The 57,671-nt window shown below is 71.9% G+C and carries 45 protein-coding genes and 3 pseudogenes (2 of these 48 cut by a window edge); 25 read left to right on the top strand and 23 right to left on the bottom strand.

The annotated features are described in order from the left end of the window. Together OV079_RS09700 and OV079_RS09695 are read right to left on the bottom strand one after the other, a co-directional pair. Window positions 1-123, bottom strand: partial view of a WD40 repeat domain-containing protein gene (locus tag OV079_RS09700; RefSeq protein WP_267767693.1) — the beginning only. 699 nt of this gene lie to the left of the window's left edge; only the first 123 of its 822 coding nucleotides appear in the window; the start codon lies at window positions 121-123; its stop codon lies beyond the left edge, outside the window. A gap of 10 nt (window positions 124-133) precedes the next feature. Beyond that, entirely contained in the window at window positions 134-1,165 is a 1,032-nt protein-coding gene (locus OV079_RS09695; RefSeq protein ID WP_267767692.1) for a DUF6891 domain-containing protein, read from the bottom strand. Between the two features lie 461 nt (window positions 1,166-1,626). On the opposite strand from OV079_RS09695, the gene OV079_RS09690 reads away from it, so the two are divergent. The 5 genes from OV079_RS09690 (at window position 1,627) to OV079_RS09670 (ending at window position 6,722) form a co-directional block, all read left to right on the top strand. After that, complete coding sequence (locus tag OV079_RS09690; protein ID WP_267767691.1) at window positions 1,627-2,691, top strand: hypothetical protein; 1,065 nt, start codon at window positions 1,627-1,629, stop codon at window positions 2,689-2,691. Window positions 2,692-2,732: 41 nt separating this feature from the next. Beyond that, window positions 2,733-3,287, top strand: a complete 555-nt coding sequence (locus OV079_RS09685) for an RNA polymerase sigma factor (RefSeq protein WP_267767689.1) — start codon at window positions 2,733-2,735, stop codon at window positions 3,285-3,287. Further along, complete coding sequence (locus OV079_RS09680; protein ID WP_267767687.1) at window positions 3,284-4,087, top strand: hypothetical protein; 804 nt, start codon at window positions 3,284-3,286, stop codon at window positions 4,085-4,087. The genes OV079_RS09685 and OV079_RS09680 overlap by 4 nt, the downstream gene beginning before the upstream one ends. An 89-nt stretch (window positions 4,088-4,176) precedes the next feature. Next, a complete protein-coding gene (locus OV079_RS09675; protein ID WP_267767685.1) occupies window positions 4,177-5,175 on the top strand; it encodes a hypothetical protein in 999 nt (332 codons plus the stop codon). A 647-nt stretch (window positions 5,176-5,822) separates the two neighbouring features. Then, entirely contained in the window at window positions 5,823-6,722 is a 900-nt protein-coding gene (locus OV079_RS09670) for a hypothetical protein (RefSeq protein WP_267767684.1), read from the top strand. 97 nt (window positions 6,723-6,819) lie between these two features. Here OV079_RS09670 and OV079_RS09665 read toward each other — a convergent pair whose 3' ends face one another. The 4 genes from OV079_RS09665 to OV079_RS09650 are packed head-to-tail and all read right to left on the bottom strand — an operon-like array spanning window position 6,820 to window position 11,196. Continuing rightward, window positions 6,820-7,401 (bottom strand): YdeI/OmpD-associated family protein, encoded by a 582-nt coding sequence (locus OV079_RS09665; RefSeq protein ID WP_267767683.1) that lies wholly within the window; start codon window positions 7,399-7,401, stop codon window positions 6,820-6,822. Between the two features lie 54 nt (window positions 7,402-7,455). Further along, window positions 7,456-8,082, bottom strand: a complete 627-nt coding sequence (locus OV079_RS09660) for a hypothetical protein (RefSeq protein WP_267767682.1) — start codon at window positions 8,080-8,082, stop codon at window positions 7,456-7,458. Beyond that, the gene (locus tag OV079_RS09655) at window positions 8,051-9,313 is read right to left on the bottom strand and encodes a DUF1501 domain-containing protein (RefSeq protein WP_267767681.1); all 1,263 of its coding nucleotides are present in this window, start codon (window positions 9,311-9,313) and stop codon (window positions 8,051-8,053) included. Before OV079_RS09655 ends, OV079_RS09660 begins: the two co-directional genes overlap by 32 nt. A 14-nt stretch (window positions 9,314-9,327) precedes the next feature. Further along, window positions 9,328-11,196: a hypothetical protein gene (locus tag OV079_RS09650; protein WP_267767680.1), complete on the bottom strand. Its 1,869-nt coding sequence runs from the start codon at window positions 11,194-11,196 to the stop codon at window positions 9,328-9,330. Window positions 11,197-11,874: 678 nt separating this feature from the next. Here OV079_RS09650 and OV079_RS09645 point away from each other — a divergent pair. Next, window positions 11,875-12,686, top strand: a pseudogene (locus OV079_RS09645) (DUF6209 family protein). Between the two features lie 114 nt (window positions 12,687-12,800). Here the strand turns inward: OV079_RS09645 and OV079_RS09640 are convergent. From OV079_RS09640 to OV079_RS09605, 8 genes are all read right to left on the bottom strand, one after another. Further along, window positions 12,801-13,397: an FMN-dependent NADH-azoreductase gene (locus OV079_RS09640; RefSeq protein WP_267767677.1), complete on the bottom strand. Its 597-nt coding sequence runs from the start codon at window positions 13,395-13,397 to the stop codon at window positions 12,801-12,803. A gap of 407 nt (window positions 13,398-13,804) precedes the next feature. After that, a complete protein-coding gene (locus OV079_RS09635; RefSeq protein WP_267767675.1) occupies window positions 13,805-14,464 on the bottom strand; it encodes a hypothetical protein in 660 nt (219 codons plus the stop codon). Beyond that, entirely contained in the window at window positions 14,448-15,704 is a 1,257-nt protein-coding gene (locus OV079_RS09630; RefSeq protein ID WP_267767673.1) for a DUF1501 domain-containing protein, read from the bottom strand. The genes OV079_RS09635 and OV079_RS09630 overlap by 17 nt, the downstream gene beginning before the upstream one ends. A gap of 8 nt (window positions 15,705-15,712) precedes the next feature. Next, window positions 15,713-17,506: a hypothetical protein gene (locus OV079_RS09625; RefSeq protein ID WP_267767671.1), complete on the bottom strand. Its 1,794-nt coding sequence runs from the start codon at window positions 17,504-17,506 to the stop codon at window positions 15,713-15,715. Window positions 17,507-17,520: 14 nt separating this feature from the next. Beyond that, window positions 17,521-18,348 (bottom strand): hypothetical protein, encoded by an 828-nt coding sequence (locus tag OV079_RS09620; protein WP_267767669.1) that lies wholly within the window; start codon window positions 18,346-18,348, stop codon window positions 17,521-17,523. Between the two features lie 46 nt (window positions 18,349-18,394). Continuing rightward, a complete protein-coding gene (locus OV079_RS09615) occupies window positions 18,395-19,735 on the bottom strand; it encodes a monooxygenase (protein WP_267767668.1) in 1,341 nt (446 codons plus the stop codon). A 467-nt stretch (window positions 19,736-20,202) separates the two neighbouring features. Further along, window positions 20,203-20,655: a hypothetical protein gene (locus OV079_RS09610; protein WP_267767667.1), complete on the bottom strand. Its 453-nt coding sequence runs from the start codon at window positions 20,653-20,655 to the stop codon at window positions 20,203-20,205. A gap of 9 nt (window positions 20,656-20,664) precedes the next feature. Then, the gene (locus OV079_RS09605; RefSeq protein ID WP_267767666.1) at window positions 20,665-21,489 is read right to left on the bottom strand and encodes a hypothetical protein; all 825 of its coding nucleotides are present in this window, start codon (window positions 21,487-21,489) and stop codon (window positions 20,665-20,667) included. A gap of 325 nt (window positions 21,490-21,814) precedes the next feature. Between OV079_RS09605 and OV079_RS09600 the strand changes: the two genes are divergently transcribed. Both OV079_RS09600 and OV079_RS09595 read left to right on the top strand, forming a co-directional pair. Further along, the gene (locus tag OV079_RS09600; RefSeq protein WP_267767664.1) at window positions 21,815-23,416 is read left to right on the top strand and encodes a serine/threonine-protein kinase; all 1,602 of its coding nucleotides are present in this window, start codon (window positions 21,815-21,817) and stop codon (window positions 23,414-23,416) included. 12 nt (window positions 23,417-23,428) lie between these two features. Further along, window positions 23,429-24,796, top strand: coding sequence for a sigma 54-interacting transcriptional regulator (locus OV079_RS09595; protein WP_267767661.1), 1,368 nt, complete (start codon window positions 23,429-23,431; stop codon window positions 24,794-24,796). Between the two features lie 85 nt (window positions 24,797-24,881). Here the strand turns inward: OV079_RS09595 and OV079_RS09590 are convergent, their stop codons facing one another. Then, entirely contained in the window at window positions 24,882-25,769 is an 888-nt protein-coding gene (locus OV079_RS09590; RefSeq protein WP_267767659.1) for a hypothetical protein, read from the bottom strand. A 458-nt stretch (window positions 25,770-26,227) separates the two neighbouring features. Here OV079_RS09590 and OV079_RS09585 point away from each other — a divergent pair, with 458 nt between their 5' ends. The 10 genes and pseudogenes from OV079_RS09585 (at window position 26,228) to OV079_RS09540 (ending at window position 39,429) form a co-directional block, all read left to right on the top strand. After that, a complete protein-coding gene (locus OV079_RS09585; RefSeq protein WP_267767658.1) occupies window positions 26,228-26,899 on the top strand; it encodes a hypothetical protein in 672 nt (223 codons plus the stop codon). 171 nt (window positions 26,900-27,070) lie between these two features. Further along, window positions 27,071-27,823, top strand: coding sequence for a hypothetical protein (locus OV079_RS09580; RefSeq protein WP_267767657.1), 753 nt, complete (start codon window positions 27,071-27,073; stop codon window positions 27,821-27,823). 270 nt (window positions 27,824-28,093) lie between these two features. Next, window positions 28,094-29,629, top strand: coding sequence for a metallophosphoesterase (locus tag OV079_RS09575; protein ID WP_267767655.1), 1,536 nt, complete (start codon window positions 28,094-28,096; stop codon window positions 29,627-29,629). 176 nt (window positions 29,630-29,805) lie between these two features. Then, entirely contained in the window at window positions 29,806-32,277 is a 2,472-nt protein-coding gene (locus tag OV079_RS09570) for an FG-GAP repeat domain-containing protein (protein WP_267767653.1), read from the top strand. A 341-nt stretch (window positions 32,278-32,618) separates the two neighbouring features. Further along, window positions 32,619-33,875 (top strand): SEFIR domain-containing protein, encoded by a 1,257-nt coding sequence (locus OV079_RS09565; protein WP_267767651.1) that lies wholly within the window; start codon window positions 32,619-32,621, stop codon window positions 33,873-33,875. A gap of 78 nt (window positions 33,876-33,953) precedes the next feature. Then, window positions 33,954-35,230 (top strand): annotated as a pseudogene (locus OV079_RS09560) (GTPase-associated system all-helical protein GASH). Between the two features lie 209 nt (window positions 35,231-35,439). Next, window positions 35,440-36,183 carry a TRAFAC clade GTPase domain-containing protein gene (locus tag OV079_RS09555; RefSeq protein ID WP_267767649.1) on the top strand — a complete coding sequence of 248 codons (744 nt, stop codon included), beginning with the start codon at window positions 35,440-35,442 and terminating at the stop codon, window positions 36,181-36,183. 4 nt (window positions 36,184-36,187) lie between these two features. Then, a complete protein-coding gene (locus tag OV079_RS09550) occupies window positions 36,188-37,018 on the top strand; it encodes a TRAFAC clade GTPase domain-containing protein (RefSeq protein ID WP_267767648.1) in 831 nt (276 codons plus the stop codon). Beyond that, on the top strand, window positions 37,015-38,820 hold the full coding sequence (locus tag OV079_RS09545; protein WP_267767646.1) for a GAP1-N1 domain-containing protein: 1,806 nt from the start codon (window positions 37,015-37,017) through the stop codon (window positions 38,818-38,820). Before OV079_RS09550 ends, OV079_RS09545 begins: the two co-directional genes overlap by 4 nt. Before the next feature lie 282 nt (window positions 38,821-39,102). Beyond that, entirely contained in the window at window positions 39,103-39,429 is a 327-nt protein-coding gene (locus OV079_RS09540) for an effector-associated domain EAD1-containing protein (RefSeq protein ID WP_267767644.1), read from the top strand. 222 nt (window positions 39,430-39,651) lie between these two features. On the opposite strand, the gene OV079_RS09535 is transcribed toward OV079_RS09540, so the two are convergent. Continuing rightward, a complete protein-coding gene (locus OV079_RS09535; protein ID WP_267767642.1) occupies window positions 39,652-40,323 on the bottom strand; it encodes a transposase in 672 nt (223 codons plus the stop codon). A gap of 78 nt (window positions 40,324-40,401) precedes the next feature. Beyond that, on the bottom strand, window positions 40,402-41,532 hold the full coding sequence (locus OV079_RS09530; protein ID WP_267767640.1) for a DNA alkylation repair protein: 1,131 nt from the start codon (window positions 41,530-41,532) through the stop codon (window positions 40,402-40,404). A gap of 381 nt (window positions 41,533-41,913) precedes the next feature. On the opposite strand from OV079_RS09530, the gene OV079_RS09525 reads away from it, so the two are divergent. The 5 genes and pseudogenes from OV079_RS09525 (at window position 41,914) to OV079_RS09510 (ending at window position 48,126) form a co-directional block, all read left to right on the top strand. After that, on the top strand, window positions 41,914-42,633 hold the full coding sequence (locus OV079_RS09525; RefSeq protein WP_267767638.1) for a catalase family protein: 720 nt from the start codon (window positions 41,914-41,916) through the stop codon (window positions 42,631-42,633). A gap of 11 nt (window positions 42,634-42,644) precedes the next feature. Further along, window positions 42,645-43,307: pseudogene (locus tag OV079_RS57525) on the top strand (LodA/GoxA family CTQ-dependent oxidase); the annotation flags it as partial. A gap of 95 nt (window positions 43,308-43,402) precedes the next feature. Next, window positions 43,403-44,806: a LodA/GoxA family CTQ-dependent oxidase gene (locus OV079_RS57520; RefSeq protein WP_420829397.1), complete on the top strand. Its 1,404-nt coding sequence runs from the start codon at window positions 43,403-43,405 to the stop codon at window positions 44,804-44,806. Beyond that, the gene (locus OV079_RS09515; RefSeq protein WP_267767634.1) at window positions 44,803-45,858 is read left to right on the top strand and encodes a tryptophan 7-halogenase; all 1,056 of its coding nucleotides are present in this window, start codon (window positions 44,803-44,805) and stop codon (window positions 45,856-45,858) included. Before OV079_RS57520 ends, OV079_RS09515 begins: the two co-directional genes overlap by 4 nt. A 1,128-nt stretch (window positions 45,859-46,986) precedes the next feature. After that, window positions 46,987-48,126: a LamG-like jellyroll fold domain-containing protein gene (locus OV079_RS09510; RefSeq protein ID WP_267767632.1), complete on the top strand. Its 1,140-nt coding sequence runs from the start codon at window positions 46,987-46,989 to the stop codon at window positions 48,124-48,126. 204 nt (window positions 48,127-48,330) lie between these two features. On the opposite strand, the gene OV079_RS09505 is transcribed toward OV079_RS09510, so the two are convergent. Then, window positions 48,331-49,434, bottom strand: coding sequence for a hypothetical protein (locus tag OV079_RS09505; protein ID WP_267767630.1), 1,104 nt, complete (start codon window positions 49,432-49,434; stop codon window positions 48,331-48,333). A gap of 179 nt (window positions 49,435-49,613) precedes the next feature. Further along, window positions 49,614-51,299, bottom strand: a complete 1,686-nt coding sequence (locus tag OV079_RS09500) for an amidohydrolase family protein (RefSeq protein WP_267767628.1) — start codon at window positions 51,297-51,299, stop codon at window positions 49,614-49,616. A 140-nt stretch (window positions 51,300-51,439) separates the two neighbouring features. Here OV079_RS09500 and OV079_RS09495 point away from each other — a divergent pair, with 140 nt between their 5' ends. Beyond that, window positions 51,440-52,864, top strand: coding sequence for an RNA polymerase sigma factor (locus tag OV079_RS09495; protein ID WP_267767626.1), 1,425 nt, complete (start codon window positions 51,440-51,442; stop codon window positions 52,862-52,864). Between the two features lie 22 nt (window positions 52,865-52,886). On the opposite strand, the gene OV079_RS09490 is transcribed toward OV079_RS09495, so the two are convergent. From OV079_RS09490 to OV079_RS09475, 4 genes are all read right to left on the bottom strand, one after another. Further along, entirely contained in the window at window positions 52,887-54,227 is a 1,341-nt protein-coding gene (locus OV079_RS09490; protein WP_267767623.1) for an exonuclease/endonuclease/phosphatase family protein, read from the bottom strand. Window positions 54,228-54,295: 68 nt separating this feature from the next. Further along, the gene (locus tag OV079_RS09485) at window positions 54,296-55,498 is read right to left on the bottom strand and encodes a trypsin-like serine peptidase (RefSeq protein ID WP_267767622.1); all 1,203 of its coding nucleotides are present in this window, start codon (window positions 55,496-55,498) and stop codon (window positions 54,296-54,298) included. Window positions 55,499-55,722: 224 nt separating this feature from the next. After that, the gene (locus tag OV079_RS09480) at window positions 55,723-56,472 is read right to left on the bottom strand and encodes a hypothetical protein (protein ID WP_267767621.1); all 750 of its coding nucleotides are present in this window, start codon (window positions 56,470-56,472) and stop codon (window positions 55,723-55,725) included. A gap of 171 nt (window positions 56,473-56,643) precedes the next feature. Further along, a complete protein-coding gene (locus OV079_RS09475) occupies window positions 56,644-57,393 on the bottom strand; it encodes a YqjF family protein (protein WP_267767619.1) in 750 nt (249 codons plus the stop codon). 243 nt (window positions 57,394-57,636) lie between these two features. On the opposite strand from OV079_RS09475, the gene OV079_RS09470 reads away from it, so the two are divergent. Further along, window positions 57,637-57,671 carry the 5' end (the start) of a hypothetical protein gene (locus tag OV079_RS09470; RefSeq protein WP_267767617.1) on the top strand. 646 nt of this gene lie beyond the right edge of the window, so 35 of the gene's 681 nt are visible here — the first part of the coding sequence; the start codon lies at window positions 57,637-57,639; its stop codon lies off the right edge, out of view.

Below are 57,671 nucleotides of genomic sequence, written 5' to 3'. Positions count from 1 at the left end.
GGACAGCGGATGGACGCCCAGCTCGCGCACGACGTCGCCGCCCGGCTCCCACACCAGGAGCCGCACCGCCGGCTGCACGTGCCCCGGCCGCGGATCCGGCAAGAAGTCATAGAAGCTGTACACCAGCCGCCCATCATTTAAAGACACAGCCGCCGCACGTCGCCGAGAACGTCGACAGCGGCGCGAAGGCCCGCGTCACCTCGCCGGTAGCGACCTCGATCCGGCACAGCTTGTGCTGCGGACCGCCGCGGCGATCGGGCACCTGCGCGACTGCCAGGCCCGCCCCGCTCGCGTCGAACGCCAGGCGATCGACCGGCTTGTTGCCGTCGGGCGCGCGGTAGCGGTGCAGCTCCGCGAACGGCCCGGCCGGCGCCCGCGCCTTGCGAGCGCGTCGCGGCGGCGCGGCGGGGTTGGCCTGCAGCGCCGCCGCGTACGTCTCGATCGCCGGCGGCCGCGCCTTCGCGCCGGCGACGACGATCGCCACCGACGGCGACGAGGGCCGCTCCACCGCGAACCCCGCCCGCGTCAGCACCTCCGCGATCAGCCCCTCGTCGCCGCGCCAGTACAGGTGCAGGCGCTCGCGGATCTGGCCCAGCGCGTCGAACCCGTCGTGGCTCTGATCGTGCCAGAACACCGCCGTCTGCTGCGCGTCGCGCTCGCGCTCGCCGACGCTCTCCCAGCCGGCGCTCTGGGTCATCCCCGCCCGCGCCAGAGCGATCACCCCGCGCTCCGCGAGCTCGGCGAACGCGACCAACAGCCGCCGCAGATCGCACGTCTCGTCGGCCGAGCGCGGGCTCAGCACCAGCGTCCCGCTCTCGTCGTAGCCGTCGCGCGGCTCGCCGTCGACCTCGATCCGGATCGTCAGCCCGTGACGGGCGAACGCCTGCTGGATCGCGTTGCGCGAGCCGCCCCAGACGATCGGCAGCGGCCGCGTCAGCGCCCCGTCGGCCGCGAACGCCTGCTCCCCGGCGCGGCTCCACAGCATGAACGCCTCGGCCTTCCCCTCGTCCGCGGGCGAGAAGCCGGCCACCGCGGCGTCGTCGACCCCGACGAACACGTCGAGATCGTCGTACTCGTGGTTGCGCTCGTCGTCGCCGAAACGGAAGGTCTTGCGCCGCTTGAGGTCGCCGAGGATCTGCTCGAGGAGGCTCCGCGTGACATCCACGCTCCGAAGAATAGCCGCACCGCGCGCGTAGCCCGGCCCCCTGCACCCGCGCGACCTCACGGGTCACATGTCCCGAAGGCCACCTCGACGCCCGGACCGTCCCCCGCTCCAGCCGCCGGCCGTCTCCGGGATCTCACCGACGACCTGTCCCGAAGGACACCTCGCGCCATTCCTTGCGAGCCTCCATGCGCTGCATCCGGCGCTCGGGACGGAACGCCGCACCCTCGGCGCCCGCCTGCGATCCTGTCCCTTCGGACATATCGTTCCTCCCTGCCCGGCCTCCTCGCGCCTCTCCTCGCCGCCTGTCTCCGCAGACAGCTTCACCTCCGGCCTCGCGCGAGCCGCCGCCAACCTGTCTCCTCGGCCATGTGCGCTGCTGACCCGCGTCCGGCCGGCCCCGCGCTTCGGTCTGCCGCGACTGGCCCGCGCCGGCCTCGGCGCGTACACTCCGCCCCCGTTCGATGCCGGTCATCGTCGCCGCTCTGCTCACTGCGCTCGCGCGCGCGGCCGATCCCGCGGATCCGGTCGTCGTCGCCTGGCAGGTGGCGGAGGGCTGTCCTGGCGTCGAGGCGCTGCACGCCGGCATCCGGCGCTCCCTCGGCGGCCTCGCGGTCGAGCGCCGGACTCCCGTGCGGGTCGGCGTCGTCGTCGTCCGCGAGGCCCCGCAGCGGTTTCGCCTCGAGCTGCAGCTCGACGCCGGCGACGGCCCGAGCGAACGCGTGCTCACCAGCGACACCTGCGGCGCCGCGGTCGACACCGCCGCCTGGCTGATCGCCGTCGCCATCGACGTCCGCGCCACCGACCCCGCCGCCCCGCCGAGCCCCGAGATCACCGTCCCCGAGCCGCCCCCTGGCCCCGATTCGGCGCGCGCCCCCCAGAACCCGGACAGCCCCCAGCCGAGCCCGCCGCCGACCCCGCCGCCCGAGCCCGCCCCGCAGCCCTCGCCCGCCCCCGAAGGCCCGGCCGAGCCTCTGCCGCCCCCGCCCGCAGCGAAATCGCCGGATACGCGCGATCGCGCCCTTCACCTCGATCTCTGGGCTGGCGGCGGCCTCGGCCTCGGCGTCTTGCCGCGGCCGGCCCCGACTGCCGCGTTCGGCCTCACCCTCGCCGGTCCGCGGTGGGAGGCCGAGCTCAGCGGCCATTACTGGGCCCTTCGGCGCGCGGACTTCGGCGACGGCCGCGGCGGCAAGTTCGCCCACGGCCACGCCGCAGCGCGCGGCTGCGGCGTTTGGGAGCGCGGCCGCGTGCGCGTACCCCTGTGCGGCGGCCTCGCGCTCGGCGGCGTCAGCGGCGAGGGCGTCGGCGCCCTGATCCCGCGCACCGCTCGCTCTCTGTGGCTCGGCCTGCTCGTCGGCGCCGGCCTGCGGGTCGCCCTCCATCCTCGCGTCGGCCTGCTCTTGCGCGCCGAGGCCGTGTTCGGCCTGCGCCGGCCCGGCTTCTTGCTCGAACCCGCCCCCGGCGTGGTGTTCCGGCCCGCGGTCGTGGGCTTCTCCACCTTCCTCGGGCTCGCGATTCGCCTGCGCTGACCATGTCCGACTCGGCCCGGTCGTGGACATCTAGGGGTTCGATGCCCGCCAGCGGGGTCCTGCTCGACGCGCTCCGGTCTCCGGCCGAGCCCCTCACCGTCGCCGACGTGTATCGCACGCACGCCGACTTCGTGTGGCGCGTCGTCCAGCGCCTGGGCGTCCCCGCGGCCGAGGCCGAGGACGTCGTCCACGAGGTCTTCCTGGTCGTCCAGCGCCGGCTCGGCGAGTTCGACGGCCGCGGCGCGATCACCAGCTGGCTGTACGCCATCGGCCGCGGCGTCGCGGCCAACTACCGCCGCGGCCACGCCCGCGCCGCCCGGCGCATCGATCGCGTCGATCCGCCCGCGCCCCCGCGCTCGCCCGAGGAAGACGCCGCCCACCGCGAGGCCGCCGACGTCATCGAGAGCTTCCTCGGCCAGCTTGACCCGGAGACCCGCGAGATCTTCGAGCTCGCCGACATCGAGGGCCTCACCTGCCCCGAGGTCGCGCGGGCCCTGGGCCTCGACCTCAACCGCGTGCTTGCGCGGCTCAAGACCGCCCGCCGCCGCTTCAACGCCTTCGTCGCCCAGCGCGGCGCCACCACGAGGACCCCGTGACCGAACCCCGCGACGACCTCCCGGCCCTCGATCCCCGCGCCGCCGCCCTGCTGGCCACCTACCGCCGCAGCCGCGCCATGCCGCCGGCCGCCCGCGCGCGCGTCCACGACCGGATCTCCGGGACATGTCCTCAAGAACATGTCCTTCCGATCATGTACAAACGGCACCACGGCGCCGCCTGGGCCGTCGCCCTCGCGCTCGCCGCGGCCGTCTTGCTGTGGCTGGCCCGCCGCGGCCCCGACCTGGCCGAAAAGACAGGTGATGCCGCGACCATGAGCCCGGCCCACGCCGCGCCGGCCGCCCCGAGCGACGCCAGCCTCCTCGCCCCGCCGCCCGCCGGCCCGCGCAGCGAGCCCTCGATCGCCCCCGCCGTCGCGCCCACGCCCGAGGCCGAGGCCGTCCGACCGCGCCCCAAGCCCGCCGCGCCGACCCGCGACCCCGTCGTGCTCGATCGCCACGATGACTCCTCCCACGCGGCGACGGCAGAGCCTGCCAGCGACCTCGACGATGCCGCCGCTCCTCAGCCCGCCATCGACCTGCGCGGCGAGCAGGAGCTGCTCGCGCGCGGCTGGCAGTCGCTCGCCGGGGGCGACGCCGGGGCCGCCGCGCGCGACGCCGGCGAACACGCCCGGCGCTGGCCTGGCGGGGTGCTCGCGCCGGAGCGACGGGCGCTCGAGGCCGCTGCGAGCTGCGTCGATGATCCGTCACGCGGCGCCGAGCTCGCTCGCGCGTTCCTCGCCGACCACCCACGAAGCCCGCTCGCGCGGCGCGTCCGCGACGTCCGCCGGCTCGCCCCGTGACCTCGACGCGAAATCTCCACCGACGTTGTCCCACTGGTTCGCTTTGCGGACATGAACGGGGCGACCCCCGACCCGAGAGGACCTACCCCATGCGACTTCACCTAATCCACACCCCCCTGTACGCCCTCGCCCTCGCCGCCGGCGCGCTGATCGGCGCCTGCGACATCGACAAGCCGATCGGCGAGCTCGGCCCCTACGAGCCCTGCGAGGGCAAGAAGTGCGGCGACGCCTGCAGCGTGTGCGACCCCGACGACAAGGACTGCGTCGAGACCGCGGACATCAAGGCGTGCGACGCCAAGGGCGCCTGCGTCACCGGCAACCCCGGCGTCTGCGAAGATCAGCCCGGCTGGGACCCGTGCGCGGACAAGGCCTGCGGCGATGGTTGCAACGTGTGCGCCCCCGACGACGAGGACTGCGCCGAGACCGACGTCATCAAGGCCTGCGACGGCGAGGGCCAGTGCGTCCCCGAGACCCCCGACCTGTGCGAGCCCGCGAGCTACGACCCGTGCGCGGGCAAGGACGTGTGCGACTTCTGCACGATCTGCGACCCCGCCGACCCGAACTGCGCCGAGACGCTGGTGGTCAAGAGCTGCGACGAGTCGCTGCAGTGCGTCGTCGGCATCCCCCAGGTGTGCGAGGAGTCCGGGTGGGCCCCGTGCGAGGACAAGCCGTGCGGCGAGCCCTGCACGCAGTGCGACCCCAACGATCCCGATTGCGCCGAAGATGCCGTGATCAAGGCGTGCGACGGCAAGGGCCAGTGCGTCCCCGTCAGCGACGAGCTGTGCGAGTCCCCGGGCTACGACCCGTGCGGCGGCAAGTCCACCTGCGATCAGTGCTCCTTCTGCGACCCCGCCGACCCCGACTGCATCGAGGACGCCGCCGTCAAGGTCTGCGACGAGAACCTGCAGTGCGTCTACCAGCTCCCCGGCATCTGCCAGCCGGCCTACAACGACTGCGAGAACAAGGCCTGCGGCGACGACTGCACGATCTGCGACCCCAACGATCCCGACTGCGCCGAGGACCTGATCTACAAGACCTGCAACAACCTCGGCATCTGCACCCCCGGCCAGCCCGGCGTGTGCAAGTGAGCCGCCCGCGCGGCTGACCAAGAGGCACCCGGCCCCTGGCCCGGTGCCTCTTCGCGTTCGCCGTTCCAGGTTCCGACTACCTGTCCCCTCGACCAGGTACCGTGGGGCGTCCTCCCGTCGCCCATCACCGGTCTCGTAGGGCGACCCTCGCCGCCTGCGACAGTCCGCCCGACACGCACATCACCTGTCTCTTCAGCCAGGTAAATCGCCACCACCACGCCCGCCCTCCGCACCGCACCTGTCTCCTCGGCCAGGTGCCTCGCCACATCCGCGCCCGTCCTCCGCACCGCACCTGTCTCCTCGGCCAGGTGCCTCGCCACCTCCGCGCCCGTCCTCCGCACCGCACCTGTCTCCTCCGCCAGGCGCCTCGCCACCGCCGCGCCCTAACGTGACGCGCCCGGCCGGCGCGATCGCACCGACCCGGCAGCTCCCGGCCGCGCTCGAATGGGCCAGTCTCCGAATCGCGGTCCCGAGCGTCGGCGAGCCGCCGTCGCCGGGCTCGGGACCCTGGTATCCGGCCCTCGCGCACCTGTCCGTCCGGCCATATCACGGCGTTTTAGGGCCCTTCCGCGGTCCTGCGCGGCGTCTGCCGGGTCCGCTTGCGCGCCGCTGGTCAGCGGGCGCATTTTTTGGCACTCCTGCAGACGGTGCTCCTCGCGCTCGCGATCCTGGCCGTCCTCGCGGCCGCGCCGATCGAAGTCGGCACCGACCTCGTCGACGCCGGGAAGCTCGAGACCGGTCTGCGCGCGCGGATCGGTGCGGAGCTCGACGACTGGCAGGTCCGCGTCACGCCGACCGGCCTCGCCGGCCAGGTCCAGGTCTCCATCGCCCGCCGCGACGGTCAGAGCTTCGGCCAGACCGTGCAGCTCGCCGGCAAGACCGTCGAGGATCGCACCCGCGAGCTGGCCGCCGGCATCGCCCTGCTGATCGAGGTCTACCCGCAGCAGCAACCGCCGCCAGCGGCCGCGGGTACGACGACGGCGCCGCCGACGGATTCCCCGGACGGCCAGGAGCCCCGGCCGCCGCCCCCCGCGTCACCCGAGCAGCCCGCACCGCCGCCCCGGCCTGCGCTGCGCGGCTGGCTCGGCCTCGGCCCGCGCATCGAGCTCGGCAGCGGCCTCCCGTACGACGCCGGCGTCGACCTCATGGGCGGCCTCTGGCTCGTGCGCGAGCACGTCCAGCCGATCCTCAGCCTCGGCTTCAGCGGCGGCGCGCACCGCGGGATCTCCGTGCTCCACGGCCGCTTCGGCGCCGGCGCGGCCTTCGGCGCCCCGCTCGGCCCGCGCGATCGCCTCTGGCTCGGCGCCCACGTCCTCGGCCACGCCATGTACATCCACGCCGCCGAGAAGGCCACCGACGCCACCTGGCTGTCCTCGACCGAGATCGGCGGCCTCCTGCAGTACCGCGGCCGTCGCCTCTTCCTCGGCCTGCGCACCGGCGTCGACCTCACCCTCCCGACGGTCTCGATCCGCGGCACCCGCGGCGTCGTCCGGCGGGAGGTCCCGCGCTGGTGCTTCGGCCTGATGGTCGGCGTGGTGTTCGGCTGAACCCCACACCTGGCCTTCCGAGGTCACGTTGGGACATGTTCCAAAGGACATGCCCCATGCGGCATGCCCGATCGGGCATGTCCGAATCGCCACCTCGCTACTCGTGGATCTTCCCGCCCCGGGCCAGCATCTCGACGAACTTGGCGATCTGCCGCTCGCGCGTCTCCGGCTTCTTCGCCGTCTGCAGGCGCCACAGCATCGCGTAGCGGTTGGCCGCGTCGAGCTCGGCGAACGCGGCCTGCGCGGCCGGGTTGCGGGCCAGCGCCGCGGTCAACGCCGCCGGCACCTCGATGCGGCTCGCCGGCGCGTAGGCGGCGTCCCAGCGGCCGTCGGCGCGGGCGCGCTCGACCTCGGCCAGCCCCGAGGGCTGCATCGCCCCGCGCTCGAGCAGCGCCGCCACTCGTTCGCGGTTGACCTGCGACCACAGGCTCCGCGGCCCGCGCGGCGTGAACCGCTGCAACCAGCTGTCCGCGTCGTGGGCCCGCTTCTGGCTGTCGATCCAGCCCCACATCAGCGCCACGTCGACCGCCTCCGAGTAGCTGAGCGAGCGCAGCTGTTTGCCCTTCTTCGCCAGCTGCAGCCACAGTCCCGGCGAGCTGCGGTGGTGCGTCGCCAGCCAGCGCGAGAACGCCTCGGCGTCGGCGAACAGGACGGTGGGCAGCGTCGGCGCGGTCGACATGCCGCGAGCACACCAGGGCCCGGGCCGCCGCGCCAGTCAAAAACGCGCCGCGGCCTACTCGCAGTCCGCGTCCGTCACCTCCGGATCGGGGCACAGCGGCCCCGGCGTCCCGCTCTCGGGCCCGATCGCCCCGCACTCGAGCCACTCGCGCAGCAGCGCCAGCTCCTCCTCCGGGACGATCGCCGCCGGCGGCATCGGCTTCACGTCGGGCGCCGACTGCCAGTCGAGCACGCGCAGCGCGATCACCGGCGCGCGCTCGCTGGTCCCCGCGTGCGTGTCGAAGTTCGCGTTGCACGGCGCGCACGCCCGCTCCGCCGTCGGCAGCTGCGAGTGGTGACAGCCGGTGCACCAGCTGAGCATGAACGGCTCGCCGAAGTTCTCCCACGTCAGCACGCTGTCCTCGCAGGGGTCCGCGCCCATGGTCGTCTCGCCCGCGCTCGACTCGCTCGTAACGGGCTCACCCGTGCTCGTCTCGCCCGTGCTCGTCCCCGTCGACGCGACCTCGGTCGTCGGCGCGTCGGTCGCTGCCGCCGACGTCGCTGCCGTCGTCGACCCGGTGCTCGCGGCCTCGCTCGTCGCCTCGCCCGCGCTCGCCGGATCGCCCGCCTCGCTCGCGCACGCGAGCGTGCATGCGAGCGCCAGCGCCGCGCTACGCGATGAAGCCTTGCATCGGTGCCACATCGGCCAACCACTCCTGCGGATCGATCCCCACCAGCTTCAGCACCCCGGCGGCGAAGTTGTCGTAGCGCAGCGGCACCCCGCCGTCGTCGGCCTTGCCGCTCGTCAGGTTCACGGCGCGCGCGTTGAGCTTGTCGTCGGTAGCCCCGTACGACCCCGGCTTGACCCCCGCGCCGACCACCAGCGCCGACGTCACCGGCCAGTGGTCCTTGCCCGCCGTGTTGCCGGGCCCGTTGAGCTTCGGCGTGCGGCCCATCTCCGACATCACCACCACCGCCGTCGACCCGAGCAGCCCCGTCTCGGTCAGTCGTTGCATGAGCAGCGACAGGTCGCCGAACAGCTCGTCTTGATTCGAGCCCTGGTCGGCGATGTTGTCGTGCGTGTCCCAGTCGAGCCGCGAGTCGAGGTAGATCGAGCGCGACGTCCCGAGCTGCAGCAGCGTCAGCGCGAGCTCGATCTGGCCCGAGAGCGCCGCGGCGCCGCCGAGCGGCAGCTTCTGCAGCTCCGGGATCTCCCGCAGCGCGTCGGCCCGGCCGAAGCAGTCGCGGTAGTCCTGCAGCCGGCGCGCGTTGTCGCCGAGCGCCGCCCGCCCCTCGCCGAGCCGCTGCGCGCGCGCGTCGAGCCAGCTCTGGATCTGCGCCGACTCGTCGTTCGTCGGCACCAGCAGCGGCGTGTCCGCGTAGTCGACCGCCGTCGCCGGCGCGTACGCCTTCTTGCGGTCGAGCAGCGTCACCACCTGGTTGCGGTTGCCGAGCCGGCCCATCTGCGCCGCGTAGGCCCCCGCGTAGGCGCCCCCGCCGATGTCCGCGTACGGCAGCGGCAGCCCCGTCCCGTTGCTCACCGCCGTCATCGCCCCGACGTCCGGGTTCAGCTCCGTGCGCGTCCCCGTCATCATGCGCACGTGGCAGGCGAAGTGCGCGATCGATCCGACGTCGATCCCGCGGACCACCGCGCACTGACCGGCCCACTCGCCGAAGAACGCCTCGATGTTCGGCCGCCCCGGCGCGATGAGGATCGGCGTCTTGCCGCCGTGGAAGTCGGCGATCGTGCCGTCGGGCGGCGAGTCGACGTCGCCCGACTGTTTCGGGTCGATCGACCACACCGGGTCCCAGCCGCCGCGGGCGAACACCACGATCAGGTTGGCCGTCGCGGCCGCGCTGGCACCGCGCGGCAGCGCGAGCAGGCCGAGCCCTCCGAGCCCGGCGCCGATGAAGCTGCGTCGTGTCAGTTGCATGTCTGCGGCTCCTCTCAGAAGAAGACGACCCGGTTGTCCTGGAACATCGCGGTCAGCAGGATCTTCCACCGCTGCCGCGCCACCCCGCTCACCGCGCTCCACAGCGCGAACGACTCGTCGACCTCGGCGCTGTCCGGCGCGACCAGCTCGCCGAGCACCCGCGCGTGCAGCTCCGCGATCTGGGCCCGCACCGCCGCCGTCTCGGCGTCTTCGTCGACCAGCCCGAGCAGCTTGCGATTGGCCTTCTCGGCCGTAGCGAAGTCGCGGTCGACCACGTACCCCGCCGCCTCGGACGCCAGCGCCTGGACCACCAGCGTGCGCGTCGGGTTGAACGTCCACGTCGGCTGCGTGATCGAGTAGCCGTCGATCCCGCCGGCCATCGCCCGATAGCCCCAGCCGTCGCTGTTCAGCAGCGGGAACTCGCCGTGGACGTCGCCCGGCTGGCGCATCCCGATCCAGCGGAACCCGGTCAGATCGGCGAACAGCCGCTCGAGCTGCTCCGGCCGCGCCACCTTGAGCCCGACCACCGCATCGGCCTCGGCCGGCGTCTCGGCGTGGGACGCCCGGAACTCGTCCGACAGCACGATCGCGCGGGCCAGCGCGCGCACGTCGAGCCGGTCCTCGACGTGGAACGCCGCGTCGAGCTCGTCGACCAGCGCGAACGGCACCGCCTCGAGGTCGACCTGCGCCATGTAGCTGTAGAAGCGCCGCGCCGCGCACTGCGAGAAGCGCGGGTCGGCGGCCACGTGCTCGCCGAGCGTGTCGAGGTGACCGTCGGGCGTCGGCGCCCCGTAGTACCCCGGCGCGCGCCCGGTCGTCTTCTTCCACGCCGTCTCCTGCGTCTTCACGTACTCCTCGGTCGGGAAGCAGAGGTGCTCCTTGCCGGCCAGGCACTCGCCCGTCATCGGGTCGTACGCCTGCGCGATCCCGGCCCGGCCCCGCGACTGCGCGCCCCAGAAGTAGCTCGCCAGCGGGTCCAGCGTCTGGTGGCAGCTGACGCAGCCGGGGTTGCTCTGCAGCGCGTTCTGCAGCGCCTCGACGTCGGAGAAGTCGACCGGCGGGAACGGCGGCAGGTCGCGCGTCAGGAAGTCCTCGCACAGGAACACCCGCGCCACCAGGTTCGCGCGCACCCGCTGGTAGTTGTTGCCGTTGGCCCGGTGGCGGTGCCACAGCGCCGAGCTGGCCAGCACTCCGCCGCCCTGCGGCCGCTCGTCGTCGTAGTGGACCATCTGCCACGCCTCGGGCGCGTCCGGGTCGTAGCCGGCCACGTGCCACGCCGCCGCGCCAACCTGGTTCACGTACACCTCGTCGGTCGTGACGATCTCGGTGAACGAGCGCAGCGGATCCCGCACCACCGCCGCGATCAGCTCGAGCGGCTCCTCCGGCACCGACGCCAGGTACGTCGCGTCGTCGAGCCCGAGCAGCGGCCCCGCGTACGGCAGCATGCTCTGGCCCAGCTGCGCGCGCATCAGCAGCGCCTCGGCGTACATGTCCTTGACCGTCTGGGCGAACAGCTCGCTCTCGAGGTACGCGTCGACGATCGCCGGCAGCGTCGCCGGATCCTCGGCCACCTGCGTCAGCTCGGCCAGCGACGGCCGCGTCCCTCGCAGCGCCATCGAGATCCGGATCAGGTGATCGGTCGCCGACAGGGGCACCGTCTCCGGCGGCTCGACCGGCTCCCCGGTCGTCGACGTCGAAGTCGCCGGCTCACCCGTCGTCGACGCCGCCGTCGTCGGCGACCCGGTCGTCGGCGCCTCGCCGGTCGAGGTCGTCGTGGCCGCGTCGGTCGTCGCGGCGGTGGCGGTCGCGTCGGTGGTGTCGCCGGACGAATCACCACACCCTGCGATCACGCCGATCGCACAAAGAGAGGCCAGGACACGCATCGTGAGGGCGCCTTTCACGGTGAAGCCGTTGGGGGTGGTCCGCGACTGCGCGCACGCGCGAGGCCGCGAGACGGAGCGAGCGCGGCCCCTTCAGCACGGCGCGTACCACCACGAAGCCCGCGAGATGGTTGCCGTTGCGTCGTCGATCGGCGCGCCACCTTGACTCGAGCCCATGTCTGCCAGTCCACCTCCGCACCGGCGCTCCGCCTCGCCTGCGGCCTCCACGAGCGAAGTGCGATGCGGCTCGCTCCCGCGCCCACCGCGACCTCGCGGTTGCGACTCGACCCCCCGGGCACGGCCGCGGATGCACGCCTCCGCGAGGAGTGATGATCCACCCCGCGAGCTTCTCCGGCTCCCCTCGGGCCCGCGAAAACGCGACCACCTCGCACGCGCCCACGAGCGACGCCCGCCATTTCGCGCCGGGCTCACGCCGCGAGGTCGTGCGCGCGGCCGATGCCGTGCGGCCCCAGCCGCCGCCCTCGCGCCGCGTCCCCGCGATCGCGCGCAGCATCGACCCACCGCAGCCGCGCGGCGCATCGCCGGTCCTGTCCGGCGCCCCGCATCGCAGCGAACGAACCGGTCGAGCTCGCTCGCGGCGAGTTCGCGCAAGGGTGACCCCGACGCGCACGCTGCTGCGCCCTGGCGAGCCCCGCGTGTTTCTCTTAAAAACTCGCCGCCATGCGTCTTCACTCGCTCGCCCTCGCCTGTCTCGCCGCGACCTTCGCCTGCACCCCCGACGACGAAGAGGCCCCCGCCGTCGAGGTGCGCGAGGGCACCGAGCTGCCCGCCGACATTCAGCCGGCCCTGCTCGAGTTCCGCGACAACTGGACGATCGTCAACAGCGGCGGCCCGCTGGTGGCAGGCAACACCGTCCTGGTCGGCTACGACGACGACCGCCTGACTGACTGTCGCGGCGACCAGAACGGCAAGCCCGCGTGGTCGATCACCGGCTATCACCAGCTCGACGGCGGCGACGTCGGCAGCTTCGAGGCCGGCGGCTACTCGCCCTCCCAGGGCACCGAGCCGCCGGTCTTCACCCTCGAGGACTCCGGCGACCTGGCGATGTGGTTCCACAACACCAGCGTGTGGGGCTGCTCCGCCTACGACTCCAACTACGGCGCCAACTGGCACTTCGGCATCGGCGCCAGCCTGTCCTTCAAGACAGATTGGGTCACCGAGGCGCTCGGCACCCCGCGCGCCGGCGCCCCGCTGGTGATCGCCTACGACCCGGCGCGCCTGCCCGACTGCCGCGGCACCAAGTACGGCCACGACGCCTGGAACATCCGCGTCCACTACCGCTTCGACGGCGGCCCGGCCCAGTACGCGCTCCTCACCGCCCCCCAGAGCAACCTCCAGGTCCCCTGGCCGGCCGTGCTCGACGTGCCCGCCGGCGCCGGCGAGGTCGAGCTGGGTTCGAGAACCAGGACTACTACGGCTGCAAGGCCTGGGACTCGCAGTTCGGCGCCAACTACCACTTCGACCTCGAGTGAGCCGCGCGCGGCGGATGGCGCTCACGACATGTCGCCGAGGACATGCCGCGAGCGCCATGTCTCGACGGACATGTCCTGAAGTCGCCTCTCGCCGGCCCCGGCCGACTCGGACGCTCACCCGAGCAGGCGATCCACCTGCGCCTGCGCGGCGGCGAAACCCTGCGCCCGCGTCGCCTCGTCGTGCGCCGTCGCCTCGACCGTGATCACCTCCACGCGCGTGATGCCGATGAAGCCGAGGATCGCCCGCAGATAGGGCGTCTCGAAGTCGTCGACCCGCGCCGACGTCACCCCGCCGCGCGCGATCACGAGCGACGCCGACATCACGCCGAGCAGCCCGACCGGGCGACGGTCGCGGGTCACGAACGTGTGCCCCTCGCGGACCACGTGATCGATCCACGCCTTGAGCACTGACGGCAGCGATTGATTGTAGAGCGGGCTGCTGACGAGCAGGTGGTCGGCCGCGCGGAGCTCGGCGATCAGCGCGTCCGACAGCGCCACGCCGGCCGGCGGTTCGACGCCCACCGGCGCCCCATAGAACGCCGCGATCGTCGGTCCGTCGATGTGCGGCACCGGGCGCCGCGCGAGGTCGCGGACGATCACGCGCGCCCCCGGGTGCGCCGCCGTCCAGCGCGCTTGAAAGTGATCCGCGAGCCGCCGCGAGCTCGAGCCCTCGAAGCGGGCGCTGGCGTCGATCCTGAGCAAGGTCGTCATGGGTCGTCCTGCCTCCAAGACCCGCCGGCCCGGCGCGACGTGACCGCCTCCGCAAGTTCTAGAGGGTGTCTCGGGCGCGGCGAGCTCGCGCGAGGCGACGGCAGCGCGGGCGCACGACCATCCGCGAGCGCAGCCATCGCGCCGTCCCTCGCGCGCGACGGGCTCGCGCGAGGCGACGGCCGCGCGGGGGCACGACCATCCGCGAGCGCAGCCATCGCGCCGTGCCTCGCGCGGCGAGCTCGCGCGAGGCGACGGCTGCGCGGACGCACGATCATCCGCTCAGCGATCGCGCCGTGCCTCGCGCGCGACGGGCTCGCGCGACACGACGGCAGCGCGGGCGCCTCGTCATTGCGCTCGCGCAGCCATCGCGCGCCCGCCGGTCACCTCGCCGGCGCCCCGCGCCCGGCTCAGTGCGGCGCCGGCGAGCCGCACGCGATCCACTGCGCCAGCCGCTCGCGGTCGGCTGCGGGCACCAGCCCCGCCGGCGGCATCGGCGACGCGGCCGCGTCGGGGTCGACCGCGATCGCGTGCGCCTCCGTCACCGCGCGCTCGTACACCAGCCGCTCGAACGGCTTGTAGAGCGCGTACGTGTCGAAGTCGACCGCCTGCGGCGCGCCCTGGCGGGCGTCCTCGGCCAGCGCGCTGCTGTGGCAGCCCGTGCACCACGTCAGCAAGAAACCCGCCCCGAAGCTGCGCCACGTCAGCACGTTCTCGGGCGGGCACGGCGGCAGCGGCGGCCCGCCGGGGGCCGTCGGCGACGGCGACGACGGCACCACCTTCGCTTGCTTCGCCTGCTCGGCCTTCTCCTGCTTCGCCTGCTTCGCCTGCTTCGCCTTCGCTTGCTTCCCGCCGGCCTTCTTGCGCCCGTCGGGCAGCATGGCCTCGCCGCGCGCGATCTTCCCCGCCTTCTTCTTCTCGGCCTTCGCCTGCTTGCGCGCCGCCTTCTCCGCCGCCGTCGCCGGCGCCGCCATCGGCGACGCCATCGCCTCCGGCGCCGCCTCGCGCACCACCGGGTCGCACGCCAGCGCCGCGATCACCACCAACCCCACGTCACGCAAACGGCCCACGAAACGGCTCCGCGTTGGCGATCCAGCGCCCGGAAGGGGCCCCGAGGTGCTCCAGCAGCCCCGCGGCGAAGTTGTCGAATTGCAGCAGGCGCCCGCTGTCGGTCGGCGCACCGTCGTCCATGCGCACCCGCATCGCCCCCAGCTTGTCGTCGGTCGCCCCGTACACCCCGGCCCGCACCCCGCCGCCGAACAGCAGCGCGCTCGTCAGCGGCCAGTGGTCCTTGCCCGGCTCCGGCTGGCTGTTGAGCTTCGGCGTGCGCGTGAACTCCGACAGCACCGCCACGGTCGTGCGCGCCAGCAGCCCTGCCTCCTCGAGCCGGCGCGCGATCGTCCCCAGCTTCGCGAACAGCTGCTCGTGCGCCGTCCCCTGGTCGGCGATCGAGTCGTGCGTGTCCCAGTCGAGGCGCGAGTCGAGGAACGCCGCCGCCGACACCCCGCCCTTGAACATCGCCACCGCCAGCTCGCCCTGCTGGGCCAGCGACGTCGCCGTGCCGACCGCCATCGCCCGCAGCTGCGGATCGCGGCGCAGCGCCTCGGCGCGGTCGAGGCTCGCGCGGAAGCCCGCCAGCGTCTGCGCCTCCGGACCCGACTTGCCCTGCTGCTCCGCGTCGGCGCGCCCCGCCACGAACTTCGCCAGCGCCGCCTGCTCCGCCTCCGTGAACTCGAAGCCCGGCTGCGTCTTGCCCTTCGCCGCGGCGCGGAACGCCTTGGCCCGGTTGAGCAGCGTCACCAGCTGATTGGTGTTGCCGACCCGGCCCATGAAGCTCGCCAGGGGCCCCGCGTACGCGCCCCCGCCGAGGTCGACGTACGGCAGCGCCAGCCCGGGCTGCCGCCCCGCCGTCTCGGCGGCGAAGATCGCCGCCACGTCGGGGTTCCGCTCGCTGCGCGTGCCCGTCAAGATCCGGACCCGGCTCGGCACGTGGGCCACCGAGCCGATCCAGATCCCGTTGACGATCGCCGCGCGCGGCGCATGGGCGTCGAAGAACGCGCGGATGCTCGGCCGCTCGGCGCTGGTCAGCGCGCGCACGCCCGACGGCCAGCGCGTCACCTCGCCGGTCGGCACGTCGCAGCCGGGCGGCGCCTTCGGGTCGAGGCAGAACGTCACGTCCCACGCCCCGCGGGCGAACACCACCAGCAAGAAGCGCGGCTCCGCCGGCGCCGCGCGGCTGGCCTTCGGGACAGCCAGCGCCCCGAGCCCGGCCGCCGTGGTGACGAGGAAGTGTCGACGCGACGCGCTCATGCTCCTCCTCAGTGGAACGCCACCCGTGGGTCTTGCAGCAGCGCCGCGAGCACGAGGATCCACCCGCGCCGCCCGTCGCCCGCCGCCTGGTACAGCGCGTAGCTCGCGTCGACCTCGGGCCCGCGCTCGGCCGCCGGCGCCGCCAGCACGCGCTCGTGCAGGCGCGCCAGCTGGCCCGCACCGCCGGCTCCGCCGCCTCGCCGTCGTCGACCTCCGTGAACAGCCGCCGCTCGCCGCGCCCGCGCGCGAACTCCTGCTCGACCGCGAACGCGGCCGCCTCCGTCGCCAGCGTCTGCAGCACCAGCGTGCGCGTCGGCGAGTAGGCGAAGCTCGGCTCCGTGATCTGGAACCCCTCGACCCCGCCGGCCATCGCGCGGTAGCCGAACTGGTCGGTCCCCATCAGGTCGACCTCGCCGAACCGCTCCGCCGCCTTCGCGCCCTTGCCCGGGTGCGCCTTCCACTCGAACCCCGTCAGGTCGGCGACCAGGCGCGCCAGCTGCTCCGGCCGCGTCGTCTTGCGGCCTGCGATCCCCTCCGCCGGCGAGCCCACGCGCGCGCGCGGCCCGGAAGTCGTCGGACATCACGATCGCCTTGACCAGCGGCTTGACGCGCACGCCCGCGTCGATCAGCGCGTCTTGCAGCGACACCGCCGTCGCGTCGGGCACCTCGTTCCAGCCGACCTGCATGAAGTAGCCGTAGAACCGACGGGCCACGCACATCGAGAACCGCGGGTCGTCCGCGATCTGCCGCGCCAGCGAGCGCAGGTCCTCGCTCGGCAGCCCGAAGTAGCCCGGCGGCCGCCCCGTCTTGCCGCGCCACTGCTTGGCCAGCTGCGGCTTGTACTCGCGCAGCGGGTAGCACAGCCCGCGCTCCTCCTTCACGCACGCGCCGTCGCTCGCGTACGAGCGGCGCACCTGGCCCGGCGCCACGCGCACGAACCCGAACAGGTGGCTCGCCAGCGGGTCGAGCGTCTGATGGCAGCTCACGCACCCCGGGTCGTCGACCAGGGCGTTCTTCACGGCTGTCTCATCGGACAGGTCGATGTCGTTGAACAGCGGCACGTCGCGATCGAGGAACCCGCTGCACAGCAGCGCGTCGGCGATCACGTGCGCCTGGCCGCGGTGGAGGTTGGTCCCGTTCGACGGGTGACGCAGCCACAGCGCCCCGCTCGACAGGATGCCCGCCATCGGCTGCTCCGAGTCCCACGCGACCTTGTGCCAGCCCTCCGGCGGCGGGTCCTCGCCGGGCGGCAGCGTCGTCCCGCCCCAGGCCTTCAGCCCGAGGTCGCTGGCGATCGTGTAGTCGGCCGTGACGATCTCGCTGAACGGCCGGTCGCGGCGCACCACGTGCTCGATCAGCCGCAGCGGCTCCTCCGACACCTCGCGCACCCAGTCGGCGTCGCTGCCCGCGCCCGCCAGCGGGCCCAGCCGCGGCAGCACGAACCGGCCCTCGACCCGCAGCAGCAGGATCTCGTGCCACATGTCGCGCACCACCGCGCCGAACTCCGGCGCGTCGAGGTAGCGATCGACGATCGAACCGAGCGCCGCCGGGTCGCGCCGCACCGCCGCGATCTCGTCCTCGCTCGGGCGTCGGCCGGCCAACACCAGCGCGACGCGGACCAGGTGCTCGACCGGCGCCAGCAGCTCGAGGTCACCCGTCGGCGCCAGCGGCCGGAGCTGCGCGAACGGCCGGCTCGTCGCCGTCGGCGGCGGCGGCTCACTCGGCCGCACGGCCTCCACGGTCGCCGCGCGCCGCGGCTCGCGGGCGCACCCGAGCAGCGACAGACCGATCAGCAGTGACATCGTCGCGCGCATCGTCAGCACTCGAGGGGTAGCACGAACTCGCGCCCGTGCGGCCCGCGGACGGTCACCTCGTCGGCGCCGTCGTACTCCCACGCCAGCGCCTGCCCGTTGCCCCACGCGATCTGGACCTCGCCGGCGCGCGGGCACTGATCGCCGCAGATCTCGACCGCCTGCGCGCCGACGCTGATCGCCAGCGCGTCGACCGTGAACTCGGCCCCCAGCTCGGCGTGCACGCACCCGTCCTTGCGCGTCCACGCCAGCTCGTGGCGCAGGTGCAGCTCGCGGTCCTGCTTGTCGGTCAGCTCGACCTCCGCGGTGTAGGTGCGCGGCGTCCCGGGCGTGCTCGGGATCCGCAGCGTCGACGTCGCCGCGCGCACCCGCGACTTGCCGATCGTCAGCGCGTCGAGCTGCGTCGTGTAGCGGGTCGCCACCACGCACTCGGCCCCGTCGCACAGCCCGGCCTCGGTCGTCAGCTCGATGCGCAGCCCGCCGTCGACCAGCACCCCGCGGTAGCGGCAGCGATCGAACTGCAGGTCGAGGAAGGTCTTCTTGTCGGTCGTCAGCGCCACGCACTTCGGGTCGGCGAGCGCCTGGTCGAGCCCGCCGCGGACCTGCTCGATGACCTTCTGCGGCGCCAGGGCCAGCGACACCCCGGCCAGGTTCACCGGCCCGAGCAGGCCGTCGTAGAGGCTCAGCGTCGCCGAGTTGGCGTCGAGCGCCGCCAGGGTCACGCGCGCCACCGGCTCGTCCTCCGGCTCGTCGGTCGCGTCGGGATCGCAGCCCGTCGCCAGCACGAACGCCAGCGCCGTCGCGCCCCGTGCTCGCCTGTGACGCGCCCGCACGCCCATCAACTTACCGCAGCCCGCCGCGCCTCGCCACATCGCGCCCTCACGGCAGGTCGTCGATCATCTGCAGGTAGCCGAGGCACATCTCGTCCTGCGTGCCTTCGCCCCACGTCACCTCGACCGGCGGGCCCATCCCCTGCGCGGCGCGGTGCTCGGCGGTGTTGTCGTAGACGCAGCGGATCCGCACCTCCTCGCCGGCGGCCACCCGGATCGGCTCGACCAGCGCGTAGTTGCCCTGCCAGTGGAAGTCCCAGCGCGGGATCTCGAGGATCGTCCGCTCGCCCTCCGCCCCCACCAGGCTCAGCGAGAACGCGGTGCCCAGCAGGTGCATGTGACCCGCGACGCCGACGATGTACGCGTCGCCGTCGGGGTACTTCTGAGTCGTCACCCGCGCGCTCATCACCTTCTCGACGACGATGTCCTTCTCCTCGGGCGGCAGCGTGAAGGACGGCCACGGGTACCCCTGCGTGCGCAGCAGCTGCAGGCTCGCCGCCTGCTCCGGCGGCGCGAACGCGATGTCGAGGCGCGTGCGATCGGGGTCGGTCCCGCCGCCGAGGTTGTAGTGGATCTGCACCACCAGCAGCGAGCCCGCCGGCACCTCCACGCCGGTGCCCGGCGGGTAGTTCGCGGCCGTCACGCCCGGCACCCAGCCCCCGAGCGCCCCCACGGGCGTCGCCCCCGGGATGTTGCTGTAGCCGCCGAAGCACGACCAGCCGTCCTCCGGCGTCTCGGCGTCGACCGCCTGGATCGCCGCCAGGCTGTCGGCCGTGAACAGCGTGCTCAGCACGTGATGCACCGTCTTGCGGTTGCCCGGCGTGTACTGATAGCCGAGCGCCACCCGATCTTCCGTCACCCCGAGGTCGATCACGAAGCAGTGGTAGTCGTCGCTGAGCGAGTCGTCGGGCACGTAGTCGGTGCCGATGTCGGTCGCCAGGTCGACCGACGGCAGCACCATCGTCTCCGGCTCGCGCAGCGGCGCCGGGTCGTTCGGATCGCCCTCCGGCGCCCCCGCCTCGACCCACGCCGCCAGCAGCTCGCGCTCCGCCTCCGGCAGGCTGCGGTCGTGCTCGAGCGGCGGCGTCGACCCGCCCGGGGGCCACGGCGGCATCGTCCCGGCCTCGACCGACGCCAGCATCACGGGCGCGAACATCGACGCCTCGGCGTAGCTCGCCAGCGCGAACGGGGCCGCCCCGCCGGTCACGTGACAGCCGACGCAGCGCTGGTTCAGCATCGGCGCGACGTCTTGATAGTACGTCGGCCCGACCTCGGCCCCGGCCGTGGTGGTCGGCTCGCCGGCGCTCCCGGTCGAGGACGCCTCGCCGGTCGACTCGCCGGTGCCGGCCTTGGTGGTGCCGGCGCCCTCCTCGCCGCACGCGACGAGCACGCCAGAGATCATCAGAGCAGCGGAGAATCGCGGATCCTCGTCATCACGCCGCTCCCTCAAGCACGCCGCGTGCCCGCGCTACCTCCCCGAGATCACAGCCGTCTTCGCGAAGACGACGGTCCCCCTCGACTCGAGTCGAGGGCCGCCGCTCACGGTCCGCCGGCCTCGGCGTCGCCCCGCGTCGCATGTCCTTCAGGACATGTCCCATCGACCACCGCGCCGCACCCGACCGCGCGCCCGGGCCCGCCACGATGGACTCGAGTCGAGGGCGCACGATCGCCCCATGTCAAAATGTCCGAAAGGACATGTCCCGAAGAACACCTCCGCGTCCCCGATGGACTCGAGTCGAGAGCGCAACCTCTCGTGCCCATCCCGCCTGCTCCGCCCGCGCATGTCTCATCCTCGCCCGACCCGCGCGCATGCCTGGCCGCCGCACGACCTGCCCTTCGGGACAGCTCCGCCTCGCCTCACGGGCAGAACGGCGGCACCGAGTCGGGGCAGATCGCCGGCCCGCAGCGCAGCGCCACCGGCAGCGCGTCGCCCTCGACGTCGGCGATGTCCGCGAACCCGCACAGCTCGCGGTCGTCCTCGCCGCAGCCGAGGCGGTCGTGACCGAGCACGGCGATCTGGCGCGTCTCCGCGAGCGGCGCGTCGATCAGCGGCTGCATCGCCGCGCGCAGGGCCGCCTCGAGCGCCGCCACCGTCGTCACCGCGTCGAGCGTCACGCAGCGGCGCGCCAGCGTGCACAGGGCCCCGTCGTCGACCCCGTAGACCTCGACCGACACGCTCGCCAGCGCCGTCAGCCGCGCCGGCGTGCACGACGCGTCGTCGACCAGCGTCAGCGCGACCTCCTCGTCCTCCGCCGCCGGGCAGCCGGTGAGCGCGAGCAGGAGGCCGAGGCGCGCGAGCATCGTCCGCATAGGCGACCGCTACCGCACCACCAGCTGCAGCCGCGCCTCCGGCGGCTCGCGCAGCCCCAGCCCCAGCCCGAGCCCCAGCGCCAGGCTGCCGACCGCCGCGCCGGCCAGCCCGGCCCACAGCCCCGTGCGCCGGCGCGGCTCGTCGGCCTTGCGCGGCCCCGGGCCCGCCTCCGCGAGCGCCTGCCGGACCGCCCCTGCCGCCGAGTCCGCCCGCGCCACGCGCCGCGGCTGCCCGTCGACCACGCGGCGGGCCACGAACTGTCCGTCGGCCGCCTCGACCCACACCACCTCGCGCGTGCCCGCGAACCGCTGCACCGCCGCGCGGGCGCTCGCCGACGTCGGCACCAGCGCGCCGGCGACCCACCACGGCCCCAGCCCCCCGGGCGCCTCGGGCAACGCCGCCGCGATCGTCTCCCCCTCGACCACCCGCGCCGACGCCTCGTGGCCCGGCGCGTCGACGCGGACCGCGTGCAGCCCCGGGCGCAGCCCCGCCTCGACCACCAGCGGCCGACAGTCGACCGCCACCCGGGCGTCGCGCGGCGACACCTCGACCTGCACCGGCCGCGCCGGCCGACGGGCCGCGGCGTCGACCGCCTGCACGAACGCCAGCCCGACGTCGGGCCCGTACAGCCCGCTCAGCGGCCGCCGCTCGGCGTCGACGGCCCACGCCAGGGCGAACCTCGCCGCCGCTCGCTCCGCGTCGCCCGGACCCTTCCGCGTCGCGTACGCGAGCCCCGTCTGGAACTCGACCTCCCACAGCGTCGCGCTGCACAGCGGCCCCGGGGGCAGCGCCGCGATCGCCTCCGCCTCCGCGCGCGCCAGCGCCGACAGCATCTCGTCCGGCTGCTGCGCCAGGTAGCTCGCGCGCGCGGCCGCCAGCCCTGCTCGACCCTCGCCAGCGCCGCGCGCACGGCCGCCCGCGCCGCCGCGTCCTCCTGCTCGAGCCGCGGGCGCAGCGATCCGAACGCGCGCGGCCGCAGCCCCGCGGCCCGCACCGCCTCGTCCGCGCCCTCGATCGGCGTGTCGGGAGCGAGCGGCCACACCGTGACCTCGCCCGCGGGGGCCGCATCCGCGGGCCGCGGCCCCGCCATCACCGCCGCGATCGCCAACCCGCGCGCGCGAGCCGAGTGGAGCTGTCGCGGTGCCGTATCATGAGGCGGTGAGCGAGGCCAGGCGTCTGGGCCGATACGTCGTCGGCGAACGGCTCGGGAGCGGCGGGCTCGGCGAAGTGTATCTGGCCCACGTCGACGGTGCCAAGGGCTTTCGCAAGCGCCTCGTGGTCAAGCAGGTCCGCCGCGAGCTCGCGCGCCGGGCCGACGTCGCGCCGCTCCTGCTCGCCGAGGCCGAGGTCGTGCAGCGCCTCGCCCACGGCAACATCGTGCAGCTCCTCGACGTCGGCGTCGACGACGGCGCGCCCTACCTGGTGATGGAGCACGTCGACGGCGTCTCGCTGGCCGAGCTCGCCTGCGACCTCGAGCGACGCGGCGCCGGCCTCGAGATCGCGGCCGCCTTGTTCGTCGTCGAGTCGGTCAGCGCCGCGCTCGCGCACGCCCACGCCGCGCGCGACGGCGACGATCGCCCGCTCGGCCTGGTCCACCGCGACGTCACCCCGGCCAACATCCTCGTCTCGCGCGACGGCGTGGTGAAGCTGACCGACTTCGGCATCGCCGCCGTGACCGCGGCCGCGCGCGACGTCGGCCCCGGCCCGGGCACGCCCGGCTACGCCGCCCCCGAGCAGCTCGCCGGCGGGCCCGTCGACGCCCGCGCCGACGTCTACGCCCTCGGCGTCGTCCTCGGCCAGCTCCTCCCCGCCGGCGACGACCTCGACGGCCTGCGCTCGATCGCCGCCCGGGCCGCCGCCGCCGCGCCCGACGAGCGCTTCCCCGACGTCGCCCGCTTCGCCGCCGCGCTCGAGCAGTGGCGAGCCGCGCGGAGGATCCCCCGCGATCCGGGCGAGCTCGCGGCCCGCGTGCGCGACCTGCTGCAGCGCCGCGACCACGTCGCCCGCCACGTCGGCGCCGCCCTCGACCAGCGCCTGCGCCCGCCCCGGACCGCCGCGCTCCCGGCCCCCCGCGCGCGCCGGCGCCCGCTGCCGTGGCCCGTCGACGCCGCCGCGGTGGTCGTCCTCGCCGGCCTGGCGTGGTTTGCGACCCGGGCCCCCGAATCACCTGTCCTCGAGGACAGCCCCACGGCCAGCGCGTCACCTGTCCCTGGGGACACCTCGCCACCCGCCTCACCTGTCCCCGGGGACACCTCACCACCCGCCGCACCTGTCCCCGCGGACGACTCACTGCCCACATCACCTGTCCCCCGGGACACCTCGCCATCCGCCGCACCTGTCCCCGGCGACACCACCTCACCCGTCCCGAGTAACACCTCGCCAGCCGCCGCACCTGTACCCGGGGGCACCTCCACCCCCGCTTCATCTGCCCCCGACGCTTCGCCCCGCGCAGCACCTGTCCCCGAGGACACCTCGACTCCCACTTCACCTGCCCCCGCTTCTTCGCCCCGCGCCGCACATGTCCCCGAGGACAGCACCGCTACGACCTCCGCTCGCCCCGCGCGCGGCCGCCTGCTCGTCAACCTCGTCCCGTGGGCCGAGGTCCGCGTCGACGGCGGTCCTGCGCGGCGCACCCCGGTCGACCTCGATCTCGCCGCGGGCCGGCACACCCTCGAGCTGAGCAACCCCGAGCTCGGCCAGCGGCGCACCCGCGCCGTCACGATCACCCGCGGCGCCGTCACGCGCGTCACCGACTGGTAGCCGACACGAGCCATGGAACCCTCCACCCCGCACACCCAGCAGATCCGCGACGAACGCGGCGGCCTCAGCCTCCTCCGCACCCCCTTGCGGATCACCGTCCTCGCCGGGCCCGATCGCAAGCTCACCCGCGAATTCACCGGCGACCGCCTCGTCATCGGCACCCACGAGAGCTGCGATCTCGTGCTCGGCGATCCCACCGTCTCGCGCCAGCACCTCGAGATCACCCTCGTCCCCCGCGGCTGGGCCCTGCACGACCTCGACTCGCGCAACGGCACCTTCATCGGCGACGTGCGCGTCGGCGAGGTCGTCGTCGACCGCGACACCCGCGTGCGGGTCGGCGGCACCGAGCTGCGGCTGCAGCCGCTGCGCAGCCCCGTCGCCGTCCCGCTGCCCGCCGGCGACGGCTTCGGTCCGCTGCTCGGCCGCAGCCCGGCCATGCGCCGCGTGTTCGAGGTCCTCGGCCGCGTCGCCGCCAGCGACGCCACCGTCCTCATCACCGGCGAGTCGGGCACCGGCAAGGAGGTCGCCGCGCGGGCGCTCCACGACGCCAGCGCGCGCCGCGATCGCCCGTTCGTCGTCGTCGACTGCGGCGGCCTGCCGGCCAACCTGATCGAGAGCGAGCTCTACGGCCACCAGCGCGGCGCCTTCACCGGCGCCACCGCTCCGCGCGACGGCGCCTTCGTCACCGCCGACGGCGGTACCCTCTTCCTCGACGAGGTCGGCGAGCTCCCGCTCGAGCTGCAGACCCGCCTGCTCGGCGCGCTCGAGCGGCGGCAGGTCCAGCCGCTCGGCGCCAGCCGCCCGCGCAGCGTCGACGTGCGCGTCATCGCGGCCACCAACCGCGACCTGCGCAAGGAGGTCAACCGCGGCGGCTTCCGCACCGACCTCTACTTCCGCCTCGCCGTCGTCAGCGTCCATCTCCCGCCGCTGCGCGAGCACCCCGAGGACATCCCGCAGTACGTCGCCGCCATGCTCGCCGAGTGGGCCGAGGCCGGCTCGCAGCTCGCCGTCGACCCCGAGACCGTCGCCCGCCTGCAGGCCCAGCCGTGGCCCGGCAACGTCCGCGAGCTCCGCAACACCATCGAGCGCGCCGTCCTCCTCGGCGAGCTGTCTGCCGCCCCGCCCCCCGCCTCCGCCGAGCCCGAGCCCGCCGCCGCGCCCCAGCCCGCCTCCGCCGCGCTCGTCGCCGATCCGGCGATCCCGTTCAAGGTCGGCAAGGCCCTGCTCGTCGAACAATACGAGCGCAGCTACATCACCGCGCTGATGCAGCGCTGGGACCAGAACATCACCCGCGCCACCCGGGCCGCCGAGATCGATCGCGTCTACATGCTCCGCCTGCTCGACAAGTACGGCCTCCGCCCCGGCCGCAAGAACGGCTGACAGGTCCTTCGGGGCATGTCGTAAAGAGCATGCCCTCCACAACATGTCCATGTGTCCATGTCCATCAGAGCATGCTCATGCTCCGTCACTCCCAGCCGTACGCGTCGACCGCCGCCTTGAAGCGCGCCACGTGCTCCTCCTGCAGCGTCGCCAGCTTGGCCAGCGCCGCCTCGCCGAGCGGGTCGAGCACATTTAAAAAGTCTTCGCCGGCGGGCGCGGTCTTCCAGTCGTTCTCGACGAAGATCACCCCGGCCTCGCCGGCCTGGGCCAGCGCCGCCTTGTACGGCGCGAAGCTGTCCGCCGCCTCCTCGACCGCCGTCACGAACGAATCGTCGTCCAGCCCGCTGTAGGGCTCGCCGTCGGGCCCGCGCAGGTTGAGGTAGATGACCTCCGAGCCGAACGCGAAGTAGCCGCCGCCGAGCCCGACGTCGACCTCGGCCGCGTGGTCGAAGAACGCCTGCCCGAGCTCCGGGTCGACCTGCGCCACGTCGAACGTCACCACCGCGTAGCCCGTCCCGCCGTCCTCCGCCGCGAAGTCGGTCACCAGCACGCTCCACTGGCTGAACACGTAGCCGAGCGCGGCCGCCAGCGACTCGACCTCCGCCCCGCTCGCCATCAGCCGCGTCTGCAGCGACGGGTTCGTCACCCGCTGGAACCCGCCCGGCGTCAGCTCGGTGTCCAGCATCTGGTCCGCGAGCCCGACCAGCGCCACCACGTCGGGCAGCATCGCGTCGCGCACCTCGACCGTGAACGCCTCGCGCTGCTCGTAGCTCGCGTTCTCCAGCGTCAGGTCGAGCATCCCCAGCTCGTACAGCGGCGTCGGGATGACCTCGTACGACACCTGCTGGATCGGCCCGATCGGCGGCGGCCCCGAGTCCTCCTCCTCGCCGCACGCCGCCAGCAGCGGCGCGCCCATCCAGACCAGACCCAACCCGAGCACCCGCGGAGACAGCACGAAGAACGACACGCCCATTGTGAATGCAGCATCGCGCCCGATCCGGTCAAGCCCCGCCGGGGCAGAGGTGCCCTGCGAATCGCAGCTCCCCGCCGCGCCGCCGACACCACCGCATTCTCACGACATGACCCAAGCGACAGGACATGCGGGCGGGCGCCCGCCCGCCGCCCGCCCGTCGCTCGAAGGCGCCGTGAAGGCGCGCGACACGTGCCCTCGATGGCAATGGCGGCGGACGACGACCCGCGCGCCGATCCACCGCTCGGAGGAATCGAACCATGGTTCTGCGGTCGACCGAGTCCGTCCATTTCCCGACGAACCTCACCGCCAGCGACCCGTCATTCGCCGCCCGGCGGGTAAGTCCTCGCGTCCGCGGCGTGGGCGACTTCGCCCCGGCCTCCTGCGCCGCAGGCAACGTCCCCGCCCGCGGACGCTGAGCCGCGGCGCGACATCGATTACCGTGGACGAAACGAGGCCGCATGACCCGATCTCACCTGACCATGCTCGGATTCGCGGCCGTGCTCGCGTGCGGCGAGTCCGGCGCCCCGACCACCGAGAGCACCACCGACGGCACCACCACCGGGAGCAGCGGCGGCACCACCGAGGCGCCGACCACCGGCACCACCACGACCAGCACCACCGGCACGCCGCCCGCCACCACCGACCTGCCCACCGGCGGCAGCATGGGCGGCACCGACAGCGCCAGCGGCACCACCGACGCCGCCAGCGGCACCACCGACGCCAGCGAGGGCACTGGCGGCGGCGGCGAGGGCAGCGGCATGGCCTGCGCCAAGTGGTACGACGCCTTCGTCGACTCCTACCGCCCGCAATGCGAGTGCCAGGTCTCGCTCGGCATGTACGACAGCGTCGACGAGTGCCTCGCCGCCACCGTCCCGCCGCAGAGCTGCACCTGCGAGATCTTCGCCCAGTCGCCCGAGACCGCCGACCAGCTCAAGTGCTACGAAAAGGCCGCCCAGGACAAGGCCGAGTGCCTGTCCGGTCTCGGCCTGTGCGCCGGCGAGCCGATGCTGAAGCTGTGCGACGACCTCCAGCTCTCCGCCCTCCTGCTGTGCGGCAATCCGCCCAAGGAGATCTGCGACGCCATCACCATGATGTGCGAGGACGCCCCTCTGCTGCTCTGCCTGTTCTGACCCGCCGCCTCGCCCGCGCACGTGCCCCGGCGATCACCCGCCTCGTCCGCGCAGCGCCCTGCGCAGGCGTCCCCTGACGCACGACGTGCGAGCACGCCCGGGGCTCGACGCGACGCCACGCGTGCATGGCGACCGACGCGGACGCGACCTCGCATGGTATGTTCGGGGCACATGGCTGTCGGCGACTCGCAGGACCTCCGCGTCCGTGCCTTGACCGAGGAATTGATCCGTCGCCTGCGCGACTTCATCGCCGGGCGCGAGACCCCTGCCACCTTGCAGCAATGGGCGCAGAAGGCGTGGGGTGGGACGCAGGAGGGTCCTGCTGCCGCCAATCGACTGGCCACCGAAGCGCTGCACGATCTGTGGAACGCCGACTCGCGCTTCCCCGCCGGCGACCTCGGAAGTCCCCCCATTTTCCGCCCCGTCGACGCCGCCGAGACGCTGCGCCAATTGCAGCGCGGCACCCTCGTCGGGCCGGTCTGCGAGGTCGCCGGCCTCAAGGCTCCGCTGCGCCACTTCGCCACCCGGCTCGACCTCGAGACCGAGCGACACGTCCTCGACGGCCTCGGCTGGTTCGAGTTCTTGCGCTTCGCGTCGCCCGGCACCGGCAGGGCCTTCGACCTCCAGCGCCCGCTCGAGCGCCGCGACGCGGACAACCTCCCCACCCTCGTGCGCGCCTCGATCGCCGACGACCCGCAGGAGACCCTGCGCGACCTGTTCGAGACCCTCGTCATCGACCACGACGACGTCGCCGCGCTCGCCGACAACTTCGCCGACCTCGAGCCGCTCCGGCGCACGCTGTGGCGGCAGGACGACAACGGCAACCGCGCCGTCGTCGCCGCCTTCACCGGCGTCCGCAAGGCCGAGGCCGCGCTTCAGCAATACTCGGCGTTGATGCACAAGCAACTGTACTGGCTCGAATGACGCCAGCACCCGCGAATGCGACGATTCGGGCCGGCGTGGCCGATCGCAATCACGGGAGCGTCACGAAGCACCGGTAGCCGGCGTCGCGAACCGGCGAATGGGGACCCTTCATGAATCGAGGGAGCCCCGCGTCGGACGCGCGTCCCTGGGCCGCCGTCCTCGTTCGCGACGCTCCGCGTGGCTGCCACGGCACGTCGGTCCGAGCGCTGGCCCGGTCGCACGAACTGCGATTCGGGGTCCGCAGGGCCTTTACCCGCATATAATCCGGGGATGCCCGCACGCCTCCGCCTCACCTCGCTCGCCCTCGTCGCGCTCGTCGCCGCGTGCGGCGACAATGCTCCGGCGCTCGTCCCCGCGACCGCGTCGGCGACCGGAAGCACCACTGCGAGCAGCACCGAGGGCAACACCCCGACGAGCACCACCAAGCCCGACGACGGCACCACCGCCCCCGACCAGCCCGTCACGACCACCGCCGCGAGCACCGGCGACGAGCCGGGCACCTCCGGCGACGGACCGGGCACCACCGGCGACGAGACGGGCACCACCGGCGAGACCGACACCGAAGACGAGCCGCTGCTGCCCGGCTGCGGCGACACCCCGCCGGCCGACTTTCACGCCGAGCCCAGCGCGCCGGCCGAGGGCGCCGCCGTCCCCGGTCCCTCGGTCGACCTCGAGGTCACGATCGGCGGCACGATCCTCGCCGACGCGACCGCCAAGTTCCACCTCCGCGAGGTCCACACCCTGACCGACGCCGACGACTTCACCATCGTCATCCTGCCGGACACGCAGAACTACACCCAGTTCCCCGGCAACTTCCCTCAATACCCCGCCCAGACCCAATGGGTGTGGGACCACCGCAACACCGACAACATCGTCGCGGTGCTGCACAACGGCGACGTCGTCCAGCACGGCAACATCGAGGAGATCGAGTGGGAGCGCGCCCAGACGGCGATGAGCACCCTCGAGAAGACCGGCACCAAGTTCCCCGACGGCATCCCCTACGGCATCGCCGTAGGCAACCACGACAACGGCGCCAGCTTCCACGACGACGTCCCGAACTCGACCACCCTCTTCAACAAGTACTTCGGCGTCAAGCGCTTCGAGGACCGCGCGTACTACGGCGGCCACTACGGCAACAAGAACGACAACAACTGGATCCTCGTCCGCGCCGGCAACCTCGACATCGTCATGGTGAGCCTCGAGTACCGCGGCGACCTCGGCCAGGACCCCGACGTCCTCGCGTGGGCCCGGGGCGTCTTCGAGGATCACCCGCACGCGCTCGGCATCGTCAACTCGCACCACATCGTCAAGGCCAACGGCGACTTCTCCGCCGAGGGCAAGCAGATCTACGACGTGATGAAGAAGATCGACAACGTCCAGCTGATGACGAGCGGGCACATCAAGCAGTTCCGGGCGCGCCGCACCGACAACTACATGGGCCACAAGATCCACTCGATGCTGGCCGACTACCAGGACCTCATCCTGCCCGGGGAGGGCTGCGCCGGCGGCTGCGGCTACATGCGGATCTGGCGGTTCTCGCCGAAGAAGAACCAGGTCAAGGTCGAGACCTACTCGCCCTCGCTCGACAAGTCGATGACCAGCGACAAGGAGCAGTTCACCCTGGCCCTCGACCTCTCGGCGGCCACCGGGGTGTTCGAGGTCGTCGGCCAGGCCGCCGGCCCCGGCGCCGCGCTCGCCCACACCGTGAGCGACCTGAAGCCCGGCGCGACCTACGAGTGGTACGCGATCGTCAAGGAGTGCGGCGCGAAGGTGACGACGCCGACACGGACCTTCACCGTCGAATGACGACCTCGCATTCGCGGGCGAGACGCCCGGCTCGCATCCGAGCACGGCCCACCTGACGGCGCGCCCGCGCCCGGCCGCGATCGCCGGCGCTTGCGGCCGTCGGCGGGTTCGTGCTCTCGTGGCGCATGCGTAGGAATTCGAGCGGGTCGCAGCGGCGTGCGCTGCGGACGGGAGCATTGTTCTTGGTCGCCGCGTGCGGCGACGCCACCGGCGGCGGCACCGACACCGCGGTCGCCACCACCACGGGCGCGACCGTCACGCCCACCGGCACCACCACCGACAGCACCGGCGCCCCGCCGCCGACGACGGGCGGCCCCGACACCGCCGGCACCGTCGGCGAGACCCAGGGCACCACCACGACCGGCTCGACCACCAGCGACACCGGCGAGTCGACCGCCACCGGGACCAGCATGGGCGTCACCACCGGCCCGGGCCCGGACATGGGCCCCGCCTGCGCCGACACCTGCGAGGACGGCGTCTGCGTCGGAGAGACCTGCTGCCCGATCAACCAGGCCTGCACCGACACCTGCTGCGGCGTCGGCGAGGTGTGCTCCTTCCAGGAGTGCGTCGTCCCCGGCGACGATTGCGTCGACGCCACCGATTGCCCTGACGGCTCGTACTGTGAATACACATTGGGCGAGGCCGAGCAGCCGCCGATGTGCATGGGCGGCGTCTCGCTCGACAGCGGCAAGTGCCTCCCGCAGCCGCCCGAGTGCCCCGACGGCGTCGAGCCGATGGAGGGCGAGCCTATCACCTGCTTGCCCAATTGCGAGGTCGTCCCGCCGGTCCAGGACTTCGGCATCGTCCTCAAGCACGCCTGGGGCGGCCAGGTCACCCCGCCCTATTCGAGCGACGTCATGATGTCGCCGATCGTCATCAACCTCGACGACGACGACTGCGACGGCAAGGTCAACGAGAAGGACATCCCCGAGATCGTCTTCAGCACCTTCAGCGGCGGCGCCTATTACAAGCAGGGCACGCTCCACGCCATCTCGGTGGTCGGCGGCCAGCTCGTCGAGAAGTTCAGCGTCCCGAACGTCGTCCAGCCCGGCGGAGGCCTCGCCGCCGCCGACCTCACCGGCGACGGCGTGCCCGAGATCGTCGGCTGCATGAACCCCGGGCCGGCCGGCGTCTCGTGTTGTGACGCGGTCGCCCAGAACACCGGCGTGATCGCCTTCAACGCCGACGGCACCACCCTCTGGACCCAGCCCGACACCACCAAGGTCCACTGCGGCAACCAGGCGCCGGCCATCGGCGACGTCGATCAGGACGGCGTCCCCGAGGTCCTCGTCGGCTTCACCCTCCTCGACGGGGCCACCGGCGCCGTCGAGACGGAGCTCGATCCGTCCACCAGCTGGGGTCAGCGCCTCACCGGCCTCAGCGACCTCGACGGCGACGGCTTCCTCGACGTCACCGACGGCCAGCGCGCCTACCGGGCCGACGGCGACATCCTGTGGGACCTCCGCAACGGCCCCAACGCGGTCGTCGGCGGCTACCACGGCGTCGGCGACTTCGACCTCGACGGCCAGCCCGAGGTCGTCATCATCTCGAGCGGCGGCCCGCACACCATGCAGGTCGTGCGCTACGACATGAACAGCCCCGACGGCGCCCAGGTGATCCGCAAGGGCGTCGACATCAACAACGGCATCTCGACCAAGGTGTTCTGCAACGCCCAGAGCGAGTACGGCGGCGGCCCGCCGACCGTGGCCGACTTCGACGGCGACGGCGTGCCCGACGTCGGCGCCGCCGGGGCCGTCGGCTACATCGTCTTCAGCGGCAAGCTGATGATGGACCCGGGCGTCGCCAACAGCGACATCGACCTGTGGTTCAAGACCACCCACGACTGCTCGTCCGCGGTGACCGGCTCGTCGGTGTTCGACTTCAACGGCGACGGCAAGGCCGAGGTCATCTACTCCGACGAATACCACCTGTGGATGTACGACGGTCAGACCGGCACCAACCTGATCCCGAGCACCTGCAACACCACCGGCACCCTGTGGGAGTACCCCCTGGTCGCCGACGTCGACAATGACGGCCAGGCCGACATCGTCGTCGCCAGCAACGCCTACGGCATCACTTGCCCCGACAACAACACCCGCCAGTCGGGCATCCGGATCTTCGGCAGCGCCAACGGCTCGTGGGTCCGCACCCGCCGCGTGTGGAATCAGCACACCTATCATATCAGCAACATCCGCGAGGACGGCAGCGTGCCGATCGCCGAGGCGCCGAACTGGAAGACCGACGGTCTCAACAATTACCGGCAGAACGTCCAGCCCGAGGGCGAATTCTCGGCGCCCGACCTGACCGCCGCCCTGTTCCCGCGCTGCGAGGGCCCCTACGGCCTGGTCGCCCGCGTGCGCAACATCGGCCAGGCGGCCGTGCCCGCCGGCGTGGCGGTCGGCTTCTACGAGGGCGACCCCGACATGGGCGGCGTCAAGCTCGGCGAGGGCACCACCAAGAAGGCGCTCTACCCCGCCGAGGCCGAAGACGTCGCCATCGACGTGCCCAACCCCTCGATGGCCCTCACCGACGGCACCACCCCGGTGTTCGTGGTCGTCGACGACGGCATGCCCGAGCACCTGTGGCAGGAGTGCCGCACCGAGAACAACAAGGTCGAGGGCAGCGGCTACTGCGTGATGCCGGGTTGAGCGCGAGGCCTGCAGGGTCGACACGCCGTGGCAGAGGCCGGCTCGACCTCAATTGAAGAGTGCGAGCCTGCCGGCGGGCTCGGGTGGTCCGCGCCGACGCCAGGCAGGTCATCTTCGTCGCCAGCGAGCACGCGGACCACGCCCGCCAAGAATCACAAGCGGGGACGGGAGCGGAGGGTTGGGCGGCGACGTTGGGACGCGGTTAGGGCGGCGGTGTAGGCCAAGAACAGCGAGACGAGCCGCGCGAGAGGGCGCCGTGTCTAAGCGCACGTTCTCGGCCACGCGAACGTCGTTCGCTGCGTTGAGCCGCCGCGCTGCGTCCCGACACACTCCGCCTCAAGGTGCCGCGCGTTTTCATCAGCTACAGCCACGACTCCGAGCCGCATCGGGAGGCTGTCTTGGCGCTCGCCCAGCAGCTTCGGCGTTGGGGTCTCGACGTGCATCTCGATCGCTTCGTTCCGGCGCCGCTTGAGGGCTGGCCCCGCTGGATGATGACCCAGGTCGAGTCGGCCGACTTCGTGCTCATCATTTGCACGGCGACCTACCGGAGGCGCTTCGAGGGCCAGGAGGCGGTCGGCGTCGGTAAGGGCGTCACCTTCGAGGGGCTACTGGCCACGCAGTACCTCTACGACGCCAGCACTCGCAACACGCGCTTCATCCCCGTCCTCTTCGAGGGCACCCCGGAGGCCGACATCCCAATCGTCCTCCGTCCATACCAGCGCTACACGCTACCGCCCGATGCGGAGGCCTACCCCGAGAAACTCGAGCAGCTCGTCCGGCACCTCATGGGCCTGCCCGAAATCGTCGCCGCCCCGCTCGGCCCGCTCAAGATGCTGCCGCTGCGTGACGCGAAGACTCCGCCCACGTCTGCGGCACCCGTGACAAGTACGCCGGCCGCCGTCACGACGGTCCGAACGGCGCTCGCGCCTGCGACGATCCATTCCACGGGAGCCGCGGACGTCCGGATCGAGCCAAACGAGCTGCTCCACCGCCTTCTCCTCTCGCTCTTTCCGACCGGCGACGACTTCCGCGGGTGGGTGTCCCTCGGGCCAGACGGCTCCTCGCTGGTTGCGCACTTTCCCGGCGGAGTCGCCTCGGCCGCACACGTAATCGCGGGCGGCGTCGAGGTCCTCCGTCGCCGCGGCTACCTCGACGCCGAATTCTTCACCCGCCTCCGGTCAGACTTCAGCCGCCACCGTGATGACGTCGAGCGTGCTGCCATGGCCTGCGGCGCGCCGCTGTCCGCAATGATCACGCCAACGCTTGCGCCGGTCGAAACCTCCGTGACGACCTCTCATGGTGGCCTTCATCCCGCCTCACGTATCCCGTCCGCGCATCCGGATGAGCTGATCCAAACGCTCGCCGAGGCCTACCCCGACGTCCGCGACGCCCGTGCTGTGTGGGTACGCGCCGGCGGCAAGGCCAGCGATGTCGAGAACATCGCACGGCCGCGCGACCTATGGCAACGCCTCTGGCTACAGAGCAGGCAGGGCGCTGCGGTGCGCCCGGCGGCGCTGCTGCGGGCTGCCCTGGATGACCTGCCCAACAACACGGTGCTGCTCGAGCACATCGAACGGGTGGAGCTCGGCTCGCCGTGAGCTCCTTCCGCTGACGTCGGTTCACGGAGACGACCATGACAGCAGTTTTAAGCGAACTCTTGAGCGCCGGTCTGATCGATAAGATCGAGGGGGACGACTCGCGCTCTGAAAATCGAGAAGGCGGCGGTCACCGTCGCCGAGCAGCTTCGTGCCAAACCGCCGCTCTTGATCGAAGCCATCTTGGCCGCGCTCGATCCCGAAGTTTCCGACACCGACCCGGCGGTCGCTCGCGCAGAGCAGGCGCTGATCGCGGAATGGAAGGCGATGCGCTCGATCCACATCAATTCTCCGGTCGGCCTGCTGCGGGCAATCCTGCTCGACGCCTGCTCGCGCGCGGCCGAAGGTCGCAACGCAGCGATCTTGTGGCTGACCGCGGCCGACACGCTGCCGCACGCGCGCCTGGGCCGGGAAGAGGCCGCCGCACGTCGCATGCTGGAGATGCTGGCGCAGCGCACCGAGCAGGCTGCCCTCGCGCGTCCGATGATGCCGGCCGAACCGAGACCGGTTTCCCTGTCTCCCACAAAGGCGTCGATGGCCGTGTCCGCACCGACTCAGGTCGAGCGTGAGCACCTGTTGCAGCGAGTCGCCGCGACGGTCCATCCGAACTATCGAAATAATGGTCTCCCAAATCCGAACCAGTTCGTTCCCTCTCAGAATCCCCAGCACTGGAGCTGGGAGTTCGCTGATCGGATGAACGCCCTGCTCGCCGACGAGTTGGACAGACTCGGCGCGGCGTTCGCACAGAGCCAGACCCAACTGGCGACGCGCATGCAAAGTTTGGAGGCCGATGTCCTCAAGGCACTCGGCGACATGCTGATCGAGCAACAACGTTGGGTGCATGACGCGTTCACCGCGAGTGAGGCCCGCAAGCAGGCCGAAGAGCTGCGACTGAACGCCTTGTGGTGGTCGGAGGCTCTGTACTCGCCGTCTCTGCGCCGCGGATACCGCGAACTACCCGTCCCGATCGCTGCAGTCGCCATGGCCGTCGATCTTCTCGATCAAGTGACCAAGCCCGCGCCTGCGAGCGTCGTCTACCTGCTCGCCGAGACCGTGCAGCGGCTCCGGGTGCCAGCTTCGAGCACCGGCTCCCGCTCTCCGAAGTTCTCGCGTCACTGCGGGCTGCACGCGGGCAAGTTCCCGAGGCCTGGCTCGCTCGGCTGGGCGGCGTGCCGCAAGTGGGCCGTCTCAGCCTCCGCGATCTCGTGCTGTCGGCTCTCACGGACCGCGACTGGAACTTCGACGAAGGCGCCAAGCGAGCGAGCGTACGCGGCGATGTCGCGCTGAGCCTCCCTGAGCTGGCCAGAGCCCTTTTCCGCCAAGAGCAGGCGGTACAACTCGCCGAGGGCCACTCATGATGACGCGCTGCTCGCAGGTGAACTGCTTCGCTCACGCAGGCGAGGCGTGCTGGGACGGCGCGCGCGACCACACTCGGTGCCCATTCTGGTCGGCCGGCGAAACCTCCTCCGAGGCTGTGCCCGAGTCGGCCCCCGCCTCCGTGCGCGTGCCCTGGTCCGGGGGCGCCCTCGGGCTCACGGATCTGGTTAACCTGTCCGCCCAAGGACGGATGATCCTGATCGGCGTGCTGGGCGCTCAAGACACGGGGAAGACCACCTTGCTGCTCGGCAACTACCTCGAGCTGCTGCGTGGGGGCCGGCTCGCCGACGCCAGCTTCGCCGCGTCGCGTACGCTGCACGCCTGGGAGTCGCTTGCGGCCTGGGTTCGCTTCGACGATGCCGCTCGCCGGCCGTCCTTCCCGCCGCACACCCCGCGTGGCACCAGCCGCGTTCCGGGGCTCCTTCACGTCGGGCTCCGCGGCCGGCAGGACGAGCTCCGCGACGTCCTGCTGACCGACGCTCCCGGAGAATGGTTCACGCGCTGGGCGATCCAGGAGGACGCTCCCGACGCCGAGGGCGCGCGGTGGATCGTCGAGCGCGCCGACGCCTTCCTGGTCCTCGCGGACTGCGAGCGTCTCGCCGGATCGCAGCGCGGTCCCGCTCGCAACAACATTCGCCAGCTGCTCGAGCGGCTCGGCAATCACGCTCGTGATCGGCCGACCACACTGGTGTGGTCCAAGGCCGATCATCCGCCAAATGCTGGCATTCGTGCGCAGCTCCGCCGAGCCCTGAACGAGTGCATCCCGCACGCCTCCGAGGTCGAGAGCACCACGACGGACAGACGTACGCTGGCGGGCGCCCTGGAGTCCGTCCTGAGTCTGGCTTGGTCACCGCCTCGGGCCCGCGCGGTGACGGAGCCCGTGCTCGAGCACCACCCCTTCGCGGCGTTTCGAGGGCATCATGCGCACTCCTGAGCTCGTGCTGCTCGGCGGCCCGAACAGCGGCAAGACGCATTACGCAGGCCAGCTCTACGGTCGGCTGCGTCGCCGTCCGGGCGGGCTCCATCTCCGCCGCGACCAAGGGACGCCACCCGACCTCAGCGCGCTGGACGAGGTGCTGCAGTGTCTCGAAGCCGGCAGATCCGCCGAGCACACGCCAGCCCAGATCTGGTCGGAGGTGACGCTCCCGCTCGTCGATGCGTGCGGTCGCGCCATGGATCTGCGCTGGCCCGATTACGGTGGCGAGCAACTGCGCGCTGTCTTCACCCAGCGCGCGGTGTCCGAGGCGTGGCGCAAACGGCTGACCTCCGCCGATGGTTGGGTCCTGTTGATCCGGCTCAACGCCGAGACGAAGTACCCGGATGCGCTCGAGGAGCTGGCGAAGCGGTCGGGCAGCCGGGACACCAACATCGAGCGCGTGGAGAAGTGGGACGCCAATGCGCAGTGGGTCGAACTGCTGCAGATCCTGTTGCACGTCGCCGGACTGAGCACGATGACCCGCCTCCGACGACCTCGCCTCGGCGTGCTGCTGTCATGCTATGATGAGTTGCAGCTGGCCGAGCGCCCTCCCCGAGAAGCGCTCGCCGAGGCGCTCCCGCTGGTGTCGTCGTTCATCGAGAGCAACTGGGCGGCCGACGCCGTCAGCGTGTGGGGCTTGTCGGCGCTCGGACGGCCGCTCCATCGCAACAGCGATGACGAGGCCTTCATCGACGACGGGCCCGAGATGCAGGGATGGGTCGTGCCCCCCGGCGGAGGACCGCATGATCCTGACCTGAGCAAGCCCCTGGCTTGGCTGCTGGAGTCGCCATGACCCGCGCGCTGCGAGCGAGTTACGGCGCGAAGGACAACATGCATACGCTGCTTGCATGGGAGGGTCCTGCGCAGCCGCCGGAAGTGCTGCTCGGCCTGACCGACAAGCCAGGGATCTTCGCACCGGGCGAGCGCTGGTGGCCATCCGTCGGCTGCGGTCCGGTCGAGCCGTGGTGGGCGCTGTGGTGGACGCTGCCCGACGAACAAGCGGCTCGAGGCGGAATGGTTCGCAGCGAGGTTGCGCTGTGGCGCCTCGACGAGGTCGGCTCGGTGGAGGATTTACTCCCTATGATGCTGTGCCTCAGCGACGAAGCATCGATCCCATCGCCGCCGAAGGCGCTGCTCGCGGCCGCCGCCGAGGCACTGCTGGCCCCGGGCGTCACGATCCCGGTCGTGTCCGATCTATCGATCTGGCCCGGCATGATCGCCGCGCTGTGGTCCCGCCTCTGGCCGGCCGCACGAAAAGCCTTCTCGGCGCGCGTCGCCGTCACCCCGCCACAAGGCGGCGACTCGGTGGCACCGCCGTGGATCTTCGGTGTGCCTGCTTCGCGTGCTCAACAATGGGCGGACCATCCGAGGATCGAGGCGTCCTCCTATGTACCTGCATCGAGCCGGGCCGCGCGGTGGTTCATCGGTCGTGATGACCCCGTTTTCACCGAGGTCTTCTCCGGCTGTTCGCATTTGTCGACAGGTCTCGGCTTTCTTGAAGATGTGGCCCGGGCCGCCGACAGACTGGAGCGTCTACGCGCCTCGCCGACCCCGCGGCACGCGCTCGATGTACTGCGCACCCTGACGGTGCTCGCCCCCTCCACCGCCGCGGCGCCCGCGCTCAAGCATGAGGCGCTAGCGGGGCTGACTCGGGGGCTGGCGGTTGCCGACGCCGGCCTCGTGCAGTCCCTCGCCAATCTCGACCTGACGAAATTCCCTGATGCGTCAGGTCTACCGGACGAGGTCGCGGCGTGGACGGACCGGCACTTCGCGCACCTGCCCGCCGCCGACGCCGCGCGGATGCTGGAGCGGCTCGCATCCGATCAAAGTCTCGAATGGTGGCGCCGCGCGGTAAGCGAGAGCCTCTCGCGGCGGCTGGCCGCTCCGGATCCCCACTGGGCCCAAGCGGCCTTCTCCTGGCTGGCATACCCCGACACGCGAGCCGCGCTCTCGACATTGCTTCCGGCGACGGAGGCGGTCGAGGAGCGCATCCTCGATGCGGCGAGCGGCAACCACCTCAATGCGGCTGCGCTCGCCAACCTCCGCGCCCAGGCCATCGAGCGCGAGTGGTCGCGCCTGCACGCCTGGGTGGTGATGCGGACGCTGTCGCCACACCAGGCGATCCGCGCCCAGCGGACATTCCCCGGGCCCCCGTCCGGCTTGGCGTTGCTGGCCGAGCGTCTGGCTGGAGACGTGCTCGTCAGCGAGGTGATCGCGGATCCGGAGCCGCAGTGGACGGACCTCGTCGCGCGGCGTACCGCCCAAGAGCCCGCTCTGCTGACCGCCGTCGACGCCAGGCAGCCTGCGTGGAGGGCGCTGTGGACGGCACACGTGGCCGCGGGAGGGCCCCTGGCCTCCGGGAGCGGATCGCCAGGAGCTAGCAAACGTGTTGCTCCACGCGGCGTCGGCCGGCGACGACTGCAACTCGCTGATTGTCGTCCTCGCGGACGGGCTGGTGGAGAGCGCCCTCCTTCATCCCAGACGAGCGGCGTTGTGGGCCGTACTGAGCGCTTCCGCCCGCGCGGCTTTGCTGCCGCGCGTCGTCGACAGTCTGATTCGACGGTGCAACGCCGGGCACGCCATCCAGACCCCTGAACCCGTGCTGATGCAGGCGTTGCTCGAAAGGCTGCAAAGAGACCCACCGTCGGCAAGAGTGCTCGCCATGCTCCTCGGCTGGGACGTGCCCCTGAGCGAACCCGACGCGCTCAGTTGGCTCAGGCCTCTGCCGTCCGCCGAACTGACGCCAGTCGCGCAGTCCATCGGTGAGGCCGTGCTGGCCCGGCGATGGGCGGAGGCCGCAGAGGAGCTTTACCGGCGGTCCTGGACCTCTCCCGGACTGCGTCCCGCGGCCGAGGCTTGCCGAAGCCTGCTTTCCCGGTGGTCGCAAATACGTTCTCCTATCTGTGGGACCGTTGGGTGCCGCCAGACGCGAAGGCCGGTCTGGTCGCCCGGGTCGCCGAACTCGCGGCGGACCTGTTTCCGGACGAATTGGAGGATCTATGGGTCCGTGCAGGCGGAGAGCGTAAGCGCCTGAAGAGCGGCGGCCGGCCGCACTCTCGGTGGCTGGACGCTGCCCACCAGGCCGATCAGGGCGCGCTCGCGGACGGCTTGGCCGGGCTCGTCCGCGAGCTGCTCGCCAGTAGACCTTTCAATGAAAATCTGAAACAGCTCGCGGAGCTCCTCGAGCGTCAGGCTCGGCGATGATCAAACGAGTCTGTAGATCCGCTTCGCGCGAACTCGGCGCGGAGCCTGTCAATGACTTTGAGACACAGTGCTGGTCAGGTTTAGCAGGACGCTGAAGAAAGAGCCTCGGGCTCGAATCTGAGCTCATCGTGCAGCCGAGTACCTGTCCGAGAGGACTGGGTGGGTCAGCCGCCTCCCCGCGGGAGGTCCGCGGTCCTCTGTGGGGGCCCGGAACGCTGGGCTTCATGCGATGGGCAGCACCAGCTTGGCCATCCGGAGCAAGTTGTAGGCAGCGCCGACGAGAAGTGACGCCATCTCGTTCCGCTGCTTGCCTCGGAATCGAGTCTTGCGGAAGTTGGCGACCGTCTTCTCGCGGCCGAAAACTTCCTCGATTCGTTTCCGGAACCGTTGACTGATCGGATAGCCCTCGTGTCTGGACGTGCGGCCGTCGATCGCGGATCCGCCGCTGCGGCCTGTATTCATGGCTATGTGCGGGGTGACGCCGATCCTGCGGCACCCCTCGACGAAGTCGCGCGTATCGTAGCCCTTGTCGGCGGCGACAGTGCGACGGCTTCGCGTCGGGTCGTTGCGCTCGATCAACGTGTACGCGGCCTCGACCTCGGCGCGCCCGTGGGCGTGCGTGATGCACATGCCGACGATGAGCCCGTTGCTCTGCCGACGTGTTCCCGGAGCAGTGGCCCGACATTCCCCACGCCGAAAGCGAGGTCGAGGGCGAGGTCGCGAAAATCCCCGCTGAGTGTCTACGTCGGGCCTGCAGGGTCGCTCGGGGAAGTTGTTGAGCTGGTTGCGCCGGTCCGGATCGCCGACCGCGTTGGCGACGAGGTCCTGGATCCGCTCGCTAGGGCGTGATGCCGGGCTGAGCCGCGGAGGCTGCAGGGTCGACACGCCGGCCATCGCCGTGCGATCCTGCAGCCCGCGCGACTGCCTGCGCTGGCGAGCATGACCTGGCGTGGCGTCGCCTCATGGCGACGCTCATGTTCGCAAGTGGACTGCGGTCTCGCCCAGGACCTGGCCGTTGATGCGCAGGTCCACCATATGCACGCCGGAATAGTAACGGCGCGTCGTCACCGGCTTGAAGGAGTGGCGGCGTTCCAGCGCGCGCTCCTCTCGTGGACCGAGTTCGATCGTCCAGCCCTTGAACACCTTCGGCGAGGTGCTGCCATTGGCTTTCACGTGGTGTACGGCGTAGTCGATCACGAGGCGCTGGGGCTTCGCCGCGGTCGAGCGCAGCACCAGGCGCAGCGTCGTCTCACCGCCGATGGCGACCCGGGTCGGGGCCACGCTCCACTCCACCTCGCCGCGAAAAGCCTGCCCCAGTCCCCAGGCGGCCAGCACCGCCGGATCGCCCTTTTTGATCAAAGTGCGGCTGGCGTGCCGAAGCAGTGCGCGACGCTCGGGCGACGCACCTGGCAAGTGGCGCACCAGCCACTCGGCCACGCGCGCGGGGTGGTCCTTGGCGATGTCGTTCAGGTGATTGGCGACGCTGCGCCGCACGTACTCGCTGGGGTCGTCCTGCAACACGGCGAGCCAGGGCAGCGTCGGCGAGGGGTCGAGCACCAGCGCTTGTAGCCGCAGGCCCCATGGAAGGCGCGGACGGCTACCCTCGCTCACCAGCCGTCGCACGTGCGCGCTCGGGTCCCTGACCCAGCGCGCGAGGGTCGCGTAGCACACCGCGGGGTGTCGCACGATGAACGGCCGGATCGCAAACTCGGCGGTCAATCGCTGGGTCATCGCGTGGAGCGCGGCCAGGCCACGCTCGGGCGCGTCGATCGCCAGGCGGGCGATCGCCTCGGTCAAGGGCCACACCGCCCAGCCGGCCAGGCCGCGCTCGCTGATCCGTAGCGCGCTCAGGTCGTCACCCGCGCCCGGCGGCCCGAGGCTGGCCTCCAGCAGCCCGGCCGCGCGGTCGACGTCGGCCGGCAATGTGGCCACCAGTGCGTCGGCCACCTGCAGCACGCGGGCCTTCAGCTCCAGCGTGTCCAGCCGCGTCAGCGCTCGCGCCTCGAAATCGCGGCGATCGAAGCCTGGATCGACGCGCTTCAGGTGGTGGCCGATGGCCTGCACGACCTCGGTGTTGATCAGGTTCTTGAACGGCTCGGCCATCGCCCGGCAGCATAGGCCGACTCGGGCTCTTTTTCGCGCCTCCTCGGTGACGCCGCGCCGCTCGAGCGCGGCGAGCGGCATTCCTGCTGCGGGTTCGCCGCACTCGACGTCGCTCGCGGTTCTCACGCGTCCGCGCGCACCTCGCCCGCGCGACGCGTCGGCGGTCCTGGCGACCACGCGAGCGAACAGTGTAGGGACCGGCGATCAACGTTTCGCTCGCTCGACCACTCACGCCAATTCCGGACGCCGACGGCGAATGCGCCGCCGGGATCGACAATCGGCATTGTCCCCGCCACCACCCATATGGCTAGCCGCAAAGACGTCGTTGTCAGGCTTTGCGGGCTCGTGTACGGTCCCGGGCGAAAAGAGGTGATGATGACCGTGAGCCGCGATTTCGCTCCTCCCGCGCCGCCCTGCGATTGCGACAGTGACCCCATTGGCGGCCTCGAGCGGCTGTTCGTGCGAGTCGCCCAGAATCGTGCGCTCGCCACCGGTCGTGATCCTGCGACGCGCCCGGTGTTCTTGCGCCTGCACGGCGCGGCGCACGGGCGGTTCGAGGTGCGCGCAGACTTGCCGGCCGAGGTCCAAGTCGGGGTATTCGCGCCGGGCGCGGTCCATCGCGCGTGGGTCCGCTTCTCGAGCGACTTGCAGCCGGGTCGGCCGGACCTGGGCGGCACGTTGGGCGTGGGGATCAAGCTGTTCGACGTCGACGGGCCGAAGCTGCTCGAGCCCGACGAGGAGGCGCGGACGCACGACTTCATCCTGCAGAATCACCCGGTCTTCTTCGTCGACGACGCCGCCAAGATGTGCGCATTCACCTGCGCCTCGTTGAACGGCCAGCTCGATCAGTGGCTCGCCGACAACGAGGTGACCGCCCAGATCTTGAAGGACATGGAGAAGCAGGTCGATTCGGCGCTGGCCACCCCCTACTGGAGCGTGCTGCCGTACAGCCTCGGCCAGGAGTACGTCAAGTACAAGCTGGTGCCCGAGGCCGCCGGGGACGGCCCGCCCGCCGCGTTCGACGACCCGACCTATCTGCGTGCCGACCTCCACCGCCGCATGGCCGCCGGCGAGGCCCGCTTCGGGTTCTATGTGCACTGAGAAAGGGCGAGATGCCGCTCGACCGCGCGACCGTCGAATGGTCGGAGCGCGAGAGCCCGCCGGTGCGCGTCGGCACTCTGGTGCTCCCACAGCAGGACCTGGACGCCCGCGGTCAGTCGGCGTACGGCGAGAGCCTCGCGTTCAACCCGTGGCACGCCTTGCCGGCGCACGCGCCGGTCGGCAGCATCTCCGAAGCGCGCCGGGTGGTCTACCGCGCCTCTGCCGACAATCGCCGGGACGTCAACGGCCAGCCGCGCGGCGAGCCGACCGCGCCGCGGCCCGACACGTGGGACGACGGTCGAGCGTATCCCACGGCCGTCGATCGCCGGATCGTGCGCGCCGCGATCCACCCTGCGATCGGCATCGCCCGCGTCGGCAACAGCGCGAGCGAGTACCTGTACGGACCCGAGGTGGTCGATGCCCCGCCCGCGCCCGTCGGGGCCTGGCGCGACTCGACCGGGGCGCTCAAACGGCAAGCCGCGCGCTTCCGGATCTACGGCTACAACGCCGCGGGCGAGGTCGTCGGCGAGATCACGGCCAACTCCGCCGACATCACCTGGCGGGTCCATGTCGCCAACAGCAAGGCCGCCTGGTTCCAGTGGCAGCTCGCGTTCGACATCCCCGAGGCCGAGACGGTCACGCTGCCGCTGCGCAACGCCGGCGTGCCCGCGCCCGAGCGCGCGCGCCTCGTGATCGACGGCGGGCCGGCCGAGGTCCGCGGCAAGTCCACCGTCGGCCCGACGATCGCCGGCCATTCCAGGGCACGTCGGTGCAGCTCGGTCAGCTCCGCACCGACGACGCCGGCCGTCTGGTGTTCCTCGGCGGCCACGGCGTGTCGGCCTCGCCGACCAACCAGCCGATCTTCGACCCCAACGTCCCGACGACCTTCATCAACGCCGATGGCTGGTACGACGACACCTCCGACGGGCCCGTCACCGCGACCGTCCGCATCGAGGGCGCCGAGATCCCCGTCGAGGGCGCCTGGGTCGTCACCGCGCCGCCGGACTACGGGCCCGGCGTCCTCGGCGTGCGCACGCTCCACGACCTTCTCGTCGACGTGTACGTGCAAGCGGGCTGGTTGCCGGCGCAGCACGACGTCGCGTTCAAGCGCGACGTCTGGCCGCTGTTGCGCCGGCTGTCCGGGCTGCAGTGGAACAATCACGGCTTCGCGGTCGCGTTCGGGGCCGGATCGCGGCTCGACTTCGACGATCCGGCGCTGGCCGCCGAGCTGGCGTGGAAGCCGGCGCAGGGCGGGTACGATCGCAATCAGGAGATCCGGCGGCAGGTCGCCAACAGCTTCCGCCCGTCGACCCCGAGCGACGGCAACCAGTTGCCGTGGCCGTGGCTCTACGGGGACGCGATGGAGTCGGTGGCGGTCGACAACCCGCGGCAGAACGCCGCGATCACGTGGACGCAGGAGCAGGTGCTCGCCAGATGGGTCGCCGGCGACTTCATCGACGATCTCGCGGTCGAGCTGCCGACGTACGCGGCGATCGAGGAGGTGCCGCTGGCCGAGCAACCGGGGATGCTCGACCGCGCGGCGCTCGACCACGCGCTCGCCGACGCGTTCCATCCGGGCTGCGAGGTGACCTGGCCGATCCGCCATCTGACGATGTTCGACCGGCCGTTCCGGATCCGTCACCGACCCGCGGGCACGCCGGCGCCGAGCTACGGCTCGACGCTGACGCAATCGGTGGCGCTCGGCCCGAACGGCCCGCTGCACGAGCAGGGCCCCGGCGATCTCACGCGCTGGATGGGGCTCCCCTGGCAGGCCGACACCGCGTTCTGCCGCGCCGGCTACGACAAGGCCTACGACCCCTTCATCCCCAGCTTCTGGCCCGCGCGCGTGCCCAATCAGGTGCTCACGCTCGAGCAATACCGGGTGCTCATGGACACCTCGCGGCCGCTGGAGACCCGCCGCGACGCCTTCGCCGCGCGCGCCGACTGGAACGCGCGCCTCAGGGGGAGCGCACCCGAGCAGATGGTCCAGATGGTCCATGAGTTCCACGAGATGGGGCTGCTCGAGGTGCAGCCGGGTCCGAGCGACGTCCCCGGCGTGCCGAGCCGACTGCGCGTCGCGGCGGGCGGTGTCGCCGGCCCGCTGAAGGGCGAGGCCGCCGAGCTCGAGCCGCACGAGTGGCCGGTGCCCGTCCACAAGCCAGCGCGGCGATGATGGATGTCGTCGTCATCGGTGCCGGTCCAGCCGGTGCGCTCGCGGCGGGTCTGCTCGCGCGCGCCGGCCTCGCCGTGACGATGATCGACCCGCGGCCGGAGGGGTTTCGGATCGGCGAGGGGCTCCCGCCCGCGGCCCGGCCCCTGCTGCACGCGCTCGGGCTCCTGCCGCTCGTGCGCGACGCCTTGCCCGGTAACGGCACCCTGTCCGCGTGGGGCAGCGACGATCTCGGCGTGTACGACCATATCGGCGAGCCCTACGGCCACGGGTGGATCCTCGACCGTGCGCGGTTCGACGCCGGCCTGCGCCGCTGGGCTTGCGAGGGCGGCGCGGTGCTGCGAATCGCCCGCCTCGTCGGCGCCGCCCACCGCGGCGACGAGGCGCTCGAACTACGCCTCGACGACGGGACCTGCGTGATCGCTGCATTTGCGATCGATGCCTCGGGCCGGCCGGCCGCTCTGGCGAATCGGCTGGGCGCGACGCGGACCCACGTCGACGCGCTCGTCGCCACCTACGCCCGCTTCCGCGCCGGTGTCCCCGGCGAGTTCGACACCCGCATTCTCGTCGAGGCCGCGGCGTACGGCTGGTGGTACACGGTGCGGGTGCCCACGGGCGAGCGGGTCGTCGCCCTGCTCCGCGATCACGAGCCGGGTGCCTGCTCGGCGCGCGCCGAGTTCGTGCAGCTGCTCGTGCGCACCCGCTTCATCGCCGCGACCCTGGCCGCGGGCGATTACCTGCCGATCGAGGCCCCGCGCGGCGCGGACGCCCGGACCGGCCGACTCTCCCATGTCTTCGGGGACAGATGGATCGCCGTCGGCGACGCCGCCTTCTCGGTCGATCCGCTGTCGTCGCAGGGCCTCGCCGACGCCCTCCTCACCGCCGACGCCGGCGCGAAGGCCATCGTCGCGGCCCGCGGCGGCGACCCGCGCGGGCTGCCGGCCTACGCCGAGCGCGTCGAACGGCTCTACGAGCGGTACCTCGAGCACCGCCTGGCCACCTACGCCCGCGAGCGCCGGTGGCCGGACGAGCCGTTCTGGCTGCGCCGTCTCTGACGGGGCCCACGGCGCAGTTCCTCGAGCTGCGCTCGACCCCGCCGAAGCCGAAGACGTGGCGATCGACGGGCCCAACCCGTCGAGCATCTGTGGCAGGAGTGCCGCACCGAGAGCAGCAAGGTCGAGGGCAGCGGCTACTGTTTGTCCTGCCAAACTCGCCAGTCGACAGGCGCGGCGGTGACGCCGCGCCCGACGAGTCGAGAGCAGCGACTGCGCAACGGAGCGCTTCGCGCCGAACGCCCGGCCGTCCCGCCACCACCACGCCGCGGCCTATCGCGCAGCGCACGCGACGAGTTCGGCTGGCAGCCGCGGCCCGACTTCGGTGCGATGCTGAGCTGTCTGCGCGCTGGCCTGGAGCCGCGCCGCGCGCTCGCTCGCGCCGTCGGTTCGAAGGGTCACCACGATCGTGACACTCGACAGACGCGTGCGCGAGGTCGGAATGCTGCGTCACGTCCACCGGATGCGTTCAGGGTGAGGTCGCGAGTGGGGTCCAGAGGTTGGCACGGGGAAAGTTCGAGGTCCGAAATTGTTTTTCGGCGCCCGGGCACTAGCGCATTTGAGACGATCGTCAGCGGATTGCGGCCGAGTCTCAGCTACGTTCACCCATCGAAAGAGATTGTCACCATGCATTACAGCCTTTCTCCGTTTGTGCTCGCACCTCGCTATAGGCTCGTGCGCGCGTCAGCCCTCGTACTGCCGCTCGCGCTGGGGGGCAGCGCCTGTGACGACCCCACTTTGACCTCGCCTCCAGCGAGCTCGCCGCGGACGACGTCGCGGAGGCCGACGCGGCCGACATTGGCGACCCGCCTGGTCCGACGCCCACCGGCCCGACCGAGCTCGCGGGACCGCTTCGCGAACAACGAGCATGCCACTTTATCCCCGATCCAGCGATCGAGCGCGCCTGGAAGATCAATCAGAAGGGCTACCTCGACACCAACATCGACTTCTCGAGCTTCTTCGACGGCCCGCACACGGTCATGGGCTGGGTGATGCCCGAGTTCACCTACAATTACTTCCGGGCCGATCTTCGCCGAGAACGGCAGCGGCACGTACCTCGTCGGCCAAGGGGATTACCGCGACGGCAACGTCGTCATCCAGAACAACAAAGTCGTCACCCCCGGCGACCCGGTGCTGAACGTCGACCTTGGAGGTAAGAAGGTCAACTACATCGCGCCCGGCTACGTGAAGCGGCAGTGGAACCACATCGCGCTCGTCCGGACGGCCGCCGACGTCAGCGGCAAGTTCACCTTCAAGCTCTACCTCAATGGCGTTCTGCTGTCCCCGGTCGGCGGCGTCGAGATCTCGTTCAGCCCGACGGATCCGATGAGCCCATCCCAGGTTCCGCAGGGCGAACTGCGCCTCGGTCGTCGCACGAGCGGGCTCAACCTCGAGTCCAGCAAGTCCTGGCAGTTCTACGGGCTGATCGACGAGGTCGCCGTATTCGACAGCGCGCTGAGTCAGGCGAATATTTCTCAGATCATGCAGTGTGGATTCGGAGGCGACGAGTCGGCGATGGTCGCCGGTATGACCTTCGACACCTACGGGTTGCAGACGCCCCCGGGGCCGAAGATCGTCACGCCGGTCACGCCGGTCGCGCCGGTGAGCAACTTTGTCCAGCGCCTCACGGTCGCCTCCGGGGTCAAGTCGGCGAACGCCGGCGACGCGGATCTGTTCGAAGGGCCGCACGTCGCGCCGACCCAGGGCAGCTACCAACTGCCGTTCCCCGCCGGCGAGGTATGGCAGGTGCAGCAGGCCCCGGATTCCGCGGGCGGCTCGCACAACGGCTTCGCAGCGTTCAGTTGGGACTTCAAACGCGTCGTGGCTCCGATGCAGGGGACGGTGTCGGCTGCAGCGTCCGGGCAGATCTACTACGTAAAGGAGGGAGTCGTGCTCCCAGCCGACGTTACTGAAGCCAACGCCGTCCGCATCAATGTCGCCCCGAACGAAAGCGTGCTTTACCTCCACCTCGAGCCTTTCAGCTTCACCGATATCTTCATGGACGGGAACCCGTTCTTCGCGCCGCAGACTGGCCCAGTGTACTACCTTCCCGTCACCCAAGGCGATGATCTGGCGAAGTCCGGCATGAACGCCGCACACCTGCACTTCGATGGCAACGATGGCGCCTTGGGCGTCAATTCCGGCGGGGTGACGATGCCGATCGGATTCAGCGACTACGAGGTCCTCGATTTCGTTGGCCCGAATCAACAACAGTGGCATACGGTGCTCCGCGGGATGCCGAAGGCGGGCGAAATTATCCGTCGCATGTAGACGACGGGCTGCGCTCTCCGAAGCACGTGGCTCCTCGCTGTCCTCTTCCGCCTTGTGGCGGGCGAGCGACTGGTGGGGCCGCGACGCGGCGACGGGCCCGGCGAGACAGGCGACGCCCTGCCGTTCGTCAAGTTGTTCTCGGGCGTCTGGCGAGTCCGCGACGACGCGCAGAGCCGCCGGACTCGCGGCCCTGCGCAGTCAGCCTCACGGGCAGTCGACGGAGTCGGCCGGGTGCGCCTGCAGCACCGCGTGCAGCGTCGCCTCGAGCAGCGCGCTGGCGTCGGCGACCGGGAGGCCGTAGCCGACGTGGATGTGGCCGGCGGCCACGTTGTGCGGGGCGAGCTGATTGTAATAGACGCCGTGCAGGCCGAGGAAACCGGACAGGAAGTTGCCGCTGGTCTGCTGATCGATGACCACCGACGTGATGCCCAGCGGCTCGGTCGCGGCGGCGATCACCTCGAGCGGGAGCTGGCTCGGCAGCGTGTTGCCCTGGCGGTATTCGCTGATCGCGTCCCACGAGCGCGCCTCGGTCGTCGACTTCGTCGGTTGGTGCTCGGCGCCGTGAGCGTCGGACAGCCAGTCCTGCGCGGGCCCGCCGGGGTTGTCGAGGCCGTGACCGCCCTCGAGCGCCTCGATCTCCCAGCCGATATCGCCGCCGCGGCTGGTCGTCACCAAGATGATCGGCTGGTACTCGTCCACCAGCCGCCAGAAGTCCTTCGAGGTCGCCTGATAGTCGACGCGCAGGTCGAAGTCCGGCGAGCCGACCGCGCCCGGATCGCCGATGTCGTCGTTGGTCGGATCGCCGTCGGGCGGGAACTCGGGGAAGAACGAATGGACGTCGTAGCCGTAGCCGCCCCAATCGGCGCCGATCCAGCCGTCCGGGTTCTGCGCCGGATCGGTGCTCCACGGCCGCAGCATCTCGTTGGTCGGCGGCCAGTAGCCCATCAGCACCACGTTCTTCGTGCAGCCGACAGGGCCGGTGGTCGACGACTCGCTCGTGCTCGCCTCGCTCGTGCTCGCCTCGCTCGTGCTCGTCGTGCTCGTGCTCGCCGTGCTCGTGCTCGCCGCGCTCGTGACGTCGCCGGACCCCTGGGTCGAGGCCTCGCTGGTGGTCGGGGTCGTGGCCGCGTCGCCGGTCGGCGAGCCGGTGGACGCCTCGGTCGTCGTCGTCGCCGCGGCGGTCGATCCGGTGCTCTCGCCGGGATCCGCCGGCGCGCAGCCGGCGAGCAACGCCGCGAGGCTTCCGCGTGAAAGGGTGAGTCGGGCGGCCGTCGAGCTCCGGTAGCGCAGGCGTGAAGCGTAGGACATCGCCGTACGATACCCGCAGGCCGCCGGCTCTGTCTCGACGGCGCGTCGATCCGCCGACGCACCTGACCTGCGGTCCTCGATGCGGGATGCGCGAGGCCGCAGGCGAACCCGCGCGGACCTGCCCGGGCGCGCCTGATGTCGGCCCGCGCGTCCGCTGCGGCGGTTCGTCGGCGCGCCGCTCAGGGCACGACCACGCCGCTCTTCATGACGCCGTGGACGTCGCCGATCAGCACGCTGACGTCGGTGAGCGGGTCGCCGTCGACAGCGACGATGTCGGCGAAGTAGCCGACCGCGACCCGGCCGACCTCGTGCTCGACGCCGATGCTGGCCGCGCCCTCGATCGTCGCCGCGCGCAGGGCCTGGAGCGGCGTCATGCCGGCCTCGATGAACCACTCGAGCTCGCGCGTGTTCTCGCCGAAGCCGCTGAACACCGCGTCGGAGCCCATCGCGATGTCGACCCCGGCGAGGTGGGCCTGATTGGCGGTGGCCAGGTTCAACGCGATGTACGCCTCGAACTCCGCGGCCTTGCCCGGGTCGTAGCCGAAATAGGCCAGGTTGTCCTTGTAATAGCGGTTGTGATCGATCGTGGGCACGTAGGTGACCCCCATGGCGATCATGTCCATGAAGTCGATGGTATCGAGGCCCTCGGGGTGCTCCAGCGAGTCCGGCCCGGCCATGATCGCCAGCTTCGCGGTGTCGGCGTGATAGGCGTGGATCGCGATCGGCCGGCCGAGCGCGTGCGCCTGGTCGACCGCGGCCTTGAGCTGCTCGAACGTGAACTTCGAGCTGCAGGTCAACGTGTCGTCGCTGCAGTTGTCGGCCCACACCTTGATCAGGTCGGCGCCGTCGGCCACGTTCTGCTGGATCCACCCCTTCATCACGTCGATCGACGGCACCGGCCCGCTGATGCCGTAGCCGGCGGTGTAGATCCGCGGGCCCGTGACCTCGCCGGCCGCGATCGCGTCGCGCAGCTCGGCGATCAGGTAGTCGCCGGGGCCGCAACCCTTGTCGATCGCCGTGGTGACGCCGAGCTTGATGGTCTTCTCCGCCGCCTGCCGCGCCAGCTCGGCCAGGGTCTCCGGCGAGTTCTGGAACAGCCACCAGCTCCGCTGCCACGGGAAGGTCCCGGGCTCGTCGTCGGTCTGGTAGATGAAGTGCGTGTGGGCGTCGACCAGCCCGGGCACGCCGGTGTAACTCGACCAGTCGACGACCTCGGCGCCGCACGGGATCTCGTTCTCGTCGGTGGCGAGCGCGACGACCCGATCATTCTGGACGATGACGATCGCAGGCTCGAGGACGCTGCCGTCGGCCGGATCGATCAACCGCGCGAGCTTGACCGCCCGCAGCTCGCTCTCGCAACCCTCGGTCGTCGTGCCCTCCGTCGTGCCCTCGGTCGTCGTGCCCTCGGTCGTCGTGCTGCTCGCGGTGGTGCTGTCCTCGGTCGTCGTGCCCTCGGTCGTCGTGCCCTCGGTCGTCGCGCTGCTCGCGGTGGTGCTGTCCTCGGTCGTGCTGCTCGTGCCGACCTCGGACGTGCCGGCCTCGCTGGTGGGGCCGTCGCTCGTGCTCGTGCCGGCGCTCGGGTCGGTGACTGCGGTGGTCCCCGGCACGGTGGTCGCGTCGCCGGTGCTGTCCTCCGTGAGCGAGGACGCAGCGGTCGACTCGTCGCCCGTGGTGGGGTCGGTCGTATGGGCCGTGCTCGTCGCGCCGCTGCCGTCACAGCCCGCGATGGCGGCGATCCAGCAACCCAGGCTCGCGCAGCGCGTGATCTTTTTAATAGAATGCATGCCGCTGCGCAGCCGGGCGGCGGGGTCGTGACGGAGTAAGAGTCGATGAAGAGACGTGCTGTCGAACGCATGCCAGCTCATCTCCGGCACCGCCGAGTCCCGTCGAAAATTCTTCAGGCCGGCTCGCAATCTTTTCATGCGCGCCGGCGCTCCGATCCTCGGTGTCGGCCTGATGCAGATTTTCTGACGGAACCCCCGCCACCCGGAGATACCGCGACCACATGCAGCTGCAGCCCGCCGAACCCGAGCTCCGCGCGGAGGCGCCCATTGCGGGCGCCTCGTTCGAGGCGCTGTTCCGCGAGCACTTCGGCTTCGTGTACCGCAACCTGTGCCGCCTCGGCGTACCACCGGCGGCCGTCGAGGACGCGGTCCAGGAGGTCTTCCTGGTCGTCCTGCGCCGCCCCGACGCGCCGATCACCTCGGTGCGCGGCTGGCTGTACGGCATCGCCCGCCGGATCGCCTGGCGGCAGCGGCGGAGCGCCGGCCGGCAGCACCGCCTGGCCCAGGCCCTGGCCGACGAGGCCCCGCGCGCGCTCGACGGCGCGGTCGCGGTCGCCGAGCGCGAGGCCGCCGCGCTGCTCGAGCGCTTCCTCGGCCGCCTCGACGAGGACAAGCGCGCGGTGTTCCTGCTCGCCGAGCTCGAGCAGATGACGGCGCCGGAGATCGCCCGCGCCCTCGAGGTCAAGGAGAACACGGTGTATTCGCGGCTGCGGGCGGCCCGACAGGAGTTCGACCGCACCTTCGCGCGCGTGCGCCTGCGCGAGCGGCGGTCGAGCGGCGAGGCGGCGCTCGACGAGCGGGCGCTGCTGCTGAGCCGCGCCCGGCGGGCCGGCGAGCCGAATCCGGCCACGCGCCAGCGCGTGTTGCTCGCGCTGATCGCCGGGGCCGGGCTCACCGGGGCCGGCGAGGCCGCGGCCGCATCCGCAGGCGCAAGTCCGGCCCACGCCTCGGCCTGGACCGCGGTCCCCGGCCAGCAGCTCGCCGCGTGGTCCGGCACGACCGCCGGCGGACACGCGCTCGGCGTCGCGGTGGTCGGGATTGTCGGCGCGGTGCTCGTGGCCGCCCGGCCGGCGCCGGACGATGCACCTGCACGCACCGCCGCGGTCGAGGCGAAGGCCGGAGCGAACGACGTCCCCGCCGCTGCGCGGCCGCCCGCGCCCGCTCCTGCCTCCCCGACGCCTCCAGAGCCGGTCGCGCCCGTCGACGAATCGTCGGTGCCGTTCGCGCGGCTGGCATCCGCCGCCGCGCGGGCGAGTCGCTCGACGCTGGATGTGTTCGCAATCGGCGCACCCGCTGCGACTCACATCCATGTCCCCAAGGCCATGTCCTCGGGGACATCCTACGAATCGCCTCCCGCCACCGTCGACCTCGACGCCCTGCGCCGCGAGTCCAGCCTGATGGCCGAGGCCCGCGCCGCCTTGGGCGCCGGCGCGTGGACGCAGGCCCACGAGCTGCTGCAGCGGCACGCGCTCGAGTTCCCGGCCGGCGCCCTGGTCGAGGAGCGCCGGCTCTCGCTCGTCACCGCGCTCTGCTCGCTCGGACAGCTCCAGGCGGCCCGCGCCGAGATCGCCCGGATCGCCGGCGAACACCCCGACTCTCCCGCGGCGCGCAAGGCCCGGGGCCTGTGTCCCGCGGCGGCGGGTTGATCACCGCGCGCGGAGCCCGGGTTCAATAATAAAACTCGGCCCGGATCCCGCGGTGCTCCGAGTAGTTGAGGTCCGGGTCGGTGTCGCCCGTGAGCTCCTTCGCCGCCGCCTCCGCCTCCGCGTACGTGATCGTGTGGGCGCGGCGGGTGCGGGCGCGGCAGCCGTGGCCGTCCTTTCCGAACAGCATGTCGATGCGTTTGTCGCCGCCGATCGTCCAGTTGTCGTCGAGACAGGCCTGCACGCCGCCGCCGGACTTGCACGCGCGGAAGATCGGGTCGCGGTAGTTGAGCGCGCCGCCGACGTCGCCGTTGGCCTCGGCGTACCACGGGCGCCAGTCGTCGTTGTCCTTGCGGTCGGGCTCGTTGAAGTCGCCGCCGAAGATCACCAGCTTGCCGCCGAACCCCTTCTTGTGCAGCTTCTCGTCGGCCTCGAGCACGTTCTGCTTGGCGCAGGCCGGATCGGGCCCCTCGCCCTGCGCGGTCGCCCAGTGCAGCGAGGCGACCGTCACGTCCTTGTCGGCGATCTTGTCGTGCAGCTTGACCATGACGTTGCGGGTGCGCGCCTGGTTGTTGCGCACGCACGCGCCGTCCTTGTTGACCCACGACTGCCAGACGTGCTTCTCGCCGACGACGGAGAAGCGGCCCTGGCGGATGATGATCGCGTTGGTCTGCTTCTCCTTCTCCTTGCCGCACGGCGACAGCTGCGTCCACGGATCGGCGTCGGCGATGATGCCCTCGAAGATCCCGGGCATCTCGTCGGTCATGCGCTTCACCAGCGTGTCGAGCTGCGCGCTGTCCGAGATCTGCTGGACCAGGAACAGGTCCGGGCTCGGCTGGATCGACTTCATGTACGCGATGAGGTCGGTCCAGTCGCCGGGGCACTGCTCGCCCTGGATCTTCAGGTTCTCGATGTTGTTGACGTAGACCTGGATGAACGCCGGGTCGTCGTTGATCGCCTTCGGCGCGTCCACTTCCGGCGGGGCGTCGTCCTGGTGCGCGCACAGGTCGACCGGCGGCTCGTCGCCGGTGTCCACCGGCTCGCCCGTGCTGCCGGGCTCGCCCGTGGTCCCGGGCTCGCTGGCGCTTCCGGTGGTCCCGAGCTCCCCCGTGTCGGTCGACGTGGTCGACGCGGTCGACGTCGTCGACGCATCGCCGGTCGTGCCGCTCGTCGGCGCCTCGGTGGACCCGGCCTCGGTAGTGGTCGTCGTCGCGGTCGCGCCCGACGAGCTCGAGAGCTCGGCGTCGGTGTTCGGCTCGGTGCCCGCGCTGGTGTCCGCGCCGCAGGCGGCGAGCAGCAGCACGAGCGACGACACGAGCCGGCGAGCCGGCGCAGGATGAGGGTGTACGAGGATGATGCCTTCCATGGCCCCTCGACCCTAGCCGATCCTGCACCGGCCCGCGCCGGCTCGCGAACGCGGGCCTGCGACCGGGCTCAGGGGTACGTCGCGCGCAGGTTCATCATGTACTCGGCCAGGGTCTGCGAGATCCGGATGCCCGCCGACGAGTAGTCCGTGTTCGCCGCGCAGGTGCTCGAGTTGCACTGGTTCCACACGGTGTTGCCGATGATGTACGGCCCGTTCACGCCGGGGCTGTTGCTGTAGATCGGGCCGCCGCTGTGGCCGGCGCTCGAATCGCAGCCGGTGCGCAGCTTGCCGCTTGTGCCGTAGAGCGGCCAGCGCGAGTCCGGATCCGACACGGCCGGGGCGACGCCGGCGCACGTCAGGTCGCCGTAGGCGACGTTGCTCGTGCAGGGCGACGGCGCCAGCGAGTCGTCGCAGGCGGGGTAGCCGACGTTGCTGGTGGCCCAGGTCGCGACCGTCGCGTCGCCGGCCCAGTACACGCCGAAGTAGCCCGGCGCGCCGTTCGGGCTGCTCGCCCACGGGTTCGGCGGCAGCACCAGGATCGCCCAGTCGTTCTTCACGCACGACCCGGTGTACGTGGTGTTGCAGCCGTCGTTCAGGTACGAGATCGGATACAAGGCGCCCTGCGAGGTCACGGTGCCGTAGGGCAGCTCGGCGCCGTTGCGGCGGGCCCGGAAGGTGTGGTTGGCGCTGTAGTCGCCGTTGCCGTCGAAGATGCAGTGCGCCGCGGTCAGTACCAGGCGGTTGCCGAACAGCGCCCCGGTGCAGCCGCCGCCGACCTTGCCGACGCGGCGGAACGTCGAGTGCGTCAGCGAGATGCCCTGGAGCGAGATCCGGTTGTCGACGTCGTGCGACCACCCGCGCGGCGTCACGAGGTCCTCGTCCTCCTCGCCCGGGCTCGCGTCGGCGAACCCGAGGGCCGCCAGCTGCTCGGCGGCCGCGTGCACCGCCGCCGCGTCGTAGGTCGCGATGTACTCCGCGCTGTCCTCGTAATCGACGTAGATGACGCCGAACTTGCCGCCCTCGCCGGCCTCGTACTGCGACAGCAGCGGGTCGCGGCTCGCCAGGCGCTGCTGCGGATCCTCGTCGACGATCGTGGGGTGGAACTCGTAGTCGTCCGGCACCGTGACCAGCTCGATCGGCGCCCGGAACTGCAGCTCGGGCTCGATCCCCAGCTCCGAGCCCTCCGCGGCCGCCGCGTCCTCGTCGGCCTCCGCATCGCACCCCGCAGCGGGCAACAGCAGCGCGCTCAGGGCACAGGCGAGGCGGGACACGGATACGCGACGAATAAGGGACGAAGATGTGAAGAGGATGTCGTGGCTGCGCTTCATGCCCGGGGAGTGACGTCGGGCCGCCCGCCAATTGCACCGCGACGATTTTTCCGCCGCGGCCGCGTCCACGCGCGCCCGCGGCCCCTGCAGGCACGCGCTCGCGCCCGCGGCTCGTCGCGCGTGACCTGCTTCACCGGTCGCGCAGGAGGTGAAGTTTCGACCCGTCCTCACTCCCGGTCCTCGGCCTCGAGCTCCGCGAGCACGTCCTCGATCACCGGCAGCAGCTTGGGGTGCCCGTCCAGCTTCGTGAGCGCCTCGCGGGCGAACCCGAGGTCGTCGCGCGCCGTGAACTGCCCGGTCTCGGCCGCCGGCGACCACCGTCGCTGGTGAGCCACCAGCCAGCGCGAGAACGCAGTCACCTGCGACAGCGCCGCGCTCGCGGCGATCCGGACCGCGTCGTCGGCGATGATCACCTCCTCGAACATCTCGCGCGCCTGCGGGGCCATCGGCGCGCGCGCCAGCTGCTGCTCGAGCGCCTCGTACTCCGGGGCCTGCCCCGGTTTCACGAGCGGCGCCAGGGCCGTGAACGCCCGCGCGTGGTACAGCACCTGGCGCAGCCGGCAGCCGTCGAGCGTGAACTGCAGCTCGCCCCACTGGCTCATCGTGTTCACGCGCTCGAACAGGTGGAGCAGCGACTCGATGCCTGGCCGGCGCGTGAACTCGCCGAGCTCCTCGCGCGCGTCGCCGGCGTCGACCCGCTTCGCCGCGACGAAGCGGGCGAAGCCCTTGACGAACAGCTCGGTGCGGAAGTCCGGCGTGAAGCCGTCGACCGAGCCGCCGCGGTCGTAGTAGCCCACCAGCGGCAGCGTCAGCGGCGACCACTCGCCCGGCGCCCGCTCGATCAGCGCGACGTGCACGGCGCGACAGGCCCGCAGCGACAGGCCGGACAGCGGACAGCGGAAATCGAACAGACCCACGCGAGCACCTCCCCGGTCCCCGAGGACATGTCTCCGAGGACATCCGCGAATCGACCCCGGCGGACCCGCTCCCCGCCCCGGCTCGTCGCTCGACCGTCCCGCTCCGCACGTCCTGCCCGGCTCCGTGGCGGCCACGCTTAGCCGAGTCGCCGCATCGCCGCAAGGGCGCGCTCACACCAGCCGGCGGCCGTGGTACACGGTCACCGGCGAGCCCTCGGCGAGGAACGCCGAGCGCGGCGCGCCTGCCAGGGCGGACGCGAATTCGCGGCCGTAGAGGGCCGCCACGTCGACGTCGAGCTGCGGCTCGACGCCCGCCCAGACCCGCCACGGCGGGTGCTCCACGCGGTACTCGATCGTCGGCCGCCCCGGCCCGGCGACGTAGCCCCAGTAGTGTTCGGCGATGAACTCCGCCTCCGACCCGGGCACCAGCGCCGCCGGCTCGCCGCGCCAGCCGAGGCCCAGCTCGTGCCAGCGACCGCCCACGCGCACCCCGTAGACGACCCGACCGATCCCCTCGAGCGCGCCCGCGGTCTTCGTATGTCTCATCGGCCAGGCCTCGTAGCGCTCGCCGTACAGCCGCCGCGCGACCATCGCTACCGCGGCGCGCGGCACGATCTCCTTGAGGAACGCGACCCCGCGCTTGTAGCCGTCGGGCCCGACGTGGGGCTCGTCGTCGCGCCCGCGGCGACGCACGTAGAAGCGGAGGTTGAGCTCCTCGAAGTCGCGGTGCCACGGGACCGGGCAGCCGAGCAATCGCGTGCGCAGGAACATGAAGCCGACCAGGCTGACGTAGACCTCGCCGTCGAACCGATCGAGCTCGGTGCCCGGCGGGACGTGCGGCGCGAGCACGGCCGGGTCGACGACGAAGTTCAACATCACCAGGTCGCGCCACTCGGCGGTAAGGAACGCAGCGTCGGCCATTTCACCGAGAGTAGCACCCGCCCCTCGGCGTCGACGGTCCTGCGACCGCAGGGCGCACCCTCACGACCGTGAGCGCCGGGCCGACGCTCCCCACAAGGCCGAGGCGGCGGACGGCGCTCGTCCTCGGTTCGCTTGAGCGCAGCCCGAGGGCGGGCGCTTGCGCGCCGTGACATGTCCTTTCCGCCATGTCGAACGCGCCAGCCCCCGGGTGACACCGCCCGGACCGCACCGCTACGATGGCGCATGCCCCCGTCTCGCCGTCTCCTCCTCGTCGTCCT

The organism is Nannocystis pusilla (genome assembly GCF_026626665.1).
GTDB classification, from domain to species: domain Bacteria; phylum Myxococcota_A; class Polyangia; order Nannocystales; family Nannocystaceae; genus Nannocystis; species Nannocystis pusilla.
The sequence above is the reverse complement of the archived record's forward strand: the minus strand, read 5'-3'. Positions and strand labels throughout refer to the sequence as shown.

Coding starts and splice junctions, on each gene's coding strand:
- OV079_RS09475 (WP_267767619.1), bottom strand. CDS start 57,393: ATGGCCGACGCTGCGTTCCTTACCGCCGAGTGGCGCGACCTGGTGATG.
- OV079_RS09665 (WP_267767683.1), bottom strand. CDS start 7,401: ATGTCGACCGCGCCGACGCTGCCCACCGTCCTGTTCGCCGACGCCGAG.
- OV079_RS09690 (WP_267767691.1), top strand. CDS start 1,627: ATGCCGGTCATCGTCGCCGCTCTGCTCACTGCGCTCGCGCGCGCGGCC.
- OV079_RS09545 (WP_267767646.1), top strand. CDS start 37,015: ATGACCCGCGCGCTGCGAGCGAGTTACGGCGCGAAGGACAACATGCAT.
- OV079_RS09640 (WP_267767677.1), bottom strand. CDS start 13,397: ATGACGACCTTGCTCAGGATCGACGCCAGCGCCCGCTTCGAGGGCTCG.
- OV079_RS09515 (WP_267767634.1), top strand. CDS start 44,803: ATGATGGATGTCGTCGTCATCGGTGCCGGTCCAGCCGGTGCGCTCGCG.
- OV079_RS09505 (WP_267767630.1), bottom strand. CDS start 49,434: ATGTCCTACGCTTCACGCCTGCGCTACCGGAGCTCGACGGCCGCCCGA.
- OV079_RS09585 (WP_267767658.1), top strand. CDS start 26,228: ATGACCCGATCTCACCTGACCATGCTCGGATTCGCGGCCGTGCTCGCG.
- OV079_RS09650 (WP_267767680.1), bottom strand. CDS start 11,196: ATGCGTGTCCTGGCCTCTCTTTGTGCGATCGGCGTGATCGCAGGGTGT.
- OV079_RS09555 (WP_267767649.1), top strand. CDS start 35,440: ATGATCCTGATCGGCGTGCTGGGCGCTCAAGACACGGGGAAGACCACC.
- OV079_RS09590 (WP_267767659.1), bottom strand. CDS start 25,769: ATGGGCGTGTCGTTCTTCGTGCTGTCTCCGCGGGTGCTCGGGTTGGGT.
- OV079_RS09605 (WP_267767666.1), bottom strand. CDS start 21,489: ATGCTGTCGGCGCTGGCGCGCGCGGAGGCGGAGGCGATCGCGGCGCTG.
- OV079_RS09580 (WP_267767657.1), top strand. CDS start 27,071: ATGGCTGTCGGCGACTCGCAGGACCTCCGCGTCCGTGCCTTGACCGAG.
- OV079_RS09500 (WP_267767628.1), bottom strand. CDS start 51,299: ATGAGCTGGCATGCGTTCGACAGCACGTCTCTTCATCGACTCTTACTC.
- OV079_RS09630 (WP_267767673.1), bottom strand. CDS start 15,704: ATGAGCGCGTCGCGTCGACACTTCCTCGTCACCACGGCGGCCGGGCTC.
- OV079_RS09675 (WP_267767685.1), top strand. CDS start 4,177: ATGCGACTTCACCTAATCCACACCCCCCTGTACGCCCTCGCCCTCGCC.
- OV079_RS09535 (WP_267767642.1), bottom strand. CDS start 40,323: ATGGCCGGCGTGTCGACCCTGCAGCCTCCGCGGCTCAGCCCGGCATCA.
- OV079_RS09625 (WP_267767671.1), bottom strand. CDS start 17,506: ATGTCACTGCTGATCGGTCTGTCGCTGCTCGGGTGCGCCCGCGAGCCG.
- OV079_RS09595 (WP_267767661.1), top strand. CDS start 23,429: ATGGAACCCTCCACCCCGCACACCCAGCAGATCCGCGACGAACGCGGC.
- OV079_RS09655 (WP_267767681.1), bottom strand. CDS start 9,313: ATGCAACTGACACGACGCAGCTTCATCGGCGCCGGGCTCGGAGGGCTC.
- OV079_RS09660 (WP_267767682.1), bottom strand. CDS start 8,082: ATGTGGCACCGATGCAAGGCTTCATCGCGTAGCGCGGCGCTGGCGCTC.
- OV079_RS09490 (WP_267767623.1), bottom strand. CDS start 54,227: ATGGAAGGCATCATCCTCGTACACCCTCATCCTGCGCCGGCTCGCCGG.
- OV079_RS09495 (WP_267767626.1), top strand. CDS start 51,440: ATGCAGCTGCAGCCCGCCGAACCCGAGCTCCGCGCGGAGGCGCCCATT.
- OV079_RS09575 (WP_267767655.1), top strand. CDS start 28,094: ATGCCCGCACGCCTCCGCCTCACCTCGCTCGCCCTCGTCGCGCTCGTC.
- OV079_RS09610 (WP_267767667.1), bottom strand. CDS start 20,655: ATGCGGACGATGCTCGCGCGCCTCGGCCTCCTGCTCGCGCTCACCGGC.
- OV079_RS09530 (WP_267767640.1), bottom strand. CDS start 41,532: ATGGCCGAGCCGTTCAAGAACCTGATCAACACCGAGGTCGTGCAGGCC.
- OV079_RS09685 (WP_267767689.1), top strand. CDS start 2,733: ATGCCCGCCAGCGGGGTCCTGCTCGACGCGCTCCGGTCTCCGGCCGAG.